The organism is Metabacillus idriensis, from assembly GCF_050483325.1.
GTDB classification, from domain to species: Bacteria; Bacillota; Bacilli; order Bacillales; family Bacillaceae; genus Bacillus_P; species Bacillus_P idriensis_A.
Genome location: NZ_JBCMYF010000019.1, coordinates 1 through 57,671, shown reverse-complemented (window position 1 = coordinate 57,671; position 57,671 = coordinate 1). Strand labels below are relative to the sequence as shown.

The 57,671-nt window shown below is 41.9% G+C and carries 53 protein-coding genes, 10 tRNA genes, 1 rRNA gene and 1 riboswitch (1 of these 65 running past the window's edge); of the genes, 10 read left to right on the top strand and 54 right to left on the bottom strand.

All coding sequences use genetic code 11. The features are described from left to right. On the bottom strand, positions 1-139 hold the 5' portion of the coding sequence (gene acpS / locus ABEQ24_RS12305) for a holo-ACP synthase (protein WP_430007074.1). Its footprint begins 227 nt before the window's first position; 139 of the gene's 366 nt are visible here — the first part of the coding sequence; it begins with the start codon at positions 137-139; its stop codon lies off the left edge, out of view. A gap of 103 nt (positions 140-242) precedes the next feature. Between acpS and ABEQ24_RS12300 the strand changes: the two genes are divergently transcribed. Beyond that, complete coding sequence (locus ABEQ24_RS12300; protein ID WP_430007073.1) at positions 243-836, top strand: rhomboid family intramembrane serine protease; 594 nt, start codon at positions 243-245, stop codon at positions 834-836. A 295-nt stretch (positions 837-1,131) separates the two neighbouring features. Here the strand turns inward: ABEQ24_RS12300 and ABEQ24_RS12295 are convergent, their stop codons facing one another. The 8 genes from ABEQ24_RS12295 to ABEQ24_RS12260 all read right to left on the bottom strand — a co-directional run bounded on the left by ABEQ24_RS12295 (position 1,132) and on the right by ABEQ24_RS12260 (position 10,657). Next, positions 1,132-2,577, bottom strand: a complete 1,446-nt coding sequence (locus ABEQ24_RS12295; protein WP_430007072.1) for a PH domain-containing protein — start codon at positions 2,575-2,577, stop codon at positions 1,132-1,134. Continuing rightward, a complete protein-coding gene (locus ABEQ24_RS12290) occupies positions 2,567-3,046 on the bottom strand; it encodes a PH domain-containing protein (protein ID WP_430007071.1) in 480 nt (159 codons plus the stop codon). Before ABEQ24_RS12290 ends, ABEQ24_RS12295 begins: the two co-directional genes overlap by 11 nt. A gap of 116 nt (positions 3,047-3,162) precedes the next feature. Further along, positions 3,163-4,131, bottom strand: coding sequence for a UV DNA damage repair endonuclease UvsE (gene uvsE, locus ABEQ24_RS12285; RefSeq protein WP_430007070.1), 969 nt, complete (start codon positions 4,129-4,131; stop codon positions 3,163-3,165). A 728-nt stretch (positions 4,132-4,859) separates the two neighbouring features. Continuing rightward, positions 4,860-6,347, bottom strand: coding sequence for a degradosome RNA helicase CshA (gene cshA, locus ABEQ24_RS12280; protein ID WP_430007069.1), 1,488 nt, complete (start codon positions 6,345-6,347; stop codon positions 4,860-4,862). Between the two features lie 165 nt (positions 6,348-6,512). Further along, positions 6,513-7,220 (bottom strand): alpha/beta hydrolase, encoded by a 708-nt coding sequence (locus ABEQ24_RS12275; RefSeq protein WP_430007068.1) that lies wholly within the window; start codon positions 7,218-7,220, stop codon positions 6,513-6,515. Between the two features lie 222 nt (positions 7,221-7,442). Then, the gene (locus ABEQ24_RS12270) at positions 7,443-8,105 is read right to left on the bottom strand and encodes a YdeI/OmpD-associated family protein (RefSeq protein WP_430007067.1); all 663 of its coding nucleotides are present in this window, start codon (positions 8,103-8,105) and stop codon (positions 7,443-7,445) included. Between the two features lie 12 nt (positions 8,106-8,117). After that, positions 8,118-9,485, bottom strand: coding sequence for a UDP-N-acetylmuramoyl-tripeptide--D-alanyl-D-alanine ligase (locus tag ABEQ24_RS12265; RefSeq protein ID WP_430007066.1), 1,368 nt, complete (start codon positions 9,483-9,485; stop codon positions 8,118-8,120). An 86-nt stretch (positions 9,486-9,571) separates the two neighbouring features. Beyond that, entirely contained in the window at positions 9,572-10,657 is a 1,086-nt protein-coding gene (locus ABEQ24_RS12260; RefSeq protein WP_430007065.1) for a D-alanine--D-alanine ligase, read from the bottom strand. Positions 10,658-10,859: 202 nt separating this feature from the next. On the opposite strand from ABEQ24_RS12260, the gene ABEQ24_RS12255 reads away from it, so the two are divergent. Beyond that, positions 10,860-11,186, top strand: coding sequence for a thioredoxin family protein (locus ABEQ24_RS12255; RefSeq protein WP_430007064.1), 327 nt, complete (start codon positions 10,860-10,862; stop codon positions 11,184-11,186). A gap of 113 nt (positions 11,187-11,299) precedes the next feature. Here the strand turns inward: ABEQ24_RS12255 and ABEQ24_RS12250 are convergent, their stop codons facing one another. From ABEQ24_RS12250 to ABEQ24_RS12210, 9 genes are all read right to left on the bottom strand, one after another. Continuing rightward, on the bottom strand, positions 11,300-12,067 hold the full coding sequence (locus tag ABEQ24_RS12250; RefSeq protein ID WP_430007063.1) for a class I SAM-dependent methyltransferase: 768 nt from the start codon (positions 12,065-12,067) through the stop codon (positions 11,300-11,302). Between the two features lie 181 nt (positions 12,068-12,248). After that, positions 12,249-12,848: a DedA family protein gene (locus ABEQ24_RS12245; RefSeq protein WP_430007062.1), complete on the bottom strand. Its 600-nt coding sequence runs from the start codon at positions 12,846-12,848 to the stop codon at positions 12,249-12,251. Between the two features lie 63 nt (positions 12,849-12,911). After that, positions 12,912-13,946 (bottom strand): sporulation integral membrane protein YtvI, encoded by a 1,035-nt coding sequence (ytvI, locus tag ABEQ24_RS12240; RefSeq protein WP_430007061.1) that lies wholly within the window; start codon positions 13,944-13,946, stop codon positions 12,912-12,914. A 119-nt stretch (positions 13,947-14,065) separates the two neighbouring features. After that, a complete protein-coding gene (locus ABEQ24_RS12235; protein ID WP_430007060.1) occupies positions 14,066-14,767 on the bottom strand; it encodes a hypothetical protein in 702 nt (233 codons plus the stop codon). Beyond that, complete coding sequence (locus ABEQ24_RS12230; RefSeq protein ID WP_430007059.1) at positions 14,764-15,633, bottom strand: ABC transporter ATP-binding protein; 870 nt, start codon at positions 15,631-15,633, stop codon at positions 14,764-14,766. The genes ABEQ24_RS12235 and ABEQ24_RS12230 overlap by 4 nt, the downstream gene beginning before the upstream one ends. Then, positions 15,623-16,000 carry a GntR family transcriptional regulator gene (locus tag ABEQ24_RS12225; protein WP_430007058.1) on the bottom strand — a complete coding sequence of 126 codons (378 nt, stop codon included), beginning with the start codon at positions 15,998-16,000 and terminating at the stop codon, positions 15,623-15,625. The genes ABEQ24_RS12230 and ABEQ24_RS12225 overlap by 11 nt, the downstream gene beginning before the upstream one ends. A 146-nt stretch (positions 16,001-16,146) precedes the next feature. Then, on the bottom strand, positions 16,147-16,473 hold the full coding sequence (locus ABEQ24_RS12220) for a DUF3889 domain-containing protein (RefSeq protein ID WP_430007057.1): 327 nt from the start codon (positions 16,471-16,473) through the stop codon (positions 16,147-16,149). Positions 16,474-16,522: 49 nt separating this feature from the next. Next, positions 16,523-17,401, bottom strand: a complete 879-nt coding sequence (locus ABEQ24_RS12215) for a GNAT family N-acetyltransferase (protein ID WP_430007056.1) — start codon at positions 17,399-17,401, stop codon at positions 16,523-16,525. Positions 17,402-17,472: 71 nt separating this feature from the next. Beyond that, positions 17,473-18,096, bottom strand: a complete 624-nt coding sequence (locus ABEQ24_RS12210; RefSeq protein ID WP_430007055.1) for a TetR/AcrR family transcriptional regulator — start codon at positions 18,094-18,096, stop codon at positions 17,473-17,475. A 165-nt stretch (positions 18,097-18,261) separates the two neighbouring features. Next, positions 18,262-18,369, top strand: a riboswitch (SAM riboswitch). 78 nt (positions 18,370-18,447) lie between these two features. Between ABEQ24_RS12210 and ABEQ24_RS12205 the strand changes: the two genes are divergently transcribed. Beyond that, positions 18,448-19,734, top strand: coding sequence for a Na+/H+ antiporter NhaC family protein (locus ABEQ24_RS12205; protein ID WP_430007054.1), 1,287 nt, complete (start codon positions 18,448-18,450; stop codon positions 19,732-19,734). 77 nt (positions 19,735-19,811) lie between these two features. Here the strand turns inward: ABEQ24_RS12205 and ABEQ24_RS12200 are convergent, their stop codons facing one another. The 7 genes from ABEQ24_RS12200 to ABEQ24_RS12170 form a co-directional block, all read right to left on the bottom strand. After that, entirely contained in the window at positions 19,812-20,465 is a 654-nt protein-coding gene (locus ABEQ24_RS12200; RefSeq protein WP_430007053.1) for a TetR/AcrR family transcriptional regulator, read from the bottom strand. Between the two features lie 60 nt (positions 20,466-20,525). After that, positions 20,526-21,539, bottom strand: a complete 1,014-nt coding sequence (locus ABEQ24_RS12195) for an ABC transporter permease (protein WP_430007052.1) — start codon at positions 21,537-21,539, stop codon at positions 20,526-20,528. Next, positions 21,536-22,261: an ABC transporter ATP-binding protein gene (locus tag ABEQ24_RS12190; protein WP_430007051.1), complete on the bottom strand. Its 726-nt coding sequence runs from the start codon at positions 22,259-22,261 to the stop codon at positions 21,536-21,538. The genes ABEQ24_RS12195 and ABEQ24_RS12190 overlap by 4 nt, the downstream gene beginning before the upstream one ends. A 136-nt stretch (positions 22,262-22,397) precedes the next feature. Beyond that, positions 22,398-23,777 carry an aldehyde dehydrogenase gene (locus ABEQ24_RS12185; protein ID WP_430007050.1) on the bottom strand — a complete coding sequence of 460 codons (1,380 nt, stop codon included), beginning with the start codon at positions 23,775-23,777 and terminating at the stop codon, positions 22,398-22,400. A 117-nt stretch (positions 23,778-23,894) separates the two neighbouring features. Beyond that, complete coding sequence (locus ABEQ24_RS12180) at positions 23,895-24,383, bottom strand: cupin domain-containing protein (RefSeq protein WP_430007049.1); 489 nt, start codon at positions 24,381-24,383, stop codon at positions 23,895-23,897. Further along, positions 24,380-24,565, bottom strand: coding sequence for a hypothetical protein (locus ABEQ24_RS12175; RefSeq protein WP_430007048.1), 186 nt, complete (start codon positions 24,563-24,565; stop codon positions 24,380-24,382). The genes ABEQ24_RS12180 and ABEQ24_RS12175 overlap by 4 nt, the downstream gene beginning before the upstream one ends. A 71-nt stretch (positions 24,566-24,636) precedes the next feature. After that, positions 24,637-25,251, bottom strand: coding sequence for a class I SAM-dependent methyltransferase (locus ABEQ24_RS12170; RefSeq protein ID WP_430007047.1), 615 nt, complete (start codon positions 25,249-25,251; stop codon positions 24,637-24,639). 209 nt (positions 25,252-25,460) lie between these two features. On the opposite strand from ABEQ24_RS12170, the gene ABEQ24_RS12165 reads away from it, so the two are divergent. Further along, positions 25,461-26,711: an MFS transporter gene (locus ABEQ24_RS12165; RefSeq protein WP_430007046.1), complete on the top strand. Its 1,251-nt coding sequence runs from the start codon at positions 25,461-25,463 to the stop codon at positions 26,709-26,711. 198 nt (positions 26,712-26,909) lie between these two features. Here the strand turns inward: ABEQ24_RS12165 and ABEQ24_RS12160 are convergent, their stop codons facing one another. Then, positions 26,910-27,650, bottom strand: coding sequence for a YqcI/YcgG family protein (locus tag ABEQ24_RS12160; protein WP_430007045.1), 741 nt, complete (start codon positions 27,648-27,650; stop codon positions 26,910-26,912). A 197-nt stretch (positions 27,651-27,847) separates the two neighbouring features. Between ABEQ24_RS12160 and ABEQ24_RS12155 the strand changes: the two genes are divergently transcribed. Continuing rightward, the gene (locus ABEQ24_RS12155; RefSeq protein WP_430007044.1) at positions 27,848-29,563 is read left to right on the top strand and encodes an ABC transporter ATP-binding protein; all 1,716 of its coding nucleotides are present in this window, start codon (positions 27,848-27,850) and stop codon (positions 29,561-29,563) included. Positions 29,564-29,740: 177 nt separating this feature from the next. Here the strand turns inward: ABEQ24_RS12155 and ABEQ24_RS12150 are convergent, their stop codons facing one another. Beyond that, a complete protein-coding gene (locus tag ABEQ24_RS12150) occupies positions 29,741-30,718 on the bottom strand; it encodes a ring-cleaving dioxygenase (RefSeq protein WP_430007043.1) in 978 nt (325 codons plus the stop codon). 187 nt (positions 30,719-30,905) lie between these two features. Here ABEQ24_RS12150 and ABEQ24_RS12145 point away from each other — a divergent pair, with 187 nt between their 5' ends. The 3 genes from ABEQ24_RS12145 to ABEQ24_RS12135 all read left to right on the top strand — a co-directional run bounded on the left by ABEQ24_RS12145 (position 30,906) and on the right by ABEQ24_RS12135 (position 33,342). Continuing rightward, positions 30,906-31,853, top strand: a complete 948-nt coding sequence (locus ABEQ24_RS12145; protein ID WP_430007042.1) for an ATP-binding protein — start codon at positions 30,906-30,908, stop codon at positions 31,851-31,853. 3 nt (positions 31,854-31,856) lie between these two features. Then, positions 31,857-32,822 (top strand): tetratricopeptide repeat protein, encoded by a 966-nt coding sequence (locus tag ABEQ24_RS12140; protein ID WP_430007041.1) that lies wholly within the window; start codon positions 31,857-31,859, stop codon positions 32,820-32,822. A gap of 73 nt (positions 32,823-32,895) precedes the next feature. Then, positions 32,896-33,342 (top strand): DUF4385 domain-containing protein, encoded by a 447-nt coding sequence (locus tag ABEQ24_RS12135; protein WP_430007040.1) that lies wholly within the window; start codon positions 32,896-32,898, stop codon positions 33,340-33,342. A gap of 38 nt (positions 33,343-33,380) precedes the next feature. Here the strand turns inward: ABEQ24_RS12135 and ABEQ24_RS12130 are convergent, their stop codons facing one another. Genes ABEQ24_RS12130 through ABEQ24_RS12115 form a run of 4 tightly spaced genes read right to left on the bottom strand, consistent with a single transcriptional unit; the run spans position 33,381 to position 38,819 of the window. Further along, positions 33,381-34,511: a mannitol-1-phosphate 5-dehydrogenase gene (locus ABEQ24_RS12130; RefSeq protein WP_430007039.1), complete on the bottom strand. Its 1,131-nt coding sequence runs from the start codon at positions 34,509-34,511 to the stop codon at positions 33,381-33,383. A 1-nt stretch (position 34,512) separates the two neighbouring features. Continuing rightward, entirely contained in the window at positions 34,513-34,947 is a 435-nt protein-coding gene (locus ABEQ24_RS12125; protein WP_430007038.1) for a PTS sugar transporter subunit IIA, read from the bottom strand. A 12-nt stretch (positions 34,948-34,959) separates the two neighbouring features. After that, positions 34,960-37,041, bottom strand: a complete 2,082-nt coding sequence (locus tag ABEQ24_RS12120; RefSeq protein WP_430007037.1) for a BglG family transcription antiterminator — start codon at positions 37,039-37,041, stop codon at positions 34,960-34,962. A 29-nt stretch (positions 37,042-37,070) separates the two neighbouring features. Beyond that, entirely contained in the window at positions 37,071-38,819 is a 1,749-nt protein-coding gene (locus ABEQ24_RS12115; RefSeq protein ID WP_430007036.1) for a PTS mannitol-specific transporter subunit IIBC, read from the bottom strand. Positions 38,820-39,003: 184 nt separating this feature from the next. Here ABEQ24_RS12115 and ABEQ24_RS12110 point away from each other — a divergent pair, with 184 nt between their 5' ends. Continuing rightward, positions 39,004-39,501: an N-acetyltransferase family protein gene (locus ABEQ24_RS12110; protein ID WP_430007035.1), complete on the top strand. Its 498-nt coding sequence runs from the start codon at positions 39,004-39,006 to the stop codon at positions 39,499-39,501. 469 nt (positions 39,502-39,970) lie between these two features. Here ABEQ24_RS12110 and ABEQ24_RS12105 read toward each other — a convergent pair whose 3' ends face one another. The 4 genes from ABEQ24_RS12105 to safA form a co-directional block, all read right to left on the bottom strand. Beyond that, complete coding sequence (locus ABEQ24_RS12105; RefSeq protein WP_430007034.1) at positions 39,971-40,900, bottom strand: ring-cleaving dioxygenase; 930 nt, start codon at positions 40,898-40,900, stop codon at positions 39,971-39,973. A gap of 217 nt (positions 40,901-41,117) precedes the next feature. Continuing rightward, positions 41,118-41,543, bottom strand: a complete 426-nt coding sequence (locus ABEQ24_RS12100) for an organic hydroperoxide resistance protein (protein ID WP_430007033.1) — start codon at positions 41,541-41,543, stop codon at positions 41,118-41,120. Between the two features lie 120 nt (positions 41,544-41,663). Continuing rightward, positions 41,664-42,812, bottom strand: a complete 1,149-nt coding sequence (locus tag ABEQ24_RS12095; RefSeq protein ID WP_430007032.1) for an AI-2E family transporter — start codon at positions 42,810-42,812, stop codon at positions 41,664-41,666. 543 nt (positions 42,813-43,355) lie between these two features. Then, the gene (safA, locus tag ABEQ24_RS12090) at positions 43,356-43,976 is read right to left on the bottom strand and encodes a SafA/ExsA family spore coat assembly protein (RefSeq protein WP_430007031.1); all 621 of its coding nucleotides are present in this window, start codon (positions 43,974-43,976) and stop codon (positions 43,356-43,358) included. Positions 43,977-44,232: 256 nt separating this feature from the next. Here safA and guaC point away from each other — a divergent pair, with 256 nt between their 5' ends. Then, positions 44,233-45,216 carry a GMP reductase gene (gene guaC, locus ABEQ24_RS12085; protein ID WP_430007030.1) on the top strand — a complete coding sequence of 328 codons (984 nt, stop codon included), beginning with the start codon at positions 44,233-44,235 and terminating at the stop codon, positions 45,214-45,216. 148 nt (positions 45,217-45,364) lie between these two features. On the opposite strand, the gene ABEQ24_RS12080 is transcribed toward guaC, so the two are convergent. From ABEQ24_RS12080 to rrf, 19 genes are all read right to left on the bottom strand, one after another. Continuing rightward, positions 45,365-46,207, bottom strand: a complete 843-nt coding sequence (locus ABEQ24_RS12080; RefSeq protein WP_430007029.1) for an alpha/beta fold hydrolase — start codon at positions 46,205-46,207, stop codon at positions 45,365-45,367. Between the two features lie 326 nt (positions 46,208-46,533). After that, positions 46,534-48,336: a glutamine--fructose-6-phosphate transaminase (isomerizing) gene (glmS, locus tag ABEQ24_RS12075; RefSeq protein ID WP_430007028.1), complete on the bottom strand. Its 1,803-nt coding sequence runs from the start codon at positions 48,334-48,336 to the stop codon at positions 46,534-46,536. 592 nt (positions 48,337-48,928) lie between these two features. Beyond that, positions 48,929-50,275, bottom strand: a complete 1,347-nt coding sequence (gene glmM, locus ABEQ24_RS12070; RefSeq protein WP_430007027.1) for a phosphoglucosamine mutase — start codon at positions 50,273-50,275, stop codon at positions 48,929-48,931. Between the two features lie 32 nt (positions 50,276-50,307). Beyond that, positions 50,308-51,573 (bottom strand): CdaR family protein, encoded by a 1,266-nt coding sequence (locus tag ABEQ24_RS12065; RefSeq protein WP_430007026.1) that lies wholly within the window; start codon positions 51,571-51,573, stop codon positions 50,308-50,310. Next, positions 51,566-52,387, bottom strand: a complete 822-nt coding sequence (gene cdaA, locus ABEQ24_RS12060) for a diadenylate cyclase CdaA (RefSeq protein WP_133313718.1) — start codon at positions 52,385-52,387, stop codon at positions 51,566-51,568. Before cdaA ends, ABEQ24_RS12065 begins: the two co-directional genes overlap by 8 nt. Before the next feature lie 203 nt (positions 52,388-52,590). Continuing rightward, positions 52,591-53,184 (bottom strand): anti-sigma-W factor RsiW, encoded by a 594-nt coding sequence (gene rsiW, locus ABEQ24_RS12055; protein WP_430007085.1) that lies wholly within the window; start codon positions 53,182-53,184, stop codon positions 52,591-52,593. Positions 53,185-53,217: 33 nt separating this feature from the next. Then, the gene (sigW, locus tag ABEQ24_RS12050) at positions 53,218-53,781 is read right to left on the bottom strand and encodes an RNA polymerase sigma factor SigW (RefSeq protein WP_430007025.1); all 564 of its coding nucleotides are present in this window, start codon (positions 53,779-53,781) and stop codon (positions 53,218-53,220) included. Between the two features lie 391 nt (positions 53,782-54,172). Then, positions 54,173-55,078, bottom strand: coding sequence for an arginase (gene rocF, locus ABEQ24_RS12045; protein ID WP_430007024.1), 906 nt, complete (start codon positions 55,076-55,078; stop codon positions 54,173-54,175). Positions 55,079-56,094: 1,016 nt separating this feature from the next. Then, positions 56,095-56,167 (bottom strand) — tRNA-Ala (locus ABEQ24_RS12040). 21 nt (positions 56,168-56,188) lie between these two features. Then, positions 56,189-56,263 (bottom strand) — tRNA-Gly (locus ABEQ24_RS12035). 5 nt (positions 56,264-56,268) lie between these two features. Further along, a tRNA-Lys gene (locus tag ABEQ24_RS12030) sits at positions 56,269-56,344 on the bottom strand. Positions 56,345-56,509: 165 nt separating this feature from the next. After that, a tRNA-Gln gene (locus ABEQ24_RS12025) sits at positions 56,510-56,584 on the bottom strand. A 116-nt stretch (positions 56,585-56,700) separates the two neighbouring features. Next, positions 56,701-56,785 (bottom strand) — tRNA-Tyr (locus ABEQ24_RS12020). 9 nt (positions 56,786-56,794) lie between these two features. Continuing rightward, positions 56,795-56,870 (bottom strand) — tRNA-Thr (locus ABEQ24_RS12015). A gap of 210 nt (positions 56,871-57,080) precedes the next feature. Next, positions 57,081-57,156, bottom strand: a tRNA-Val gene (locus ABEQ24_RS12010). Positions 57,157-57,203: 47 nt separating this feature from the next. Further along, a tRNA-Glu gene (locus ABEQ24_RS12005) sits at positions 57,204-57,278 on the bottom strand. 19 nt (positions 57,279-57,297) lie between these two features. Then, a tRNA-Thr gene (locus ABEQ24_RS12000) sits at positions 57,298-57,370 on the bottom strand. Positions 57,371-57,374: 4 nt separating this feature from the next. Next, positions 57,375-57,446, bottom strand: a tRNA-Asn gene (locus ABEQ24_RS11995). Positions 57,447-57,455: 9 nt separating this feature from the next. Beyond that, positions 57,456-57,571 (bottom strand): 5S ribosomal RNA (gene rrf, locus ABEQ24_RS11990). Positions 57,572-57,671: the final 100 nt, after the last annotated feature.

The window sequence follows — 57,671 nt, the reverse complement described above, 5'->3', positions numbered from 1 at the left end:
TTTTCCTTCGCGGTGCATAGGATTGATATTTATCTCTTTCTCTCTCTGTAAGAATCCGGTCAATAAATTTCGGCTGCCTCTTTATTAATCGTTCAATCCTGTCAAGCTCTGCTAAATCAAGACCAAGTCCTTTAATCATGCGGACACCTACTTTTTGTTCAGTATGTACTAATATGCTCTCATGTCTCATAACCGTGTTAATATAGAAACAACTAAGTCGTTAGAATAAGGAGGCTCTCTCTATGTTTACAAGATCAGAAAATTTCAGAACATTTATCCGTCTATACCCTGCCGTAACGGTCATTGTCTTTATTCAAGTCCTGCTCTGGCTCTTGTTTTTACTTCCAGTTCCTACAATAACATATTTCTTTGCCTCTTTAGTAGGATACAATGCCGGTGTCGCAAACGGAGAATGGTGGCGCTTGATCACCCCTATTTTCCTTCATGCAAACTTCGCTCATATTCTATTTAACAGTGTATCCATCATTCTGTTCGCCCCGGCATTAGAACGGATGCTTGGAAAAACCCGTTTTATTGCTGCCTATTTGGCTACAGGGATCGCCGCAAATCTGGCAACCTACTTCATCATAGAAGACTTAACGTATACTCACGTCGGAGCTTCGGGCGCCATCTTCGGCTTATTCGGCATCTATCTTTACATTGTCGTCTTTAGAAAGGATCTGATCGATTCTTCAAACTCTCAGCTTATTATTACCATTTTAGCCATTGGAATTGTCATGACATTCATCAATACAAACATTAACATCATTGCCCATATCTTCGGTGCCGTTGCAGGTGCGCTGCTTGCGCCTTTGTTTCTTAATAGAAAAGCGTAGCCGACTGGTCAGCGCAGGCAGACAGATAAGGATCTGACAGAAAAGGCGCTTTTTGCCTTTACTGGCGGATCCGTTCTGGCCGAGGAGTTAGGAGGCGGAGCTGGACAATGCGAAAAGCGTAGCCGACTGGTCAGGCCCGACAGACAGATAAGAATTCAACCGAAAAGTCCGGTTTTGACTTTTTGGGGGAATTTGTTCTGGCCGAGGGACTAGGAGGTGGAGCTGGACAATGCCAAAAGCGGAATCGCACGCTTAGTTCCGACAAAATAATGACATCAAAAAAAGACGCCAATCCTCAAAGGATCGCGTCTTTTTTCGCATGATTTTCATAAGAATACCACTCAAACACTTCTCCGGCATCCTCAATATCGACGCCTTTCACCATAAAATGTGTACCGCCCATTCCAGACGTTGTCGACGATTGAATCGATGCAAGGCCTAAACGGCGCTGAAAAAAAGATTGTCTGGTTTCGATGACCTGAATTCTTTTTCGCTTTACAACAAATGTGGATTTCACAAGATTTCTTGATGAAAGAGTTAATTGTTCAGCATGTATGGCCCATCCTGCATCCTTAAATGATAAGAGACCGATTAGGAAACCAGCAGGTACTGTCAGCAGTGCAAAGTAACCCCACGGCTGGAAAAAGTAGCTCAGAATGCTTGCTATCACTAAAAAAGGAATAGTATAAACAAGTACATACCCTCTTTTCGCCTTCTTCGGCAGCGGGTTTAATCGATCTGCCAATGAAAAATCAGGTGTGAATTCCGTTAGGATCTGCTTAATTTTTGTTTTTTTAATCAGCGGAAAAAGGACAGCAGAAACATTTTCATCTTTAGCGCTTCCCCCTGCACTGACAATGTGCACAGTTGCATAGCCGAGCGGCTGGCGAATCAGATTTTCGCTGATTTTCATAGCCTGGATTCTCTCAAGCGGAATTGTCAGCTGGTGCTTTTCAAACAACCCCCGCGAGATGACCAGATCCTTTTCTTTCTTTACCACTGTAAAGTTGGCAAATTTCAGACAAACGCCAATTATGCTCAGGATCCACGCGATGAAAAATGCAATGAAAACAAGAATAGCATATACAGTGATGCTTGCGTTTGAAAGAAAAGAAAAACGGTCGATGATGTCATCAAACGGGATAAGCTCATCAAATTGCGAGAAGAAAGCAAATGCAGCGGACAGAACAACTCCGATTCCGCTCGATGTTGATGCAGCAACCATCAATTCTTTTGCACCAATTTTATAGGTTGAATATCTTTCTTCTTCTTTTACTGTCTCAATGATCTCATTATGATCCATTTCCTTTTTTCTTTCTGCTAAAACTGAATGAATCCTGCGGGCTTCTTCTTTTGCAACAGCTGTAAGAACAGCTTCAGCCTCTGCGCCTCCTCCAGCTGTTTCAAGCTGAAGCTTCACAAGTCCGAATATCTGCTGAATGATGCCGGCACTTTCATTAATTGATTGAATTCTTTCAATCGGAATATATCTTTTCTTTTTCACAAATAAACCGAATTCAATCCGCAGTTCATTGTCTTCAATCCGGTATGTATATTTCATCCAGCTGATGATGCTGTAGATGATCATTGCAGTCAGTATCACCGCAAGTCCAATAAAAAAATAGATCTTATAGTCATTAACGAAGAAAAGAACAATGACCGGAAAGATTCCATCTTTCAATTGTTTGAAAAAGGTTAATATCGCTGAAGCGGGATGCAGTCTTTTCGGTTCAGACATCATCTTCGGTCACCCTCGCAAGTTTCGATATAAAGTCACGCAGCTGATCGGCTTCAATTACATCAAGTGCAGGAATTTCATGTATGGTTGCAGCTGTATGTATCGTTACAGTTGCAAGGTTATTTTTCCTCAGCAAAGGTCCCTGTTTTGTATTGACATGCTGCACTCTGACCATTGGAACAAGCACTCTTTTCACTACAAACAAGCCGGACTGGATATCAATTTCATTTTCATGTACTTCATACCGCCAAGTGCGGTGCTGTATTTTCGGAGTAATAAAAATAAATAGGATGGAAAAGACCAGCCATGTTCCAAGGATGGCAATGGCAATCCATATTGGCCACTCAAAGTAATAAACAGCGAACGCAATTCCTCCGGATACAGCCAAAAAAATCAATGATTGGATAAGTGCTGAAAGCTTCCATACCTTTAGTGCTTTTTGACTGATTTGATACTTAGGTGCTTCTCTCATCTCTGTTCCCCCTGAACTAGTAGCTCTCTCTTTATATACGGATGAACGACTCATTTGTTTCACCTTTTAGAAAATCATTCCATTTACATTATAAAGAATTGAACCTTGCTTGAACACTACTTCAGCAAAAACGATGCGCCGTCTATTTTTTCAATATCCGGAAACCGGCACATCTGCTCCATCAATTGAAATAGAGCATCATCTTTTTGCTTTGCTTCAATCATACAGTCAATTTGCGGAACGCTGCCTTTTATTTCAGACAGAAAGGCCATGAAAAGCTCAGGATCCACAAAATCGGCGTGAGCATTAAAGTCCTTTTCATTTCGAGGGCTTGAAATATGCATTTTCACGGGAAGGGAAGAATGCTGCCAGCTTGCAGCCACACGATCCCAATGTTCGGCCCAATTCGAATCTTTTTCATGATTGGACAAGTGATGGTGATAATCAAAAACAAGCGGAATTGCCAATTTTTCGCACAAATAAAGAGTATCCCGAAGAGTGAATGTTGTATCGTCATTCTCTAACATCAGCATATTCTGTATCTTTACAGGGACAAACCCCCAATTGTGAATAAATTGTTCGAGGGCTTTATCTTTATCGTTGTAGGCACCGCCTACATGAATGACACATCTGTGTTCGCTGGGTACATTCATCCCCCTCAGCAGCGCTTCATGCATGCTTAACGTCCTGAGTGATGTATTCAAAATTTCAGGCTTTGGCGAATTCAGCAGGACAAAATGATCAGGATGAAAATCCACTCTCATTTTTGATTTTGAAATCCTATTGCCAAGCTCCTGCAGAGGTTCTCTAAGCGCACGCAAATAGTTAAAATCCTTTATCTCAGGATGATTCGCCAAGGGAATTAATTTTGAACTGAAACGGAAGAAATGAACATCGTGACCGACATTATGCTTGATTATGCGAAGGCAATTTTCCAGATTTGACGCTGAAATTCGTTCCAGCTTCTCTATGGCGGCTTCGCGGTCTTTTAAACGCTGAAATTGAGCGTATGTCATCGTTTGGGAAGGAGAACAATTCTTTAGATTCACACTCATTGCAACATACCCTAAACGGACGATTGTCATAGATCTCACCTTCTTTTTTAAGATACCTATAGGTTGCCCGGTATGCAGGAAAATAAGTGCGTCAGCTTTAGCGGTATGCGCTAAACCTGAGTTAACAGCACATTGTGAGATACCGCTACACTGGAAGTGCGCTAAACAAGAGTTTACAGTACATTGTGAGGATACCGATCAACCGGAAGGGCGCTAAACAACAGTTAACAGCACAAATCGGGGAGATACATCCACCCGAAATGCGATAAATAAGAGTTAACAGCACATTGTGAGCATATCGCTCCACTGGAAGTGCGCTAAACAAGAGTTAACAGCACATTGTGAGGATACCGATCCACCGGAAGGGCGCTAAACAAGAGTTTACAGCACATTGTGAGGATATCGATCCACCGGAAGGGCGCTAAACAAGAGTTTACAGCACATTGTGAGGATATCGATTCACCGGAAATGCGCTAAACAAGAGTTAACAGCACAAATCGAGGAGATACATCCACCCGAAATGCGCTCAACAAAAGTTAGCAGCACAAACCGAGGAGAACCTTCCACCTGAAATGCGCTAAACAACAGTTAACAGCACTAATCGAGGAGAACCTTCCAACTGAAGTGCGCTAAACAACAGTTAACAGCACAAACCGAGGAGAACCTTCCACCCGAAATGCGTTAAACAAAGGTTAATCTGCCAAAAAACACAAAAAAACACACCGAACATACATGCACGGTGTGTTTTTCATCATCTATTAGTTAGATGAAGATGAGTTTGAGTAGCGTCTTTTGTTGTCTCTGTTCGGCTTGCCGCCTTGTTGTCCGTAAGAGCGTTTGTTGTTGCTCTTAGAATGCGGGCGCTGACCGTCTCTTCTGTTGCGGTTGCTTGAAGAAGAAGAACGTTTTCCGCCTCTTTTCGCATACATAGGAGCCTCATCCGTTAGGTTAACCGGAGTTTGGTTCGGTTCTTTTGTCATTAATTTAATTGCAGCAGCAAGTACTGATACTTGGTCAAATTCTTCTAGCAATGCTTCAGCAGTGCGTTTGTAGAATGACAAGTTTTCATCAGTGATTGTCTGACGGATTTTTTCGATTGAAACAGATTGCTGACCTTCTAGCGCCTCATCAAGAGTCGGAGCTTTCATGCGGTCCATTTTGCGCTTAGTTGTACGCTCAATGATTTTGAGCATATCTTGTTCTCTTGGTGTTACGAAAGTCATCGCAGCACCCGTTTTGCCTGCACGGCCAGTACGGCCGATACGGTGAACGTAGCTTTCAGGGTCTTGAGGAACATCAAAGTTGTAAACGTGAGTTACACCAGAAATGTCAAGTCCGCGAGCAGCAACGTCTGTTGCAACAAGCACTTCAATTGCGCCTTCTTTAAACTTGCGAAGAGCAGACATACGTTTAGCTTGAGTTAAGTCGCCATGAATTCCCTCAGCTGCATATCCTCTAAGCATTAATGCTTCAGAAAGCTCATCTACTCTGCGCTTTGTGCGTCCGAAAACGATCGCAAGCTCAGGTGATTGAATGTCAAGAAGACGAGTTAATACATCAAACTTCTTCTTTTCCTGTACTTCAATGAAGAACTGCTGAATGTTTGAAACCGTCATTTCCTTCGCTTTTACTTTAACAAGCTCAGGGTTTGTCATGAATTTTTCAGCGATGCGTCTGATTGGATCAGGCATTGTAGCTGAGAAAAGCAATGTTTGATGCTCTGAAGGAACATTTGATAGAATATTTTCAATGTCTTCAATGAATCCCATATTAAGCATTTCATCTGCTTCATCCATTACAACTGTTTGAACGTCAGATAATTTTAATGTTTTACGGTTGATATGGTCAATTAGACGGCCTGGCGTACCAACGATAATATGAGGAAACTTCTTCAATGAGCGAATTTGGCGGTTAATATCCTGTCCTCCGTAAATCGGAAGAACGCGAGCGCGTTTAGAAGATCCGATTTTGTAAAGCTCTTCAGATACTTGAATCGCAAGTTCGCGAGTCGGTGCAATGATGATCCCTTGAATCTTATCTTGTTTAACATCGATTTTTTCAATAAGCGGAATACCGAATGCAGCTGTTTTTCCAGTTCCAGTTTGTGCTTGGCCGATCACATCTTTATTTTGAAGCCCCAGTGGAATGGTTTGTGCTTGGATAGGTGTTGCTTCTTCAAACCCCATTTTATTAATTGCATCCATTAATAATGGGCTGATACCTAGTTCTTGAAACGTAATTGTCAATTTGTTCTACTCCTTTTAATCTCTATAGCTTTCACAGACTTTCATGTATGGTGAAACAAAAAACGCCCCATCGGGCAAAACGTTAGCTTTATAAAAGCCCGTAAACACTTAACTTTAATCATATCACTTTTTTTATACTTTTACAACAAGCCTTAGAGATGTCATTCATTTTACACTCATTTTATTTTGTGTCATCAGGAAAGATTCTATAACTTCAACAAGCATTGGGAAATCCTCCCCATGGCAAATGAGATGCTTTGAGCACGGGAGAAAACAAAGCTCCTTCTGCTCTGAAGTGATTCTCTCATAAATATATCTTGCACTTTTTACAGGTACTATTCCATCACATTCACCTTGAACAATGAGGACCGGCATAGTTATTTTATCCAATATTGGGCGAATGTACCTGACCAATTTCCTGAATTCAAGAGTGGCTGCAATCGGTGTTTCCAGCACTTTTTTTCTGTACCTTATATAAATTTCATTGTTTGCTCCATGACCCCGAATGGCATCTTTAATGAGGTCTTTTACGTCAACAAGCATCTGCCTGGGATTAAGGTAATAAGCAGCCGCACTTAACAAGACCAGTTTTGCCACAGGATATCTTGATGCAAGATACGCAGCAATTAATCCCCCCATTGAAAATCCTATGATATAGACTTCCGTACATTCTTCTAATAGATCCCTTAATTCATTTTCAGCATGGGCAATCCACTGATTAAATTGAATGCCCCTCAAACTCGGGGTTTCTCCGTGCCCTGGAAGAGTGGGCACTTTAAGCACCCAGTCTGTCTCTTCCTTCAAATGGCGGACAAGAGGTTCCACTTCATACGGGGCACCAGTAAATCCGTGAATACATAGGCATCCTTTCATGTCGCTCTCTCCCAAATGTCATTTTTTAACCTGCGCCAGTTGTAGTTTTAAATAAAAAAACCCTGGGTATATAAAAAGTACCCTGGGTTACTATATTTCAAAACAAAAAGGAGCGTTCATAATGACAGTCTTAAAAGATAGCGCCGTAGAAGTATTGAGTGAACTAACACCATATTCAGTCGGAATCGGATTAGTTGTATTAGTGATAGCACCATTTATTTTTTAATGTACATAAGGGCCCTTTTTACTCTGCAGCAGTTTTTCTATCGTTTGATCCAGCCTCTTATCATATGTTTCTGGACGTTTAGCACTGGTGATCCATTCAACATAAGACCGTTTGTGTGAAGGGGCAAGCCCCTTAAAAAAGGCAGCCGCTGCAGCATTTTGTTCTAATTTTCTTTGCAGTTTTTCAGGAATGATTAACTCCTTGTTTGAGGAGACGGCTTTATTGGGTGCTTCCTGTTTGACTCCTATTTCCTTCTTCCGGGTTATCTTTTTGATTGCATCTTTTGGCCTGAACCTTAAGGCTGACCATGTTTCGTCAATCGCAATCTGTGTAACCCCGACAAGACCTTCATTTATAAGTACATCCCATCCTTGATCCCGGTTAATATCTGTTTTTATATTTGAAGATTTTTTAGGATATGAAACCCATAGTATACCATCATATCCAGCGGCATGAACTGCAGCAGGCCCCATTTCAGCAAGCTCTCTTATGCTGCTGACAAATAAATGGACAAGTTCGTATTTTCCCTCTGGAGCAGTATGGAGAGATACGCCCTCAGGCAATGCTGATAGGTCTTTAAGGTAATCTTCTGGTGCATTTAACACCAGAATTTTTTTATGCGGCAAAATTTTAAGCTTTTTTACAACTGCTTCGTTCATGCCATTTCCTTCTTAAACAAGCGCATTGACGACTTCTTCCAGCTTCATGCCCCGTGAAGCTTTTACTAAGACGAGATCTCCGGATTTTGCCGTCTGTTTTAAATGGCTGACAAGCTCCTGTTTATCCTGATAAACGTGAATGAGGGATGAATCCATTTTCTTTTGTGCTCCTGCAGCAATTTCCGCTCCCAGTTTTCCGAACGTGAAGAGAAAATCAATCTCTTTTGAGTCGATTGATTCTCCTACCTCTTGATGAAACTTTACCTGCATCTCATCGCCAAGTTCAAGGATATCTCCAAGAACTAAAATCTTCTGATTATACCCCTCCATATCACAGGCAAGTCTGATGGCAGCTTTCATTGAAGTCGGACTTGCATTGTATGCATCATTAATTACAGCAAGATTCTCTTTTGTTTTTGTTAATTCAAGACGCATGCCCGTCATTTGAATTGCTTTTAATCCTTCACTGATCTTCGCTTGTGTTACACCCAAGAATTCTGCTGCAGCGATGGCAGCAAGCGCATTATTCACATTATGTTTTCCAAGCACAGGCAAAAATAGCTTCTCTTCCCGCCCGTTGATTTTAAAGAATGTGCCGTTTTCTGTTTGCTGAATCTCTGAAGGAGAATAGGCATTCTGTTTTGACCCCCCAAAAGAAATCTTTTTAAACGAGTAAGATTGAACGCGTTCAGTGAGCAGAGGTTCCTCTCCGTCATAAATCAGCACGCCGTCAGGTTTTAGCCCGCTGACGATTTCAAGCTTCGCTTCTGCAATGCCTTCTCTTGAACCTAAGTTCATTAAATGGGACTCTCCGATATTTGTAATGATTGCTGCATCCGGCTTAGCAAGGTTTGATAAGAGCTCAATTTCTCCCCGGTTGCTCATCCCCATCTCGAGAACCGCGACTTCTATGTCCTCAGTCATACTCAGAATCGTAAGCGGCAATCCAATATGATTGTTAAAATTCCCTTTGGTTTTATGTACTTTGTACGTCGTTGAAAGCAGAGACGCTACCATATCTTTAGTCGTTGTTTTCCCGTTGCTTCCTGTGACACCGATTACCTTAAGCTGAAGCTGTTCTAAATAGCTGCTTGCTAATTTCTGCAAGGCCTTTAACGTATCGTCAACTAAAATCACGGCGCCTGCAGGGGGATTAGGTTTTGAGCGGTCCCATAAAGCTGCAGCTGCACCATCCTCAAGTGCTTTGCCGGCAAACTCATGCCCGTCGAAATTTTCGCCGACAATCGGAATGAACAGCGTTCCCGCTTCAATCTTCCTGGAATCCGTTGTAATACCATGTATGAATTCATTTTCTTTTTCAGCAGATAGTCCAAAGCCGCCTGTCATCGTTTGAATATCCAATAATGAACGTCGTATCATTTGTTTTGCTCCTTTCAAATCCATGTTTATTCATCAATATGTAGACCAAGAAACACTATTCATAAGAATAGTGTTTCCATGCTTTCTTAAAACGTATGTTTAATTTGCTGTTTTCCTTCGTGGCGCTCTAGCGCAAGCTCAACTAATTTTCCGATAAGCTCTGGGTACTCGACACCTGCATGCTTCCAAAGCAGCGGGAACATGCTGTAAGGCGTAAATCCCGGCATTGTGTTTACTTCATTAATCAATGCTCTTCCGTCTTCTGTTAAAAAGAAATCCGCACGAACAAGACCTGATCCGTCAATGGCCTTAAATGATTTAATCGCCAGATCTTTGATCAGAGCATATTCTTCTTCTGTCACTTGGGCCGGGATCATCATATCTGTATCGCCATCAACGTATTTCGAATTGTAGTCGTAAAATTCTTTTTTAGGTGCAACCTCTCCGACTACTGAGCAGCTTGGTTCATCGTTTCCAATAACGCCGATTTCGATTTCACGGCCGATGATGCCTTCTTCAATAATAATTTTGCGGTCATAATTGAATGCTTCATCAAAAGCCTTTACAAGGGATTCACGGTCTTTGCATTTGCTGATGCCGACACTTGATCCAAGGTTTGCAGGTTTGACAAAGCAAGGGTAGCCGAGCTCCTGCTCAACTGTCTCGTATGCTTGTTCCGGAGCTTTCTTCCAGTCGTTCTTAATGAACGAAACGTATTTAGCCTGCTCAAGTCCTGCCTGTGCAAACAAGTTTTTCATGATTACTTTATCCATTCCGGCTGCAGAAGCAAGAACGCCGTTCCCTACATAAGGAAGATTCAGAAGTTCTAGCATTCCCTGAACTGTTCCGTCTTCACCGTTCGGTCCATGCAGAAGCGGGAACACGACATCGATTTGGTCATGCTCATTGTCCGTCTTTGAAGGAAAGAGATCCTGATTCAAAGCAACCGGCGAAACAGCTGTGCCACCGTCATTAAACTGAAGAGCAGCAACGTTTTCAACGGGCTCCTGCAATTTTGCGCCCCGGATCCATTCGCCTTTATCTGAAATATAGATTGGATGTATATCAAATTTGTTTGTATCTAACGCTTTTATTACAGCAAGTGCTGTCTGCAAAGAAACCTTGTGCTCTGCTGACTTGCCGCCGTATAATAATCCGACTTTAATTTTCATGTGGATATCCCCCTAAAGAAAGTTCATCTCTTCTATATTATCATTTTCAAATCAAAATGTTATAGCCCATCATGCAATTCTTTATAACATTCGAGCGTCAAGCCTTTTTCCGTCCGCTTTAAAGTTTATTTGGACCTGCATAAGCAATTGGTGAATGCAAAATCGCAATTATGTATTAAAATAAGAGCAAGGAGGCATGATCATGAAGCAAATTACAACTACAGAACAGTTTCAAGAGTTAATTACCCAAGATCAAGAGGTGCTAATCAAATTTTTCGCAGACTGGTGCCCTGACTGTACGAGAATGAATATGTTCATTGATGAAATCATTGAGGCTTATTCTAAATATGAGTGGTACGAAATCAATAAAGATGAGTTCCCTGAACTTGCAGAAACGCATCAAGTAATGGGCATCCCAAGCATCCTGATCTTCAAAAACGGAGAAAAGCTTGGACATCTTCACAGTGCTAATGCAAAGTCTCCAGAGCAAGTGACGGAATTCCTTCAAGAAAAGCTCGGAGAAGTTTAAGGGCAAGCCTAACCTGAATTGGCAGCAATACTGAAACTGACACCGCTATTTTTACAGAAAAGCAGGCAGGGAAAACAGAAGTTTTTCCTGCCTGCTTTATTTTTGGGACTTTTTCAAAGCGCCCCTTCTGGCTTTCTCGCTTCAAATGTAATGGTTTGCCCAGCATGAACCGGTGCTTTTCCATATGTATAATCAGCTGAAATCACAATATCTGTAAATCCAAGCCGCTCTAGGACCAGTTTAAATTCACGAACGCCATACCATCTCATCGCAAATCTCTGCAGTTCGGTGTCAATCAGCTTTCCGTCCTGCCACTTTTCATATTTCAAATAGCTTACTGAATACTGCTCAAGGAAATTCACTTCCACCCGCTTTGATTCCATTGTAATCACGTTCTGTTCAGGTGTAACCCACGTTTTTGTTTTGACTTCATTTAAGGCTGTATCAGGCTGCAAATAAAGATCAAGTATCAGACGGCCGCCTGCAGCCAGATGATCATAAAAACTCTTGAGGGCAAGTATCGATTTCTTTCTGTCTTCAATCAGCAAAAACGTTCCTGCCGGAATGATAATCGCCTCGTAAGTCCGCTGCAGGTTCATTTCACTCATATCCATTTCACGGAGTACAGGTGACAGCCCCCTTTCCTCACAGCGCTTTTTGCATGACTCAAGCATTTCCGGCGATAGATCGGTACCTTCTATATTCAGTCCATCCTGCAGCAGAGGAATATAAATTCTTCCCGAACCTGCTCCCGGCTCTAAAATACGTCCTTTCACTTCCCTTAGACGCTCCCGGTAATATTCAATGTCTCCAAAAGAATGGCCGACCGGCTTATCGATATCATAAACTTCCGCTGCAAGCCTGCTGTAGCTGCTGAACATAAAACCCGCCTCCCCAGTAGAATGATGTTATTATTTATAGCCTTAATTCAGTGCCTCATACATTGGAACTGAGGAATTGCCCGTTTAAGTCAAAGATGATAGATAAGTCCGGTTTTGACTTTATAGCCGAAAGGGTGAAGATTATACTTGCCATCGATCTAATCAAACGTTTGTTTAAGCTTTAAATCCTCTTTGTGCGCGGATCATTGCGCTTTACAATATAATAGCCGATCCCCGCAAGCGCCATAATAATGACAATCGGAATAATATACGGTTCCGCAGCATATTTAATCTCTGACCAATTCGTTCCAAGCTGAATCCCCAAATACAAGAAGAAAATCGTCCATGGAATCATGGCTGCCACTGTATAAATGGTAAACCTCCATAACGGCATCTTCCCGATTCCTGCTGGAATGGAGATGGCATGTCTCACAACCGGAATGAATCTCGCGGTAAAAATAACCCCGGCCCCATACTTTTCAAACCAGGCTTCTGAAAGATCCAAATGGTGTTTATTAATAAATAAAAACTTCCCGAACTTTTCAAGAAAGGGCCTTCCGCCATAATACCCCATCCAATAAAGGAAAACTTGAGCAAGCGTTCCTCCTATCACTCCCGCAACAACCGCTCCTGCAAATTGAATTTGTCCAAGAGAAACTAAATAGCCTCCATACCCCAGAACAATTTCACTCGGAATCACCTCAATCATCAATCCCAGAGCGATTCCGTAATAGCCTAAATCAGCCAGAACCTCTAAAAGTGAATAAATGAATTCCTTCATAATTGCTCCTCTGCTTTGTATTTTCTAAAAAGAAAACAGTACTGATCACTCATCAAAACAAGATCAGAACTTAAAGTCCGTTCGAATCATGCGTGCTTTTCTAAGCGTGTCAAAAACAATGACCAGGGCAGGTCCTGCAAATAATCCGATAAATCCAAGGAGTTTAAATCCTATGAACAGGCTGATCAGAGCGGCCAAAGGTGTAATGCCCATGCTGCTTGAAAAGATTTTAGGTTCAATGACCCTTCTGATCACTGTGATGACTAAAAAGAGAATCACCAATCCAATTGATAAAGCTTGATCATTTTGAAAAAATGCGTAGATTGCCCAAGGAACGAGGAAGGATCCTGTTCCGAGGATCGGCAGAATATCCACTATGACGATCAGGAGAGATAAGATAACCGTGTAAGGCACTGACAAAATAGACAGCCCCGCAAACGCCATCACAAACGTCAGGGCGCTTAAAAAAATCTGTGCTTTGACAAAACCAATTCCTGCTTTATTCAATTCATCCAGAACAAGAACGAATTTCTCCTTTGTTTTCACCGTTAAACTGTCTGCAATCATTCTTTTTAATCGAGGAAGTTCAAGGCTGAATAAATATAAAGCAATAAGATAGATCAGGATTTCAAACATGAAACCAGGCAGAAAGGCAATAAAATCGATCAAACTGTTTAAAAATCCGTTCACTCCTTCTTCAAACGACTTAAGTCCCGCCGTAAACGATTCTTCCAGCGATTGAACAACCCCTTTTGGAATCGTTTCCTGCACTTGTTCCCATTTCGTTAAAGTAGGCTGGATAATGCTCGCATAAACCTCTTCAATAATTTCAGGAAGATTTGATGCAAATGCAACAAATTGATCAAAGACCACCTTAACTGTAAAATATCCAATTATAGCCATCAGTGCAACATAAGCTGTAAATGCTGTAAAAACAGCAAGACCCCGTCCAAACTTCAAATGGTTTTGCAGCCTCTGCACAGCCCCTTCCAATAAAAGAGCAGTAACTAATGCGATTAGAAGAGATAGGCTTAGCGGCAATAGGATTATGGCCATGACAATTAAAACACTGAGCAACATCCATTTTTTCTTGTTCACCTTTTCGTTTCTCCTTTTAATATATATGCTTGTTCCTCTCATTATAATCTATTAAAAGCAAATCAAGTTATATCCCAAAATAAAAAAACAGGCTATATTAAGCCTGTTTTTAAAGTCCATTATCTTGAAAAAACTGTTTTTGCGGCCGCTTTTATCAGGACAAACCAGCCAATTGCCAGAAAAACCGCACCGATTCCAATCAAGTAGCCAAAATGCTGGAGGGCATGTTCGCCTAAAAACTCAAAACCTATTTTGATAAATTCATTGCGGACAGGAGGAATGAAGAAAAGGACAGCACCCAATCCGATTGCGGCGTACCCGCCTATTAAACCAAACCGGTAAAATAAACTGCCGAGAAGAAAGAAGCCTGTTAATAAAAAGAAGCTGAGAGCACCGTCAATAAAGAAATTGACCAGATACAGATTTTCATGCCCCAGAAATTTTGCCATGTAATATATTTTAAAATTTTCATTCACCGCCATGGAACCTATTCCTTCAAGCACCATGATTAATAAAGTATGCGCAGCCGCCATGAACACAGCAAGCATGAGGAGAAAGAGACTCGTTGCCACATAGTAATTTTTTCTTGTAGCTCCTCTTTTGATACTGAACGGATATGTTTCTTTTACAGTCAAAAATCCGGCAATTGCACTGAAAATATAGACCGCTGCGGAGCTTGAGACTGTCAGGTTTCCTCCAGTTGTAAGCTGAATGCCAAAAGATAAAGCCATACAGCTGATCAGAATCGCCCAGAAGATCGTAAGAGAATTTCGTATATCCAATACTTCAAACAATAATATGCCGCGACATTGTCTTATCATGCAGAAATCCCGCCCTTCGGTTTTGCTGTTAAATAAACCATTAAATCCTGAACAGGCACATGATCGACCTGCAATCCAGCCTTTTTAGCGTCCAGGCGGTTTTCACCAAACAGGACGGCCTGTTCCATACTTCCAAATGATTTGCGGTAAATAACGTTTTTGTTTTTTACAAATTCAGCAATCTCTGCTGAGGATCCGTTGACCAAAAATGATTCCTCTCTAAGTTCATCTGCATTTTTCTGCATCAGCAGCCTGCCTTCAGATACAATAAGGATTTCTTCCAGCAGCCGGCTGACTTCATCGATTAGATGAGTAGATAATATAAACGTACGCGGATTTTCTTCGTACTCTTCCAAGAGCAAATCATAAAATCTGCTTCTTGCTGCAGCATCGAGACCGATATATGGCTCATCAAATATCGTTACTCTCGCCCGGCTTGCAAGTCCAACCGTTATTCCCAGCGCAGATTCCATTCCCTTTGATAAGGCTTTGACTTTCATATTTCCATGAAGATAAAAATCCTCCAGCAGTTTTTCAGCTGTTTCCGCGCTCCAATTCGGGTAAAAGCAGCGTGCGATTTTCAGGACATCTTTTATCTTTAATCCTTTTTTAAAATTTTCACTTTCATTGATCAAACAGATCGACTCCGTTATCTCTTGATTTTCAAAAGGTTTTTGGTTATTTATTAACACTGAACCATCTGTTGGCAGGATCTGACCGGCAAGAATTTGCATCAATGTCGTTTTACCTGCTCCATTCCGCCCGAGCAGACCGTATATCTTATTTTCTTCAAGTTCCAGAGTAATGCCGTCAAGCGCGCTTTTCTTGCCATAAACCTTCGTTAATTCATTCATATTAACCTTCATTATGACCGCTCCCTTTTTCAAGCATTTCTTTCAGATCCTTCACACTGATGTTCAATTTTGCCGCTTCCGTCTTCAGCGGCAAAATAAAGGCTTCGTAAAATTGCTCTTTTCGCTTGAGAGTTAATATCCCCTTTGCCCCTTCAGCTACGAACATTCCAATCCCTCTCTTCTTAAAAAGAATGCCTTTCTCCACTAACTGATTGATCCCCTTTGCTGCTGTTGCCGGATTAATTTGATAATGTGCCGCAAACTCATTTGTCGATGGAACTCTCTCTCCTTCCTGAACCATGCCGTTGATGATGTCATCTTCTATCTGCTCCGCTACTTGCTGAAAAATCGGTCTGTCGGTATCTAAAAATGGATTCATACGACCCCTCTTTCGGTTCATTTGTTAATTGGTTAGTTACTTATGTAATTAACTATATATCACATTGTAAAACATTGTCAATACAAATTATGTAAATAGACTGATTTCAAATAAAAAAGGCCATCCCATAGAGGGACCGCCTAATTTTAACTTGCCTTTTTAAATGTAACCTTGACCACTTTTTTGGTTTTCTCATTATATTCAACCAAAACAAACACTTGAAACGTTTTATTCTTTTCCTTCAGCGTTAGCTTGAACGTTTCGATTGAAGTTGTTGTTTTTCTCTTTTTTCCTACATGAAGATAGTCTGTGATTTGAGCACCAGGGTATTTTTCCATGGTCTTCTGCATGGCAACTCTTCCGTACTCTTCATAGGAAAGCACTTTGGTTTCTGCATGAGCTTGAACAGAAAACGCAGACATACTGCTTCCTGCCAAACAGAAAATCAGTAAGATGTTCAGCCATCTCTTCATTTTTACAACCCCTTCCTTCTTTTTCATAGGGTTTGTAAATGAATGGATTCTATGCAGACATCTCTTTGATCATAAATACCTGCTCAGCTTTTTCAATGAACCCTTCTTTTTCTAAGATTTCAAGGACCAGCTGATTCGATTTAGATAGATTGACTGCCGTTCTTTGAATCTCTTCCGTGTTAGAGAATGCCAATGCTTCATGCAGCAGCGAACGTACAAGCGCTTCTTTCTCCTGAAGTTCAGGATGTGCCTCACATTGAAACAAAAGGATGCCTGACAGCGTTCCGTCATCCTCATATTTCCGTTTTGACAGGGCAAATCCGATGGTTTCCCCTTTTTCATTTACAGCAAGAATGGATTCACCATCCCTGATGTTTTGCCACTGCACCTGCCATGGCATCAGTTTGTTATAAAAAGGGATATTCTGTACGTCCCGCGGTTTTTTAACCTCAACATGAAATCCGCCTTTTGGTTCTTCCAGCTTAAGCGGAGCTGTATGTCCGAGATGTGCAATCCTGTCTACTACCTTATAGCCCATTTTTTCATAAAGCTTAATCGCACGATCATTATGAGAAACGGCTTCAAGAGTAGCTGTGTCTACATTTTCTTTTTCATAAAGGGATAATACTTCTTCCATCAGCTTAACCCCGACCCCTTTGCTTCTGTACTCAGGAGCAACACCGGTTCCGCCGTTCCATGCAATTTTTTTGCCATTTATGGTTCTGATTCCATTCAGGACAAGCCCAACCGGTTTCGAGCCGTGAAAAGCAACAACAGATAATGACGGCGAAAGGTTTTCAAGCACCATTCGATTAAAAAAATTCTCAAGAGACAGCGTCATATCAAAATAATATCCCTCAAAGCCTTTATTCCATGCGGTCAATGCTTCTTCAAGCGTACATTGAGACAATCTTTTAATGGTGATCATACCGTACCCCTTTTCTCAGTAGACTGTAAGCTTTCTAACCTCTTAGTTTCTGCGATTCTCATTTTTAAAACTTAAGCTCTCCCTTTTCCCAAGTACAAAAAGATCATTTCTTCTAAAGCACGAATTTGTTTTTGATAAGGATAACTCCCGCCTATTACTGAATAGTGAAGACATATGCCATCTATGGTTCCCCACACCATAGAAGATACGAGCGAAGGATCAGTGTCTATTTTAAATTCATTCTGCTTGATGCCTTCTTCAATGATTTCAATGAGAAGTGCTTGATAGACATTGTCATAACGGTCTGTCATGACTTGCTTCAGCTCTTCGTCCCTGCCTGAGTGAATCCAGAATTCAAGGTGTACTCCGATCATTTTCTGCCACTTTTCTGATAGCTCAATTTCCGCGTAGTTTTTGAAAAACCGGTGAAGTTTTTCTTTTGCAGTTACACTTTCTTGAAAGGTTTTTTTCAGCTTTGCGATATTCTCCTCTGTCCGCACCTGCATCAGCTGAAGATAAATCTCCTCCTTACTTTTAAAGTAGTTGTAAATCGCCCCTTTGCTTAAACCGGATTCAGCAACAATATCGTCTATTGTTGCAAGCTGAAATCCTTTTTCCCCAAAAGCCTTCAGGGCACTCTCAAGAATATGACGCTTTTTTTTCTCCTTATATTCATTTGAAACGATTGGAGCCACTTTTACACCGCCTTTCTTTAAAACCGACTATATAGTTTATTTTATTCCACAGATAACGGTAAATTCAAACAATTTCGAAAAAAATATTTGTTATATCTACCAATTGACTTTTACACAATAACCCCTTAATGTAGGAAAGGACTTTTTTAAAAACACACATATATCTTCTTATTAAGAGAGGCAGAGGGACTGGCCCTGTGATGCCTCGGCAGCGGACTCGCAATTACGAGTGCTGTGCCAATTCCAGCAGGCCCTGAGCTTGAAAAATGAGAAGAGCTTATTTCCATTCCGGATATAGGGTCTCTTCTTATTTTAGAAGAGATCTTTTTTTTAGAAAGAAAGGTGGTACACATGGAGACAAAAGGAAATGGACTGGCATTATTGCCATTAATCATATTTCTTGCCCTATTTGTAGGGTCTGGTATTATAACAGGCGATTTTTATAAGATGCCGATTCTTGTTGCGATTATCATTGCATCCGGGGCAGCTCTTATGATGAACAGGAAAGAGACGTTCACAGCAAAGATTGAGAATTTCGCTAAAGGGGCAGGCCATCCCGATTTGATGATCATGGTCTTTATCTTCATCCTGGCAGGAGCCTTCTCAGAAGTGGCAAAAGGGATGGGAGCAGTTGAATCTACAGTTAATCTTGCTCTTTCATTTTTGCCGCAGAGCTTTTTGATTGTTGGGTTATTTATCATTGGAGCTTTTATCTCGCTTGCAATGGGTACTTCAATGGGTACCATTGCTGCACTTGCTCCAATTGGAGTCGGCATCAGTGCAGAAGCTGATATTTCAGTAGCTCTTGCTATGGCTGCCGTTATCGGCGGTGCGATGTTCGGGGACAACCTGTCTTTTATATCAGATACAACGATAGCTGCAGTCCGGACACAGCAAACGGAAATGAGAGACAAGTTCAAGGTGAACTTCTTTATTGTCTTGCCGGCAGCCATCATTACTAGTGTTGCTTTAATTGTCATTTCTCTAGGCAATCAATCTCCCGTTTCGCCCGGAGAATTCAATTTCATTAAAATGCTTCCTTATATAGCTGTTCTTGTAACAGCTCTTCTTGGAATGAATGTCATCATTGTTTTATCTGGAGGCATCCTGCTTAGCGGAATCATCGGCTTTTCTGATGGCAGTTACACGTTAACAGCATTTCTTCAGAAAATAACAGATGGTATTATGGGGATGGCCGAATTAGTCATTCTTTCCCTCTTAATCGGCGGAATGGTTGAATTAATTAAACGAAACGGCGGCATTCACTTTATTTTAGAAGCAATGACAAGAAGAATTTCTTCTAAAAAAGGAGCAGAATTTGCCATTGCCGGTCTTGTGAGCACGACAAACCTTGCAACTGCGAATAATACGATCTCAATTATTGCAGCAGGTTCTCTCGCAAAAGATATGGCGGATAAGTATGAGATTGATAAACGTAAATCTGCGAGTCTATTGGATATTTTCTCTTGCAGTATACAGGGGTTAATTCCTTACGGTGCTCAAATGCTTACTGCCGCTCAATTTGCTGAGATTTCACCAACTGATATCCTGCCATTTTCTTTTTACCCATTCTTAATTGCCATTATGGGTATTGCTGCAATCATTATAGGCTATCCGAAATTTAAAGAATCCCGGTAAATCTTATAGACAGAGTCCGAAAACCGGACTCTGTTTTTTTATGAGAAAAAAGCCGCTCATTCTATGAGCAGCCTTCCCTATTTCATCAATCCATGCAAAAGAAACTGGATCGTATATTCTTTTTCAGCTTCATCATCCCAGTCCAGATCCGGCAGGATAATGAACCTTCCAATCAGGAACCCCATAATTGTGGTGATAATCATTCGAAGAACCGTTTCCGGAGGCATTTCAACCATCTCACCTTTTCCCTGAAAGTGAGTGATCAGCTGCTTCAGCTTCTCAACTGCATGTTCTTCTACGACTTTGCGGAGCTCCCCCCTGAACTCTTCATGAAAAAAAACTTCCTGCAGCAAAATCTTGATGACAGGGTGATTTTTCTTGATAAACTCATAGCGGTTTTCAAGAATGAATCTCAGCATTTGTTCGAGGTCCTGATGATTCTGTTTTGTCACGTCCTGAAGAAAATTCCTCACTAAAAACGGGGCAATGAATTTTGTTATAGTCGGCATGACAATTGAAAACAGCAGGTCTTTTTTCGTTTGATAATGACGGAAGATCGTGCCTTCTGCGACTCCTGCTTTTTTAGCAATTTCGCTGGTTGATGCGGCTGCAAACCCTTTATCTGCAAATATTTCAATGGCAGCTTCTACTACTTTTTTTTGTTTTTCGCTCATCTTGACATCTTCATCTGTCAGCTTAAGCAGCTCTTCAATGGAAAATTGTTTGCTCATTTTTTAAAACTCCTCGTTCATCTATATTTCATATTATAAATGAAAAAGAGAACACCGGCATTACAGCCTCCTCACCTTTTTCAACGCGAAGATATTAAGAATCAGGAAAGCGAGTGAAAATCCAAGCAGAATATAGACATCCTGTGCAATATCCCCCCATCCATATCCTTTAATCATAATTCCCTGCAGAGCATCCGCACCGTATTTAAGCGGCATGGCATAACTGATGGACTGCAGCCAATCCGCCATCGTTTCGAGTTTAAAAAGACCTGAAAAGAAAATTTGCGGCACAATGACAAGCGGTATGAATTGAAACATCTGCAGCTCGTTATTTGCAAATGCAGACAGCAATGTGCCAAGTGTCAAAGAGGTCATAGCAAGGAGAAACGTAATAAGAAGAACATAGAAGTAAGGTCCTTCCATCATCATGTCCAGCACACTTATGGAAAATGCCGATATCAAAATGGCCTGAAATGTAGTAAAAATACCAAAGCCGATCACATACCCAAGAACCAGTTCAAAGCGTTTAAGCGGTGTCGCCATAATCCGGTCCAATGTTCCGCTTGTTCTTTCACGCAGAAAAGAAACACCTGCAATCAGGAAAACAAAGAAAAAGATGAATACCCCTATAAGAATTGGACCGATGTTATCAAAGGATGTCATATCACTTGATCCGTGCAGGTAGTTCACAGCCGGCTCTGCTTGCTGATCCTGTTTTGCGCTTTTTTGCATAAGACCGAGCACTGTCCGGCTTACACTTGGATCAGAGCCTTCTAATGTTATCTCTGTTTCTCCTTTATCAAAAGAAACAAATGCATCCAGGCTGTCTGCTTCCATCCATTTTCCCGGTGCATTTTCATCGTATTCTATGACTTTACTATCATTCTCTTTGAGAACTGTCACCACTTGCTCCGGGGCTCCATGCACGCCTATTTTGGGTGAATAAACCTCACTGTCAAAAATAAAGCTCATTAAAGTAAGGATGAACAGCGGGGCAATAAGCATCAGCGCAAGCGTCCGCTTATCCCGGACAAATTGCTGAATAATCCGTATCACAATCGCAAGCACCCTCATTCTTTTGCACCTCCGTAAGCTAAAAAGGCTTCTTCAATGGTGTTTGACTCAGAGTCTGATTTTAGTTGTGCAGGAGTTCCTGAAGCGATAAGGGCTCCTTCCCGAATGAAGCCAATCCTGTCACATTTTTCAGCTTCATCCATTACATGCGTTGTCACAACAACCGTCGTTCCTGTCCGCCTGATGTTCTCAAGCTCCTCCCAAATTGACTGGCGCAGGATTGGATCTATCCCCACCGTCGGCTCATCAAGGACAAGGATCTGCGGTTCATGAAGCATTGCAATTGCAAGAGACAGCCGGCGCTTCATTCCTCCTGAATAATCTCCTGTCCGTTTCGAGGCATGTTCAGAAAGGTTAACAAGATCCATCACATACTGAATTCTCTCTTTTTTCTTTTTTCCTTTTAAACCGCTGAGAGCTGCGAAAAAAGCGATATTTTCTTTTCCGGTAAGCTCTCCGTATAGAGCATCTGACTGTGCCATGAATCCGATGTTTTTCAGAGATTCCAAGTCTGGCATTTTCACTCCTAACACGTTTGCTTCCCCTGTGCTTGCTTCTTCAATGCCGACTATCATTTTTATTAACGTTGTTTTCCCAGAGCCTGAAGGTCCAAGCAGGCCAAAAATTTCTCCTATTCCTACTGAAAAAGAAACATTTTTTATTACTTCTTTTTTACCGAACGATTTTGAAACGGATTGAAGCACAATGCTCTTTTCACTCATATGAAAAACCTCCCGATTTAAAAGTGAGTAATCACTCATTTTTACCTTAAGCTATGTTTATTCTTTTGTAAAGTGAGTAATCACTTTTTTTCTTTGCTAAAAAAGCAGCGAACCTTATTCAGTCCGCTGCTTTCTTTTATTTAAGCAATCTTTTTATCAACTTCAGTCCGTTTTTTGCGTTAGGATATCTGAAGCTGAAATCAAATTTTGTTGTTTGATGGAGGACACTTTTGTAATGAGAGAAGGCTTCAAAACTGTACTTGCCGTGATAATTGCCCATCCCGCTTTCCCCTACTCCCCCAAATGGAAGATGCGGCGTTGCGATATGCATGAGCGTATCGTTTATGCATCCGCCGCCAAAGGAAACCTGTCCAATAATCTGCTGCTCCGTCTGTTGACTTGAAGTAAACAAGTACAGAGCAAGCGGTTTAGGACGAGCTTGAATAAAGGTAACCGCATCATCTAGATCGGAATATTCCATCACCGGTAGAATTGGACCGAAGATCTCTTCCTGCATAACAGCTGCATCTGCCTTTACATCCTCTAAAATTGTTGGAGCAATTTTCAAAGAATCACGATCAGCTGATCCGCCCAAAATTGCCTTTCCGTCTGAGAAAAATCCTATTAATCGGTCGAAGTGCTTCTCACTGATCATTCTGCTGTAATTCTCGTTTAAAAGCGGATTCCCGCTGAACATTTCCGTTACTGCGGCTTGAAGGAAAGATAAGAATTCTTTCTTTACTTCACTGTGAACAAGCAGATAGTCCGGGGCGATGCAGGTTTGACCCGCATTTGTAAACTTTCCGAATGCAATTCTTTTTGCAGACAGCAATAAATCAGCATCTTTGTGGACAATGCACGGGCTTTTTCCGCCAAGCTCCAATGTGACGGGTGTAAGGTGCTTAGATGCAGCCTCCATTACAATTTTTCCGACGGGCACACTTCCTGTAAAGAAAATCGTATCGAATTTCTGGCCGAGAAGCAGTTGATTCGTTTCAATACCGCCTTCAACAACTGCGACAAGTTCTGAAGGAAAGACTTCTTCTACAAGTTCTTTCAAAAGCCTGGATACGCTCGGTGCAAATTCAGATGGTTTCAGAACCGCTGTGTTTCCTGCGGCAATCGCGCCGACAAGCGGAGATAGTGCAAGCTGAAACGGATAATTCCAAGGTGCAATAATAAGCGCTGTTCCAAAAGGCTCCGGAACAATTTTCCCTGTTGTGCCGATATGGGTCATGGCCGTTTTCACCTTTTTAGGAGCAGCCCATTTTTTAAGATTCTTTTGTGAGAATGAAATCTCCTCGAGAAGGATGCCGATCTCGGTTGAATAGGCTTCAAACTCGGATTTGTTTAAATCTTTGTTCAATGCATCCATGATCGCACGTTCCTTTTTCTTTATAGCTAGACGAAGCTTGCCGAGGTGATCATATCTTCCCTGTACACTTCTAGTATTTCCTTTTAAAAAGAATGCTCTTTGATTTGAGAGAAGAGCTTGTATCTGTTCTTTTCCAGTCATTTATTTTATCCACCCCTCAAAGTGTTTATATGTTTAATCTCATAAACGTATAATAGACGGTGAGAGAATGAATTGTCAATTTATATAGAATGGAAAGCAGGACAAAATAGCCTGCTTTTACTTCCAATAATCAAACAGTGGTCCGCCTTTTCCTAATAAAGGATCGTGTTCAGGCAACGGTACGTTTTGAATACGATTTAATGCCTGTGGCCGCTCTTCTTTCTTTCCAGTGCACATATCCATTTCCTGATCGTCCGGATAGGCTCCCATCACTTGAAAATCTGAGCTTTTTCCGATGCATTTATGTCCAACGCCAGCCGGAATAACGGCGACATCTCCTATTTTAACCGCAACGGCCGTCCCATTTTCGCCGCCAAACAGGATTTCTGCTGTGCCGCTGACTACACCTAATACTTCATGGGAGGTGCTGTGATAATGATGGTAGTCATATACACCGTCTACCCATGTTCCCGTCCAGCCGTGCTCAAGAATCGTTGACTCGAACTGTTCTGTTGATGGAAAGGCTCCTTCGTAGATGAGAAGAGGCAGATTCGGGTTATTGGGAATGCTGCCGTCGTCCTTAAAAAGAAATGTTTTAACGTTCACTTTTTTTCCACTCCTTTGTTTATCGTTCCCGGAATGAGCAGACAGCCTGCCAACCCGAGGATACTGGCTAATCTTCTGATGTAAATGCCGTAAGTAGTATCTTTAAAAATAAATACATAGCAAATCGCCATAACACACGCCGTCAAAAACAGAATCATTCCGATATTATTGCGGTTTATCACTCAGGTCACCATCCTTTTTTTTCCTTTTTTATTATAACAAGGATGGATGAAACACTTTTCTTAAATTCACCTTAAACTTTAGTTGCCTTTTTTCTGGCAGTTACACAAACCGTAAGCTCAGGACGGACTTTTTTATACGAGACTTTTATATTTTCATACCCGCATGCAAGCATGTCATCGTGGATTTTCCGTCCAAACATTCTTGTCTTTTCTGCACTTGCATCCTCTTCCCTTGGCTGCATTGTGATCGCGATTACTCCGCCCGGCTTTAAAGATCTTGTGATGTTTTCTAGTCCTGCGCGGGGATCATTCCAAATCGTGTAGTTATTGACAGAGAGGATTCGGTCATAGGTACGCTCGGGTAATTGAACCTTTTCTGCGTCAGCTTTCATGAGCTTTACTCTCCCTTCTTCAATGTCAGATGCAAAATGCTTCTCAGCCTGTTCTTTCATTGTTTCTGATACATCCACGCCGTCAATCTTTATTCTTCGGTAATTCTTAAGCATGTAGCCAATACTGTAACCCGGGCCGAATCCAATTTCTAAGATATGATCACCCCGCTTAATGCGTAATTTCGAAATCGTCCATTTATTGATCGTTTGATTTTCAAGTGCCATGATCTTGCCGGCAATGATTCCAAAAAAACCTTTTGGTTTGCTGAAATTTTTTGTAAATGATGAAAACACGTCTGACACCTCTTACGAATTCGTCTTGTTCTTATCTTTATCACCAAACTCAGCTAGTTAAACTCTATAAGAAAGATAATTTACTGTATTGACATGATTGAATGTTGAACGTAAAATCAACTTAAACGTTTAAGTTAATTTTATAGACTTACCTCTAAATCTCAAATCCTTATTAAAACTTAAACGATTAAGTAAAGGGGTTGACTGCCTTGGAAAGTCCCCAGTCCGTTCAGTTAGATTCAGTATTTGAAAAGCCGTTAAGCCTGTGGCGCAACCGCACATTTTTATCGCTTTTTGCAGCATGCACTCTCTCCATTTTTGGAGGCACCTTTCACACGATTGCCTTAAATATTTGGGTGCTGAAGACATATGACAGTGCGACAATGATGTCAGCGATTTTAATTACTCATCTACTTGTCAGTACATGTTTTGCCTCCATTGCAGGGACTGCAGCGGACCGGATGAACCGGAAAAAAATGATGTGGATCGCTGATTTGATCCGGTGCGTGCTGGTAGTCGGGCTTGCCGCTGCGATTTCTGTGCAGACTCCTTTTTGGGTCATTATTCTTTTTACCGCTTTAACTGGGTTATCTGGGTTATTTAAAGCTCCGGCATTTAACGCCTCTCTTATCGATGTAGTCGGAAAGGAAAACATCCAAACCGCTGCAGGAGCCTTGAGTCTTGCAGACAATATTGCAAGAACGCTCGGATTTGCTGCAGGCGGAGTCATCGTGGCTGCTTTTGGCGGGGTTACCGCTATTTTAATTGATGCTTTTCTGTTTCTTTTATCAGTCATTCTAGTCGTCATCGTAAAGGATTTTCCTGAACATCGGGCATCGATTGCGGCAAAAACTACGTTCAAGCAAGATCTTATATCTGGTTTTATTTATATATGGAAAGAGCCGTTTTCAAGAGCCATTACAATCCTCTCCCCTACTCTTATCTTGTTTTTCACCACGTCCCTTATGATCATTCAGGTCATGGCCATCAAAGAGTGGAAAGCAAGCCCGATTGAGTTCGGATTGATTGAAGCGAGCATCCCTCTTGGCTACATGGCAGGTGCAGGACTCATTATGTTTTTAGGGAAAAAACTGGTGCACCGCGGTGTTCTCATTCTCGCAAGCATGATCGGCCTTGGACCGCTTTATATGCTGCTTGGAGGGATAAATTCCGCTGCATGGAGCATCCCGCTTATTCTATTGGTTGGCTTCCTGTTTTCTTTTTGTACACTGCTCGTTAATGTTATTCTTCGATTAGAAGTCTCAAGTGAGCTTCAGGGCAGAGTGTTCGGAATGATCGGGGCACTCACCAGTGTTCTGCCGCCGGCAGGATTGGCAGCTGCTTCCTTTTTCACAGATGAGTTTGGCGGGGGACGGGTCCTCTTTATTTGCGGACTTTCGCTATTTGTGATCGGACTTGTCTGCTGGGTGCTTTTAAAAGATATAAAGAATTATAAATAGGTGCATATAAGAAAGGCGCAAGCGCCCGTTTAGCGCAGGCATCACAGATAAGGAACCGACAGAAAAGGAGCATTTTTCCAATACTTTCAGATCCGTTCACACCGAGGACCCTGAGCGATTCCGCTTGCCATCGAAGCGCAAAATTTTATCCTTTCTTAATCTCTAAAAAAAGCTGCTTGATCAACAAGCAGCTGTCTTTTATTTATTCGTGTTTCCGTGATTGAATGGACATTTCCCCTGAATCGGCTCGATGTCATCCCCGATAAAATATTGCTTCCACTCCCTGTGATCAGGGTCACCGTAATGGCTGATGTTAGGATGTTTCGGGAGCTGATCCCACTTCTCCACGCGCTCTCTCACTTTTTCACGGGACATGCTTCCGCCTTCTGATGTTCCTTCCAGCCCTTCAAAAATGCGGCGGGGCTGAAAACCAAGCACTAAGCTGTTTCCTAAGTCTCTCGTTTTCCGCTGTTTATAAGCTGGTGCGTTTCCGAAAACAAAATACGGCTCATTTGCAAAAGAAAAAGCCCAAAGATGATGATCCGGATCGTGAGGATAATCTTCCGGCCATGGCTCTTTGTCATGATCATGGAGATATTGAAGCACATTCCAGAAGTACTCCCGGTAATAAGGAATTGATTTCTCCTCTTCCTCCGGTTCAATGAAAACAAATAATCCATGGCGGATCAGTCTTTTTGCATCATCAAATAATTGCTTGAAAGCAATCAGAGCTTCAGGCAGATTTGACCAGTCTTCTTTTGAAACGTATGCATATCTGAGCTCTCCCTTTTTTTCGGCTGCCATCCCGAAATAACATGGAAAGGTTTTATCTGTTACAACATTATGAAAATTTTTATATTCCCGAATCACCCATTCAGGGACAATCTCAGGATTTGTCATATCTTCTTTTTCTAAAAGGAACTTAGGTTTCGTTATCATCTTTTCACTCCTTGAGAGATTGTGAGAAATCATTCATACCTCATTAGATACCCTGCAAACAGCCGCTTAAACCCTTTTTATATTTATTAAACAAACGTTTAATTAAGACCAGGTGACATTTGATAAAAATTCATTGTTTTTACAGGGTGCCAGTCGCTATACTTATCATAGAAAATGGAAACAGAAAGAGTGGTCGCATGCTGAAGCGTTTTTTTACCTATTACCGTCCTTATAAAGGATTATTTTTAATTGATTTTTCTTGTGCAGTAATCGCCGGTCTTCTCGAGCTCGGCTTCCCGCTTGTTGTTAACGCCTTTATTGACCGTCTCCTTCCAAGCGGGGACTGGAATCTGATTATCTGGGCGTGCACAGGATTGCTTTTGCTGTACATATTAAACACAGTCCTTCAATACGTCGTCACCTATTGGGGGCACATGCTTGGAATTAACATTGAGACCGATATGCGCAAAAAGCTGTTTGAGCATATTCAAAAGCTGTCATTCCGCTTTTTTGATAATACGAAAACCGGTCATTTAATTTCACGTCTTACAAATGATTTAATGGAAATAGGAGAACTTGCCCATCATGGCCCAGAGGATTTATTTATTGCGGTGATGACGTTAATAGGCGCTTTTTCTGTGATGATGGTCATTAACGTAAAACTTGCTTTGCTTACGTTTTTAGTGATTCCATTCCTGCTTTTCCTTGCCATTTATTTCAATAATAAAATGACAGGAGCGATTCATCAGCTCTATACAGACGTTGCTGATTTCAGCGCGCGTGTTGAAAACAACGTAAGCGGAATCCGCGTTGTTCAGGCTTTCGGAAATGAAAGATTTGAGAAAGCTCAATTTCAGGAAAACAACCTGCGCTTCCGCTTGTCAAAATTGCTGGCTTATAAAATTATGGCTATGAATTTATCAATCAGCTATTTCCTTATGAGGCTTGTCACCCTTTTCGTCTTAGTGTGCGGCACATGGTTCGTGATTCAAAATGAGCTTTCCTACGGTGAATTCATCGGTTTTGTCCTGTTAACCAATGTTCTTTTCCGTCCGATTGAAAAAATCAACGCCATCATTGAAAGCTACCCGAAAGGAATTGCAGGCTTCAGGCGTTTTATTGAACTGATTGATACTGAACCTGACATTGAAGATAAACCGGAAGCAGCTGAAGCATACTCGTTAACAGGGGATATCCGCTATGAAGGTGTATCCTTTGGGTATCAAAATGAGGACAATGTTTTAAATGAAATTAATTTAACCATCCATGCAGGCGAGACGATTGCATTCGTTGGTCCTTCCGGAGCCGGAAAAACGACGTTATGCAGTCTTCTGCCACGCTTTTATGATGTAAGTGAGGGCCGAATTACGATTGATGGCACGGATATCCGTGACTTGACGCTGCACTCTCTTCGAAGACAAATCGGCATTGTCCAGCAGGATGTGTTCCTTTTTTCCGGAACGATGAGAGAAAACATTGCTTATGGCAAGCTTGATGCAACAGAGAGGGACATTTGGCAGGCAGCGAAGCACGCACAATTAGAAGAACTGATTTATTCTCTTCCAAACGGACTTGATACGGTAATTGGAGAGCGTGGCGTCAAATTATCCGGCGGGCAAAAACAGCGCTTGTCCATCGCAAGAATGTTCCTTAAGAACCCGCCCATCCTTATCCTTGATGAAGCCACTTCCGCCCTTGATACCGAAACGGAAAAAGCCATTCAGGAATCTCTGGCAAAGCTGTCTGCAGGCAGGACAACGCTTGTCATTGCCCACAGACTGGCAACAATCAAAAACGCAGACAGAATCATTGTGGTCAATAAAGAAGGTATTTCTGAACAGGGTTCACATGATGAACTGATGGCACAAGGGAAAGGATACCGCAGGCTTTATGAAGCGCAGTTTCAGTCTTGAATAGGCGGAGTGATTTCTGTTAGACTGCCTGGTTCCACTGATAAAATAAGTGTCCACTGATAGACAGAGAAGTCATACCGATGTGACCAAAATTTATGCCTATTCTGAAAATGGTCACCTTTCTTTCAGACTCAGAATATAGACAAAAAGCTGATCCGTCACCCGGATCAGCTTTTTTTAGTTCAGCTTTGTATTCAAAGGCTTCAATTTCGCCTCAATTTCTGCACGGCGATTTTCAAGGAATGGCGGAAGGGCAAGTGATTCGCCTAAATGATCCAGTTCTTCATCTGTATCAAAACCGGGTCCGTCTGTTGCGAGCTCGAACAAAATGCCATTCGGTTCTCTGAAGTATAGGGAACGGAAGTAAAAACGGTCCACAAAGCCTGAGCTTGGAATTCTCTCAGATTTGAGTTTTTCAATCCATTTATGCATTTCTTCTTCATTTTCCACACGGAATGCAACGTGATGGACGCCGCCGCGGCCTAGACGTTCCTGAGGAAGATCAAGGCGTTCTTCAATGTGCACCTCTGCTCCTGATCCGCCTTCTCCTGTTTCAAACACTAAAATATCAGGCTGTCTCGGCACGTCAGATGGATAACTTCCCTTCGCTCTAAACCCGAGAATATCCGTTAGAATTTCAATGGTCCTCTCTGGCACGGCAACGGTTAACTTAACAGGACCAAGACCAATGATGGCAAATTCAGCTGGAACCGGACTTTTATCCCAAGGCTGTCCGCCGGCAACTCCAGCATTCTTTTCATCAGAAACCAAGATCAGGCGCTGTCCTTCAAAGTCCCTGAATGACAAAGTCTGGCGGTTTCCCGCTTGAACAATATCACTATGTTCCACATTGTGTTCTTCAAATCTTTTTTTCCAATATGCAAGGGCATCGTCATTCCGTACACGCAGGGATATTGCAGAGATACTGTTGACGCCTTCATGTACGCGTCCTGCATTTGGGATTTCAAAGAAGGTGAGTTCCGTCCCCGGATTTCCCTTCTCATCTCCATAAAACAGATGATAAACAGATACATCATCCTGGTTAACGGTTTTCTTTATTAATCTTAAGCCTAACGTTTTTGTATAAAATTCGTAGTTTTCAGGTGCTCTAGCTGTAATGGCCGATACATGATGAATCCCTTTTAGCGGCTGCATGTTTATCCCTCCAAATATTATCTTGAATTCGAGATATTTTCTATACTTCCAATATACACGCTCTGATTTGGGATGTCAAATAAAGGCGGCATGTTTGTTAAACATTCCCTCTTCTCACCTTTTAACCATTGGAAAAACTTTCATATTTTGCTAGTATCAAAGAGGAATGTTATATAGGAGGGATCTTATGAGCTCTGGAGATGACAAGAGACGGAAAAACTTAAAAGTCATTCAGTTTGATAAGGACAAAAACAGTTTAATTGAAACGCTCCAGCCCAAGGAAACGTTTGAAGATGTCGGCGGGCTTGACGACGTCAAAAAGCGGATCCGCATGGACTTTATCATGCCCATTCAATCTCCCGAATTTTTTCAGGCATATGGAAAAACAGGCGGAGGCAGCTTGCTGCTGTATGGTCCTCCGGGATGCGGAAAGACTTTCCTTGTTAAAGCGATTGCCGGTGAAATTGATGCAAGCTTCATCCACCTGGAGCTGCAGGCCATTCTCTCTATGTATGTTGGACAAAGCGAGCACAATCTGCATGATATTTTTGAAAAGGCTCGTGAGCAAAAGCCGTGCGTCCTGTTTATTGATGAATTGGATGCGCTCGGAGGCAATCGTCACCGCATGAGCCAGCACCATGACCGTGTGCTTGTCAATCAGCTTTTAGTTGAGCTTGACGGCCTGCAGTCTTTTAACGATCAGGTGTATATTATCGGCGCCACGAACACCCCTTGGTACCTTGACCCTGCCCTTCGCCGTCCTGGAAGATTCAATTCACTGCTGTTTATTCCTCCGCCGTCTGAAGAGGAACGTGAGCTGATTCTTTCCATCAAAACAAAAGATAAGCCGCAGGATAAGCTTGATCTGTCTAAAATCGCAAAGATCACCAGCCATTTCTCAGGGGCTGATTTAACGCAGGTAATCGATGATGCCATATCCAAAGCGATTGAGCGTTCTCTTGAACAGGGCTCCCTTCAGCCGATGTCCAATACCGATTTGATGAAGTCAGCCAAAGACCGGAGTCCCACAACTCTTGAATGGTTTGCCACCGCAAAAAATTACGCCACCTTCAGCGATACAAATAAAGATTACAAGAATGTGCTTCACTATATGAAGGCACACGGAATCAGGTAGCATATGATAAACTTCCAACTTCATATCGAGCGCATTCAAAAGCTCAGAGACTGGAGAAGATACGATGAAGCGATTGAAGAAGCACATAACCTCATCTCATTGGATCCTGAAATGGCTCAATTTTATTCAATCCTTGCACACGTTTATTCACATAAAGAAGATTTTGAATCGGCGATTTACTTTTCAAAAGAAGCATTAAAAAAAGACCCTGAGGACTACACCGGCAACTTCCTGCTTGTCAGTTCTTATTACCAGACCGGTGATATGAAGGCTTTCGATCCTGCGGTTGAAGACGCATTGCGATTGTATCCGGACACAGCCCATTATTATTATTTAAAAGCCATGAGAGCTATTCAAAAAAACAAGGTCAGGAAGTCCCTTAAGCTGATGGAGAGCGCTCTTGCATATGAGAGCGAAGATCCTGTTTACCTTGCAGCTTATAGTGACTTTCTTCTCCTTGCCAGCCAGAAAAAGGAATCCAGGGAATTCGAACTCATGGCCTTAGAAAAAAATGAGAATGATCCGCACGTCTTCTATTCCTTGGCCAATACTGCTTTTAATCGCGGGGACTACAAACAGGCGAGAGAGCTTAGCCGGCTTGCTGCCGAAATTGAGCCTGAGGAAGAATCATACAGAGAGCAATACGCGGAATTATTGAAAACAGCCTATCCCATTCATACATTCTTCTTGCGTATTGTACAGATGAATTCCTTTTTGAGAAGAAAATCAGCGATCTTATTGTGGATCGTTATGATATTTATCTTTTTTGTCTTAAACCCGCTCTTCTGGCTATACTTGTTGTGCGTTTTGTGCCCTTATTATGTCAGTAATTTCATAACAGGACTGCTTGTCAGACGGAAGCTCGGCATTACCGGAAGGAAGCAGAAAGCCAGCATTTTAACTTCCGTTCTTACTGGACTATTCATTGTATTAGTTGGAATGGGAGCCGCATCAATCTTCATGAAATAAGTACCATTTCCAGCACATTCAGCCGTTTCACTTATTTGCGGATCAGGGTAAGGTAAGAAGAGAGGTGATTCGTGTGGCATTTAATTATGAGGAAGACTTTGAAAACACGGATTTCCGAAAGCATCCAGAGAAATACCGCGTGGGCAGAGGTGAACAGGGTGTCCTGCTGGTTGAGCCCTACAAAAGCGAAATCTTGCCTTATTGGCGCTTTAAAACGCCTGAAATCGCAAAGGAATCCTCAGAGAAGATTTATCATCTTTTTCTGGAATACAAAGACAACGATGACTTTGTCGGCATGGACATGGCTCGTAAGTTTCTTCAGATGGGATATACGCGCGCAAGAAGATATGCCAATTATAAAGGCGGGCGCAAGTATAAAGAAGATGGAACCATTCACAAACGTGATATAGACGATGAAAAAGCAAAGTCTGCTGCCATCTTTAAAGAAATGTGGATAGCCGTGAGAGAAGACGAGGAATATTTGCAATTAAAGAAAGAGCACCAGAAAAAGTATGGTTAAAAAGCCTATCATTGTCAGACAATGATAGGCTTTTCACTTTAGAGATTATGATATTTTTCTTCAACAAGGCCGATCAGCGGATGATTTTCAGGAAGCTGTGAAATCTCCTGCAGTGCACCCGAAATGCCCTTCTCCTGAATCAGCTGCTGAATTTCAACCGCTTCTTCATCTTTGTCAAAGTCATATTTCAGACCTGCTGCAATTCCAGCAGCAAGATTATCAGGTGTGATTCCTTTTTCAAGCAGTCTTCTTGCAGGTGCTACAAGACGGTCATCAAAGCCTAACTTGCGTTTAGGCGATCGTCCGACTCGAGTGACTTCATCCGAAATATGTTTATTTTCAAATCTTCCGATGATTTTTTTTACATAGTTCAAATGTTCTCCCTCATCAAAGCCATACTCTTTTACGAGCAGCGCACTTGTCTCATTCAGAGCACCTTCAACGAGACTGCGAACCTCTGCATCTTCAATGGCTTCTTTAACAGTAGCAAGTCCCTTATGATACCCTGCGTATGCTGTCACAGCATGACCTGTATTTACGGTGAAAAGCTTGCGCTCAATGTAAGGAATCAACTCATCAACGTAAGTGACTCCTTGAATAGAAGGCATATTCCCCTTTACCTTTGATTGCTCAATCACCCATTCAAAGAAAGGTTCTACTGATACACTCAGAAGATCCGCGTTTTCCTGAATAGGCACGATACGGTCAACGGCAGAATTAGGGAAGCCAATCCATTCTGAAACGGAGTGCTGCTCTTCTTCGTTTAGGTATTTAAAGATTTCACTCTTCAAATGATCCGTACCGCCAATCATATTTTCACAGGCGATCACATTGGCTTCTGTCTTTTTCTCTTTGAGGCCAAGAGCGATTGTTTTTGCAACAAACTTCAGGATGTTTGGTCCCACTGCCGTAGTAATCAGATCTGCTTGTGCAATTTTCGCAATGACTTCTTCTGCATTCTCATTGCTGTTGATGCCTTTTACACCTGAAACAATAAAGGATTCATTTTCATCAGAAGCTAATCTGACCTCATATTTTCCTTTTTCATTTAAAGCATCAATCACTTCTTTATTGATATCCGCAAAATAAACTTCATACCCTGCTCCGCTAAGCAAAGCTCCAATAAATCCTCGTCCGATGTTTCCTGCTCCAAAATGTACGGCAATCATCTTAATTCCCCTCTTCAAATAAAGCAATCAGCTCTTGTTTTGAAGTTACTTCAAGCAGTTTTTGAACATTTTCTTCTTCTGAGCACAAAATCGCAATTTGAGACAGAAGCTCCAAGTGTTCTCCGTCCTTGCCGGCAATGCCAAACAGAATCCTGGCATCTTCTCCAGTACCGAAATCGACGCCTTCAGGAACTTGAACAATCGAAATTCCAGAGAAATTGACTTCTTTTTTAGCATCTTCCGTGCCGTGCGGAATCGCAACGCCGTTTCCCATATAAGTTGTTGATAATTCTTCACGCTGAAGCATTTTCTCTACATAATCTTCATTTACATATCCGTTCTCAACCAGCAGTTTTCCAGTTAAACGAATCGCTTCTTCTTTTGATCCAATTGTTTGATTTAGGAGGATATTTGCCTCATCCAGTATTTTTTTCATTGTCGCACTCTCCTATTTTATAAATTTTTGGGCAAGCCATTTGTGAAAGGTTTCATTTAATACGGCTGTCATTTTTGTTCCATTGCCTGATTGAAAAAGCTGAAGGTTTTCTTCTGTTTCGATCAATGTCGCACTGATCAGGCTTAAAACTTCAAGCCCTGTATGCGAAAAATCATCTGGCGCAAGCAGCAGTGCAAGGGTCGACATGTCAATTTCCCCATTATCCATGCCAGATACTTTATAAGGGTGTTCAAGGTTAAAAATTACGAAAACCGGCTTAACATTGCAGGCATCCCGGCAATGATAAAGTGCTGCTGAAGAGCCCGGGATCCCAAGTCCCCCAAGCTCCTCTCTCTTTAAAAGCTCGGCTGTCAGTGTTTCCGAATCAGTAATGAGCCCCTGTTCCTTCAATACCTCTGCTGCTGAAAATAAAACGTCCCGGTGGCTGCCGTGATTCGAGAAATGGTAGACTCTGAAATGCCTGAGAATTTCTTTAACCGTTTTAGCTCCTTCTTCAAAGACTTCGATTTTTTCAAGCAGATTGACGTTGCCTAACGCCTCTGCATAACTTGGATGTCTGGTCATCTTTTTAGATTTGGGCGTGCTTTTTAATCGTTCGCGGATTTTTTCTGCTTCAATGTCCGGGAGCAAAGGCCCGACTTGTATATACTCAGAAGCATCAAGCGGCAAACTGACAGTTGAAATGATTAAATCAAAGTCTTTCAAATTCAGTTTTTTTAAGCCGAGCAGCGATGATAAAGCTGTTTCCGTAATTTCAGGTATTTCTTTGTGTATCCTTGTTGCAAGCATCTTGGAGGAGCCAATTCCGCTTGAACAGACGATTAATGCTTTATATGAATTGATCTGTCTTCTTTCCTCAAGGCTTGAACCAAAGTGCAGAACGACAAAAGCCGTTTCATCATCTGGAAAGACAAGCGAAGGAAAAACGAGCTCCAGTCCTTTTTTTACAGCCTCATAGAGCTTCGGGTAGTTTTCCTTTGTCTCTTTGGCAAATGGGTTATGTGTGTAGATTCCGTCTTTCATCCGGTAATAAGCCGGTTCCAGATGTGAAATCAGTCCATTGTAAAGAGATTGATTGTTTCTAAGCGGAGCGCCGAGTTCATCTGCAACGAATTCGATCAGCTGCTTCACATGCAGGGAGATTAAAGAATTCCTTTGTTCGAAGTTGAAATCTTCATTTTGCCTTCTCGCTCTTCGAAGATGAACGGCAATCTGCGTGATTTCCTCATCTGGAATAAAGACGCTGAACTCTTTCGTTACTTGTTCTCCGATCCGTGCTGCCATTTGAAATTCATCCGTTTGAAGCACATCCTGCACATCACTTTTTATAAAGGACACCGGTTCTTGCTGCGTCAGCCTTTTCACTGCAACACTCAGATGAATCAATAGGGAAAAATAAGCGTGATCCGCCATTTCATATGGCATCATTTCAATGATCGGCTTCAGTGCATCATCTGCCTTATTAAGATCACAGCTGTTTAAAAAACCTAAATACGTTTGGCTTTCAGTCTCACTTAAAGAATTTTTCTCAATAATTTGAATGAACTCCTGCTCATCAATCGTCTCAAGCAACAGCGCTTCAAGCAATCTTCTTTTTGCCGTTTCTTCCCCTGTAAGCTGAACCCCGAATCCTCTTTTTCTTACTAATTCAAGCTGGTAAGGTATGATTTTATCCTCTACCCTGTCTAAATCATGACTGATGGTTGCTGCAGAAACAAGCAGCTTTGACGCAAGCGCATAGAGCTTCATTTGCTCCCTGGATTGAATCAATTCGCTTATCAGCAAATACACCCGTTCATCCTGAAGATAGTCATAGGAAGACTGCGAGGACAAGTCACTCCGCAGACGGTCTATATCTTCCTTTAGACCAGTCAGCTTCACCCCTTGTCCTGCCTTCTTCTCAATCACAATCCGGTAATTCATAAGCGTATCTTCAAGCTTTTTCATTTCTCGGTGAATGGTTCTTGAACTCACCCCGGCGTCCTCAGCAATCTTGTGAACTGTAATGAAGTCCGGATGTTCAAAAAGCTGCTTTAATATATCCCGTTCCCGGGCCGTTATATACACATTCATCACCATCCCTGCTTATCTAAGCAAACGGATTACTTCTTTAATCGCTGAACCAGCTCATCATATTTAGGGCTGTTTAAAAAGTTATCAACTGAAAGATGTTCAGCTTGAGGAACTTTAGCCTTTGCACGGTCCGTTAGGTCTTTATGCGTAATAATAATATTCGCATCACTTGGCAAATTATTTATCGCCGAGTTTGTTACATGTATATCAAGCTCTGCTTTTTTGAACTTATTTTTCAATACGGAAGCGCCCATTGCACTCGATCCCATTCCTGCATCACATGCGAAGATGACTTTCTCAACATTTTTGACAGGTGTTTGTACTGTATTGGATACAGCTGTCTCAGGCTGCTTAGCTTCCAACAGATCTCCAACCAGTTTTTCATAAACCGGACTGTTCAAGAAATTTTCTACAGAAAGATGAATCGCATTAGGCAATTTTTCTTTTGCACGGCTTGTTAAATCCTTATGGGTAATGACCACATCTGCATCATTTGGAAGCTGGGCAATTGCTGTATTAGTCACATCGACATCAAGCTCTGCTTTTTTCATTTTATTTTTCAGAACAGAGGCGCCCATTGCACTTGAACCCATGCCTGCATCACATGCGAAGACAACTTTTTGCACATTTTGATAATGGTTTGCTGCAGATGGTTTTTTCTCCACGATTAATGAGTCTGCAACACTGCTTTTCTTGCCTTTCATTTGCTGCATTTTTTCTGTTGCCGCTTCAATGCTCTCGTCATCAGATGCTTTTGATGATTTCAAAATGACACTTGCTACTAAGAATGAAATCGCTGTAGCAACGATTACTCCTAAAATCACCCCTGCAAAGTTCCCTCTTGGTGTCATTGCCAATAGAGCAAAGATGCTCCCTGGAGATGGAGTGGCTACAAGTCCTGCATCAAACAGCATGAACGTCATGACACCGCTCGCTCCTCCGGCAATAGCCGCTAAGATTAACAACGGCTTCATCAAAATGTAAGGGAAGTAGATTTCGTGAATTCCCCCAAAGAAATGGATGATCGCTGCACCAGGTGAAGACTGTTTCGCATTGCCTTTTCCAAAAACCATATAGGCAAGCAGGATGCCAAGTCCAGGTCCAGGGTTGGATTCAATCAGGAATAAGATTGATTTGCCTGCCTTTGACGCCTGCTCAATGCCGATCGGGCTGAAAATACCGTGGTTGATGGCGTTGTTTAAGAACAATACCTTTGCCGGCTCTACAAAGACACTCGCAAGCGGCAGAAGTCCTGCAGAAACGATGGCTTCTACTCCGCCAATAAGAATATTCGTTAATCCTGAAACAAGCGGTCCAATGGCTTTAAAAGCGACAATTGTTAACAGACCCGCTAAAATCCCTGCTGAAAAGTTATTGTAAAGCATTTCAAAACCAGATCTGACCTTATCTTTGAACATCTGGTCCACTTTCTTAATTAAATACCCGCCAAGAGGACCCATAATCATGGCTCCCAAGAACATCGGGATTTCTGAACCAACGATTACCCCCATAGTTGCCGTGGCACCGACGACACCCCCGCGCAGATCATAAACCATGCGGCCGCCCGTAAATCCGATCAGCAATGGCAGGAGATAAGTGATCATCGGTCCTACAAGCTCGGCCAATTCCTTATTCGGCCACCAGCCTGTTGGAATAAATAGAGCTGTGATCAGCCCCCAAGCGATGAATGCTGCAATGTTCGGCATAATCATTCCGCTTAAGTGACTTCCAAAGCGCTGAATGCGAACCTTTATATCTGAATTGTTTTGGTTTGACATTTCATTAACCTCCCCGCTTAATTGAAAGCGTTTAAACTTTATATTACTATCTTACGACTCATCCCTTCTCCCTACAATTTAAAGAAAACCCAACTTTGTCATATGCACTGTTGCCAACAATAAAATGATTGATACAAACGCTTGCTGACCAGTAAACTATAAGAAAACCATTCTGGAGGTGCCCATGAACATCCGACTTCTGAACAAACATGATGCAACCCTTTACCGGAACATTCGGCTGGAAGGTTTAAAAAACAATCCTGAAGCATTTGGATCAAGCTACGAAGAAGAACATTCTTATCCGATTGACCTTTTCAAATCGAGACTTGAATCAGATACAGCATTTACATTCGGCGCTTTTGACAATGACGAACTTGCCGGTGTCGTCACATTAGTAAAAGAAACAAAGGTCAAGCTTAAGCATAAAGCATCAATTTTCGCGATGTATGTCTCTCCACCTTATCGCGGAAGCGGCATCGGAAAAAAGCTGATGTCTGAAGCTGTTATAAAAGCACAGTCAATTTGTGATACAGAGCAGCTTCAGTTATCTGTAGTGAGCACAAACCAGTCAGCAAAGGAGCTGTACACTTCATTTGGCTTCACTGTTTATGGGCATGAAAAAAGAGCGCTGAAAGCTGATAGCATTTATTATGATGAGGATCATATGGTTTTATTTTTATGAGCGGGCTTGTTTTCTGTTTCAATTCGGCTGTTTTCGCATAGATTGTTGTTTTTCCACCTTTTTGGTTTTTGCAACGAAAAGTGGAATCAACCACACCCTATGATTCCACCCTTTTGATTTTTGCATGGATATGTGGAATCAACCGCACGCTATGATTCCACCCTTTTAGTTTTTGCATGGAAAAGTGGAATCAACCAATCCCCTCTATTCTCCAAGAAGAAGTCAAGTTCCTTTCGCTGCACCACTTATGGTTATAACTTCCAGCCTAAAAAAAGAGCCTTAAATTAAGATAACCGCCAACACAAAAACGGACCAGTATTTGGTCCGTTTTTCATATTGTCCGTTCAATTAAAAAGCTTCTCCAGCTTTTGCGCAATTCCCGCAAGCCTGCTGCCAGTGCCAAGTCCATCAGAATCAATTCTTTCTTTTACATAGATACTGTTTAATGCTCAGCACTGTCACCCCTCTTTTACAGCTCTCTAATTGTAAATGGAGCAAGGATTTTTTCGATTTTACCTCTTTGCGGCTCATACCATTCGGGCAGCATCAGCTTTTCTCCAAGTGTCTCTTCATCATGAGCAAAACCCGGAGGATCTGTCGCAATTTCAAACAGGATTTCCCCATGTTCTCTGAAGTAGATCGCATTAAAATATTGACGGTCCTGTACAGGAGTGACTTGGTATCCACCGCTTGCTACATGCTTTTGCCACTGAAGCTGATCCTCGTCATTTTCTGCGCGGAACGCAATATGATGAACCGTTCCGACTCCCATTTTCCCGCGGCCGATTGGGCTCATTTTTAAATCAATCACATTTCCAATCTCACCTGTTGAGCGAAAACGGGTAAAATCTCCTTCCTGGCCGATTTTTTCAAATCCCATGATGCTCTCCAGCAGTTCCGCCGTTTTCTCAGGCTGGGCAGATAAGAGAGTTGCTCCTGCAAATCCTTTTATCGCAACATCAGATGTAACACCGCCAAACTCCCATGTGTTTGGTTCTCCCTCTTCCCGCTCAACAATTTCAAGGTGCAGACCATGCGGATCATCAAACAGCAGGTACTGCTCCCCAAATCGTTCCATTTTAGAAAATGATACATTCATCTTTTCAAGTCTTGCTTCCCAAAAGCTCATAGCACCTTTTGGAACAGCATATGAAGTGACTCCAGCCTGACCGTCACCGATTTTCCCCTGATACGCATCAGGCCAAGGGAAAAACGTAATAATCGTTCCAGGTTTACCCGCTTCGTCTCCAAAATAAAGATGATGCGTGCCAGGATCATCAAAATTGATTGTTTGTTTTACAAGTCTCAAGCCAAGAACTCCAGCATAAAAGTCCGCATTTTCCTGGGGATGACCAACGATTGCCGTAATATGGTGAATGCCTGCTGTTTTCTTAGTCATTAAAAATCTCTCCTTTTTATGTTGTATCTTCTCACAAAATATCTATATAAAACCTTCGTTTAATATTATCTCGAATTCAAGATAATTTTAATTCATTTGGTTTTGCATGTCAACGATAAGACGATTTCCAGATGGGTGAAAAATTCAGAACCAGCAGCTCCTTAAACAAAGAAAAAGATGTTTACCTTTTTTCGGAAAACACCTTTTCTAATCTTATTTAAACAATCGCTTCAAGCGTCACATCAATATTCCCTCTTGTCGCTTTCGAATAAGGGCAGAAATCATGAGCCTTGTGAACAAGGTCTTCTAATTGATCTTTATCAATGCCTGTCCCTTTTACATCCAGCTTTACGGCTAATTTGAAGCCGCCGTCCGCCTCATCCTTTAGAAAACTAACATTAGCCGTTACCTCTGATTCGAATTTCACTTTTTCTTTTCTGGCCATATGCTGCAGTGCTCCATCAAAACATGCGGCGTATCCAGCTGCGAACAGCTGCTCCGGATTTGTAGCTTGAGGCATTTTTTCCGCTCGCGGCGAACCCGGCATAGCAATATCCATGTTGATGACGTCATTTGATGAGTGTACTTTTCCTTCTCTTCCGCCTACTGCTGTAACAGATGCAGTAAATAATGCTTCTGACATGGTTCATACTCCCTTTCATGTGTAAACTTTTCTTGCTCCCTTTTATTTACCCTGTTTTCATCTTAAATATGTTTATTAACTAAAAAAAGCATTCCTTCATCATGAAGAAATGCCTGTCCATCAGCTATTTTGATCTCTTTGTTCATACATATTGCTGCGGATCTTCATCCATTCGAACAGATGAGTCACAATCACTTTTAATACCGCATAACCTGGCACGGCAAGAATAATGCCGACGACTCCGAATAAATTTCCTGCAGTCAGAATCACGAAAATGATGGTAATCGGGTGAATATGCAGATTACGTCCCATGATTTGAGGAGAAATAAACTTACCTTCTACTAATTGGACAATTGTCCACACAATAATCAATTTGAGCACCATAAACGGTGATGTAACAAGTGCAATGATGAAGGCAGGTGTAATCGCAATCGCAGGCCCTAAGTATGGCACAACGCTAGTAAATGCTGCGATTAGCGCAAGAAGCGAGGCATACTCCATGCCAATAATTAGAAACCCTATGTACATCAGTGCACCAATGCAAAAACTCACAATAATCTGTCCTCTAATATACGAACTGATTTGATTATTCATTTCATGCATGACCTTATATGTTGAGCTCCGGAATGTAACCGGCATGAACTTAAGAACATAAGGTCCGAGCTTTTTGCCGTCTTTTAACAGATAAAACAAAATGAATGGCAACGTAACAATCGCAAGAATAAAATCTTTTACAATTCCAACAATATTCCCGATGCCGGCAAACATATTATCTATAATGGTTGAGGCCTGATCAGAAATTTGCTTGGATAAATCTGCAACATTGATGTTCAGTGTTCTCTGCGCCTGATTGACAAAATCACTTCCAACAACATCTCTGACCAGCTGTTCAACATCACTTGTATATTGAGGAAAGCTTTTAATCAGACTCATTACCTGTTCCTTAAGAAACGGGATAACTGACACTATCATAATAGTCAGCAGCCCAATAATCACAAGAAATAGGACCAGGATTGTATAGATTCTCCTAATGCCTCTTCTTTCAAAAAAATCGACAACCGGATTTAATAGATAATAAACAATGGCCGCAAGAATAATCGGCAGCAGAATGGTTTTAATTAATACTTCAATCGGCGTGAAAATAAAAGATACTTTCATAAAGACTAGAATGTTCAATCCAATCAAAAGCAAGATCAGAAGAAACAGAACAAATCTATTATTAAGGATAAACCTTTTAAACGTCCCGACCCTGGGATTTACCGGTTTCATGAGTGTCCTCCTTTTCTCTCTATGCACTCAGATAGAAACACTATCTAAACTTATTATAGAGGCTTTTTTTGAAAAATGAAAATAGGACTGGCGGTTGATTCCATAAAATCGATCTTTTACTGATTTTGAGGACTAATTGGACTTCTTTGATTCATGAAATCTAATCGTTCACTCAACTTCTTTGCAGCGGAAGGGTCTTTTGGTGCTGCAAACACTATTTTGTCGCACTTCCCTGCAGCCGGTGAGCCTTCTTGATGCTGCAAACTCTATTTTGTCGCACTTCCCTGCAGTGGGTGAGCCTTCTTGATGCTGCAAACTCTATTTTGTCGCACTTCTCTGCAGCCGGTGAGCCTTCTTGATGCTGCAAACTCTATTTTGTCGCACTTCCCTGCAGCCGGTGAGCCTTCTTGATGCTGCAAACTCCAAATTCGATATCGACGCTCACTTTTGATCACCAAAACAGCCCAAAATTATACTCAGATCCCTATTCAAAGACAGCAAAAAGGACAATCCAGTCCGGATTGTCCCTGATTCTCCTTCATCTTATTTGCTGATAAACATTTGCGTCCAGTAATGGCCGTAAGAACCGCCTTTAGCGTAGCCTACTCCAATTTCTTTGAAATTAGATGATAGAATGTTCTTGCGGTGACCTTCACTGTTCATCCAGGCTGTCACAACACTTTGTGCAGTTGTTTGGCCCGCTGCGATATTTTCTCCGGCAGAGCTGTACTGAATGCCGAAGCTCTTCATCATATCAAATGGTGAACCGTATGTAGGCGATGTGTGACTGAAGTAGTTTTTGTCACGCATATCTTCTGACTTATATCTTGCAACACGGGCAACTTCCCAGTTAGCGGCAAGCGGCTTTAAGCCATATTTTGCACGCTCTTTATTGACAAGCGTAACAACTTCGCTTTCCATGCTTTGATAAGCGCTTCCAGAAGGGATGTTAAGAGATTGGCCAGGATAGATCATATTAGCATTCTTAACATTTGGATTGGCTTTAATCAATTCAGGAACGCCAACTTGATATTTCGATGCAATTTTCCACATCGTGTCACCGCTTTTAACGGTGTATGTACTTGCAGCACTTGCTTGACTGCTGAATCCAAAGGCTATTGCGACAACCAACAACATAACGGAAAAAGATTTTAATGTTTTCATAGTTTTATTTTATACGAATACTAGATTAGAAGAATAGCGGTAGTATTTACCGAAAAAAAGCGTTTGACTTTTTCATCACTATAGACCTGTCCGATTATTGAAAAGGCTTTCTTAAACTGGGAAAGATAATCACTATTCTTCGTTTTTTTTCTGCAAAAATCTTTGACATTCATATACAAATGATGTAAAGTACCAAATGGACGAACAATTAAATTAGTATTTAACAATAACATTCGTATTTAGGGGTGTATTTTACATGGAAAATGTATTTGATTATGAAGATATTCAGTTAATACCTGCAAAATGTGTAGTAAACAGCCGTTCAGAGTGTGACACAACGATCGCTTTAGGCAATCATACTTTCAAGCTGCCAGTTGTACCTGCCAATATGCAGACGATTATAGATGAAAGAATTGCCGTGAACTTAGCGGAAAATGGTTATTTCTATATCATGCACCGCTTCCAGCCGGAGAAAAGAAGCTCATTTATTCAAGAAATGAAATCACGCGGATTAATCGCTTCGATCAGTGTTGGGGTAAAAGAAGAAGAATATGGCTTTATTGAGGAATTAGCTGCTGAAAACCTAGTGCCAGACTATATTACGATCGACATTGCCCACGGCCACTCAAATGCGGTTATTGAAATGATCAAGCACATCAAGAAGCATCTTCCTGAGAGCTTCGTCATCGCTGGAAACGTAGGCACTCCAGAAGCGGTAAGAGAACTTGAGCATGCCGGCGCAGATGCAACAAAAGTAGGCATTGGACCTGGTAAAGTATGCATCACGAAAATTAAAACCGGCTTTGGTACAGGCGGATGGCAATTAGCTGCACTTCGCTGGTGTGCAAAAGCTGCGACGAAACCAATCATTGCTGACGGCGGCATCCGCACTCATGGGGATATTGCAAAGTCTGTTCGATTCGGAGCATCAATGGTAATGATCGGTTCTCTGTTCGCGGGCCACGAGGAATCTCCTGGCGAAACAATTGAAATGGACGGAAAACTTTACAAAGAATACTTTGGTTCAGCTTCCGAGTTTCAAAAAGGCGAAAAGAAAAACGTAGAAGGCAAAAAAATGTACGTGGAGCATAAAGGCGCTTTAAAAGATACGCTGACTGAAATGGAGCAGGATCTGCAATCATCCATCTCTTATGCAGGCGGCAATAAGCTTGATGCGATTCGCACGGTTGATTATGTGGTAGTTAAGAACTCGATTTTCAATGGGGATAAGGTTTATTAATAAGAAGAGGAGCAAGGCTTTGTGGCCTTGCTCCTTTTATCGTTAGCCTAGTATCTCAGTTACAGGTTTTTCTTGAGATTCCTCATTAAAAAACAGGTTGAAAAAGCTGTCATCTTTCAACTGCGGCTGCTTCTTTCCCATTCTTTTATTAGTTGGAACTGACCTTTATGACTGATTCAATGATCTTGCTCCAGTCTTCCGTATGAATTTCATGCCCTGTTCCTTCAAGCTTCACAAATTCTGCCTGTGGAATGGCTTTTGCAAGAGCCAGGCCATGTTCAAACGGCAGGGCAGGGTCATCTGTTCCATGAATGATAACAGCAGGTACGTCAATCTCTCCCATACGATCCAAGTAATCCTCACCGCCGCCAAGCAGAACATAATTGAACCGGCTTTGTATTTGTTTCGCGCGGCTGTACTCTCTTTCTGCCAGCAGATACATTCTTTCTTTTTCAAAAGCCTTAGCACCAGAGAGCACCTTCCATCCTTCTGCGAGATAAGAGATGGATGATTCCCTGTTTGACCAATCGATTGAAGCACTTTTTGAATGATACTCCAAAATGCGCTGATCCATCTGCGGAAGTTCCGCTTGTACTGTTCCAAATACACTTGATGCAATGATCGTAAGCGTCCGTACACGATCCGGATTCTTTACAGCCATAATTTGGCCGATCATTCCTCCCAGAGACATCCCAATGATATGAGCCTTATCAATTGAGTACGCATCCAGGATGCCAATGGCGTCATCTGTAAGGTCTGTTATCGTATAATGAGATGTTCCCGGTTCGTAAACCGTTGATCTTCCAAGATCGCGATGATCGTACCGAATGACGAACCTTCCCTCTTCAGCAAGACGCTGACAGAACTCCTCATCCCACCAGTCCATTGAGGACATAGCCCCCATAATCAAAAGGACGGCAGGGTCACCGGGATTGCCAAAGCTTTCCGTATTAATTTCCACTTGGTTTATTTGCAGCAATTGTTCGTTCATGTTTCGTCCTCCGTTAATTTTATTTTCCCATTGCGCTTTGTGAGGCGCAGATCAATAAACTCTGGAACGGAGTTTTGGCCTGCACCTTGAATTATCTTTGTTTGATCCATTTGATAATCATGGCGTGACGGCCTCCTTTTCATCATTGATTTATGGCATTACCCACACATTGATTCTATTACATTTTCCTTAATTTTACATGAATCCTAAGTCGGGTGTTTTTACTTTGCAAAATTGGCATCTATCCTCCTGCATAATCAATTCTTCCGCTCTTAGGAAGCTTACAAAAAACCCCTGTTCATCTCTGAACAGGGGTTTTAACCTATTTATTCAACCGTAACACTCTTAGCAAGGTTACGCGGCTTATCAACGTCACAGCCTCTGTGAAGAGCTGCAAAGTAAGCAATCAGCTGCAAAGGAATGACAGAAGCAAGTGGTGTCAGTTCCTCATGGATAGCAGGAAGAACGAAACGATCATCTTCTTCTTCTAGACCTTTAAGCGAGATAATGCATGGGTTCGCTCCGCGTGCTGCTACTTCTTTCACATTTCCGCGGATGCTTAAGTTTACGTGTTCTTGTGTTGCAAGCGCGATAACAGGCGTGCCGTTTTCAATCAGCGCGATTGTACCGTGCTTCAGCTCTCCTCCGGCAAATCCTTCTGCCTGGATGTAAGAGATTTCTTTCAGTTTAAGCGCACCTTCAAGTCCTACATAGTAGTCAACCGAACGGCCGATGAAGAAGCAGTTGCGTGTTGTTGAAAGGTATTCGCGTGCAATGAACTCCATTTCGTCTTTTTGATCACAAAGGACTTCCATTGCATTTGCCACGATGCCAAGCTCTTTTACAAGGTCAAAGCTTAACTCAACACCTCTTGCTTCAGCTGTTACAGCTGCAAGAATAGCAAGAACACCTAATTGTGCTGTATAAGCTTTTGTTGAAGCAACAGCAATTTCAGGGCCTGCATGCAGCAATAATGTGTGGTTCGCTTCACGTGAAAGTGTTGAACCAGGTACGTTCGTGATGGTTAATGACTGGTAGCCAAGCTCTTTAATTTGAACAAGAACGGCACGGCTGTCCGCAGTCTCACCGCTTTGTGAGATAAAGATGAATAACGGCTTTTCTGATAAAATCGGCATGTTGTATGAGAACTCACTTGCAACGTGAACTTCTACTGGTTTTTTAGCCCATCTTTCAATGAACTGCTTGCCGACAAGGCCTGCATGGTAGCTTGTTCCGCACGCTACAATATAAAGGCGGTCTGAAGCATTGATAGCATCTACAATCGCCGGGTCCATTGTCAGGCTGCCTTGATCGTTTTGATATTTTTGGATGATTTTGCGCATAACAAGAGGCTGCTCATCCACTTCTTTTAACATGTAGTGAGGGTATGTTCCTTTTTCGATATCACTGGCATCTAATTCAGCTGTATAAGGAGCACGGTCAATTGTTTCACCTTGAAGGTTTTTGATTGTAACATCTTCACGTTTCACAATGACGATTTCTTTATCCATTAACTCTACATATTGATCTGTTACCTGCAGCATTGCCATTGCATCAGATGCAACAACATTGAAGCCTTCTCCAAGACCAACAAGCAATGGGCTTTTATTTTTAGCAACAAAAATCGTATTTGGATTTTGATTGTCTAAAAGCGCGATTGCATAAGAACCTTTTAAAATGGAAAGAGTCTGGCTGAACGCTTCTTCCACGCCCGCTCCTTTATTAACGAATTGTTCAATAACCTGAACAACTACTTCTGTATCTGTATCACTGACAAGCGCAACATCCTGAAGATATTCGCGTTTCAGGCTTGAATAGTTTTCAATAACACCATTGTGCACAAGTGTGAATCGGCTTGATGCACTTTGATGTGGATGTGAATTGCGTTTGCTTGGTGCACCATGAGTCGCCCAGCGAGTATGTCCAATCCCTGCCGTAGCCAATACATTAGCATCCACTTCTTCACGAAGAATGGCAATGCGTCCTTTTTCTTTGAAAACGTGCACTCCGTCCTCATTGATAACGGCAATGCCCGCTGAGTCATATCCGCGGTATTCAAGCTTTTCAAGTCCACGCAATAAGATTTCTTTTGTATCCTGTTGTCCAATATATCCTACGATTCCGCACATAATTAAAGTATCCTCCCAAATAGGCGGGGGACAGGTCAAGCCACGGGGACTTTCTTCTGTCCCCTCACACATGTCTATATTTTTTAGTTTGATTACGTTCTTCCCTTTGTGCAAAAAGTTGCCTCTTTGTTTTAAGGAGAGAGCTTACGGCTGTAATCATCAACCGGGAGGCATCCGCCGAACTTTCGATAATCCTCCATCCTCGTCAACTAAGCTTTTTTCGTTCCGCTTAGTTCAGGCGCTTTTCATAAATAAATACAACCTCACAATGCCCCTTTCCATTCTAAAATAAAAACACAAAAGTAATCATACTATACCAACCTTCAAATCGTCAATTCAGTACTTTGCAAATGTGTACAGAAAGATGCACTCTTCAGTATATGTTTTTTTTGAAAAGATTGTTCTTGACTGAGTTACCCTATTTTATCAGCTTCCAAACATCGTGCAGTCAGGCAGCTTCCCCGCTGCGATGCAGAAAAAAAAGACAAGAAACAATGAGGTATGTTTATAGTATTCGTTTAGTCCCCTTGCGTTTATGACTGTGAATTTTAGTCAAAAAAAGGCCCGCCTTATTGGCAGACCTTAATTTCCTTTATTCTATTCCCATTTCTTCTTTTACAACAGCGACGATGCGGGTAACATACTTTTCGCATAATTCTGCTGTTGGAGCTTCTGCCATTACGCGTACAAGCGGCTCTGTGCCTGAAGGGCGGACAAGAATGCGACCGTCGCCATTCATTTCACTTTCTACTTCTGAAATGACTTGTTTTACTTTAATGTTGTCTGTCACTTTATACTTATCCGTAACCTTCACATTGATAAGCAATTGAGGGAACTTTTTCATCTCAGCTGCAAGCTCAGATAATGGTTTTCCAGTCACTTTCATGATATTCACTAATTGAATAGCTGTCAGCAGACCATCACCCGTTGTATTGTGATCAAGGAAGATAATATGGCCAGACTGTTCGCCGCCAAGGTTATACTCCCCTTTTTTCATTTCTTCCACAACATAACGGTCCCCTACAGCCGTTTGAGAACTCTTCATGTTGTTTGCTTCAATTGCCTTATAAAAACCAAGGTTGCTCATGATTGTAGAGACAACTGTTTCTTTCTTCAATCTTCCATGCTCATTTAGGAATTTAGCACAAATAAACATGATTTGATCGCCATCAACAATTTGACCTTTTTCATCTACAGCAATCAGGCGGTCTCCGTCACCGTCAAAAGCAAGCCCGACATCTGCGCCTTTTTCAATTAGAAATCCGGCTAACGCTTCAGGATGTGTAGAACCTACGCCATCATTAATATTCAAACCGTTTGGAGTTGTACCCATAGTTGAAACATCGGCATCAAGATCCGCGAACAAATGTGTTGCAAGAGAAGATGTTGCACCATGTGCACAATCAAGTGCAACGTGGATGCCGGTAAAATCTTCGTCTACTGTTTGTTTCAGGAATTGAAGATATTTCTGTCCGCCTTCGAAATAATCATTTACTTGACCTAAATCAGATCCCACTGGTCTTGGCAGTGAATCTACTTCCTGATCCATTAAACCTTCTATTTCAAATTCCTGCTCATCTGACAATTTAAAACCGTCAGGACCAAAGAATTTAATTCCGTTATCTTGAACAGGATTATGTGAGGCTGAAATCATAACACCCGCTTGTGCTCCAAGCGCTTTTGTTAAATATGAAACGCCGGGTGTTGAAATAACGCCTAAACGCATGACCTCAGCACCGATTGAGAGAAGCCCTGCAACTAGCGCACCTTCCAGCATATGACCTGAAATACGTGTATCACGCCCGATTAACACTTTTGGACGGTTCGCATCTTTTGTTAAAACGTAACCTCCAAAACGACCGATTTTAAACGCTAATTCAGGTGTTAATTCACTATTTGCAACGCCTCTTACTCCATCTGTTCCAAAATACTTACCCATTCTTTTATCGCTCCTTTAGACAGTTTCAATCATCATGATTGCTTAGAAGAAATTTTCACTTTCACTTTATCTTCAGGAAGGGTCCATTTAATATCCTGCGGCCCATTCACTTCTACCTTAACCTCATGCTCACCATCCGACAGATCTGTCACATTTACAAATAATTCAAGATCAGACGGTTTAATATTCGTCAGTACACTTTGTGCTCCAACGACGCTTAAATCGAGCTCTTCGGATTCAGGCTCCAGGAACTGAATAATCTTCCCTTCACCTAAACCGCGGATATTGACAGGCAGATTCTCAAGCACTTTTTCTTCTTCTTTTTCAACGTCAACTTTAATTTGGATTTTTTCGGGACTTACTTTTGTCACGCCGTCAGGTACAGGAATATCTACATCCAGTACGGTATCATCTTTGATTTTGCTCAAATCCACCGTTACGCCATCTATAAATTCAAGCGGATCAATGACGTCTGTTGGCCCGTATATCGTCACTTCGTTCGGCACGGCTTCAATGTTTGAGATGCTTAATCCTTCTCCAAGCTCGCCTTCATTCTTAAGTTTAAAAGGAAGTTTCTTGCTTGGACTTGTAATCGGCACGGTCACATCAACAACCGAAGGATAGACTTCTACTGGCAGAATATTTCCTTCATCGTCATATACCGTCACCTTTGATTCTTGCTCAATTGTTTCATTTGCATTTTGCAGATTTACCCTCGACTTGATGAGGGCAATGCTGTCGATAAGTGTTTTAGAGCCAGTTATTCTTACTACACTCGGTTTTACAATCGGATCCTGTGCGGTATATCCTGTTTCAATCTGGTTTTTATTAATAAAATCAACTTGAACCGGGAAATCCCGGGTAACTTTTTCCTCCACATTTACAGTGATAATGGAAGGGTTCAAATTCACTTCAAGATTGTCCGCTATATTCTTATGCTTCAGTTGAACCCTGTGTGAACCGATAGATAAATCTGAGAGTTCAGCATAAATTTCAAAGTCTTTGAGCTGCTTTGCCTTCAATAATGAATTAGTCGGTCCGCTCAGTGTAACATCTGCCGTTTCAGGCACTCCTGTCACCACAACATTTTCTTGATCCAAATATGTTTTCACTTCAACATCAGGAATCGTTTCTGTGTCTTTTGCAGATTCAGACGGCGCAGAAGGAAATACGGAAGTGACCGGCCCCGGCTGTTTTTTCGGTGCCGGAGTTTCGATATTAACAGATACATAAAGCATGAGCGCCATTAAAAGAGCAATAATTCTCATTACCCAATGATTATTAATCATCTTATCCATTTTTCTTCCCCCTCCACTGCCATAAGTTTGAGGAAGTGGCCTTTGCCTGCTTTCCAAATTCAGAAACCAAAATTTCACTTAAAGCCTCGACGGTGAGATTCCTGTGAAGCTCTCCGTTTCTAGTCACAGAAATACTGCCTGTTTCTTCAGATACAACGATTGTAATACTATCGGTTACTTCACTGATCCCGACTGCTGCCCGGTGCCTTGTCCCTAATTCTTTCGAAATAAAAGGACTTTCGGATAAAGGCAGATAACATGCGGCCGCAGCAATCTGGTTTTTCTGGAGGATAACTGCTCCATCGTGAAGAGGTGTATTTGGGATAAAGATATTAATTAAAAGCTCAGAAGAGAGAGCTGAATGAAGCGGTATGCCCGTTTCTATGTAATCACTCATCCCTGTTTCTTTTTCAATCGTAACTAATGCGCCAATTCTTCGTTTTGCCATGTAGTCTGTCGCCTTTAAGATGGCATCGATAATCTTTTGTTGTTCTTCCTCCTCTGGAGCACCGCTTCTTGAGAATAATTTCCCTCTTCCCAGTTGCTCTAGCGCCCTTCGCAACTCAGGCTGGAAAATAATAATGATCGCAAGAAAACCCCATGTTAATGCTTGGTCCATGAGCCATTGCAAGGTCTGCAGCCCTAAATACTGGCTGAGTGTACGAACGAGAATAATAACGATAATGCCTTTCAGCAGCTGAACGGCCTTCGTTCCCCGTATCACCATAATCAACTTATATATAACGAACCAAACGAGGAGAATATCAACGGCGATGCCGAGGTAATGCAGTAATGGGAAATCCTCAAATGCCATATTCTCTTCCTCCATCAGTTTTAGTCATTTGCATAGGACTATAACTACGATATTATACCATATATTCTGCAATTAAAACGTATTGTAGTCATATAAGCAAAGTGCAGGCCGTCAGATAAGGGTACATTTCGGTTTATCATTCTAAAAGCCATTTGTGGTGCGTGACAGAACAAAAAGGCCGCCTTGGGATAAAAGGCGGTCTTTTACTTAAATATGTCAATGACCTCTTTGGAAAGAGATTTCATTTGATACCAGATCCATTCAAAAGCTTCATTGATTTCCTCAACGTCGCCTGTCACCTGACCGGCAGAAGCCATATACTTCTCTCCGTTGATCACCGTGACGTTTCCCTCAACTTTTCCTTCAATATTGATTGTTCCGCCTTTTACGGTCACATCACCCTGAACAGTTTCACCTTCTGGAACGGTAACTGTATTATTCTCAACAACCAAATTAGGCTGCTTTGAAACACTGAAATCAGAATCAGTTGACCAGGATGAGAATAAACTGCCTGTCATCAATAAGACGAAAAGAGAAGCAGCAGCAAGCATTGGATGACCCTTCAGCCATCTGTTAACCCCAACCGTTTTCTTTTCTTTAGGCAGACGGCCCATGATGGCTTGTGTAAAATCCACCGGAGCCTCAATATGGGATGTGCTCTGCACCAGGGCAATCGACTTCTCAAGCTCATGCAAATGCTGTGTGCAGTCCGTACATGACTGCAGATGCTCTCTCAAGATCCGCTCATCATCCTGCTTAATATCGTTATCCAAATAGTGATGGATCCGCTCTTTCATTTGTTCTGAACATTTCAACCTTATCACCTCAAATCATAAATGCCTTAATTGCTTCCTCAGTGCTTCCCGTCCTCTGTGAATTCTTGTTTTGACCGTTCCGATCGGCATATCAAGAATCTCACTGATTTCAATCAAAGAAAGCTCATCAATATACTTTAATACGATAACAGACCGATATTTATCGGGGAGCTTTAAAATTTCTTTTTGAATCATTTGCTGGAGCTCCATTGTTTCCACTTGATCCTCTGGCAGAGCTACATCAGCTGCTACTTGAGAATACATGGTTAAACCCTCTGTTCCGGTCACTTCGGCATCAAGGTAATAATCAGGTTTTTTCTTTCTGATTCGATCAATCGTTAAATTTGTCGCAATGCGGTACAGCCACGTAGAAAACTTCTTATCCATGTCATAGCTGTGAATATTCACATAAGCCCTGATAAACGCTTCCTGAGCTATATCTTCCGCCTCATGGGAGTTCCCGAGCATACGATAGCAAAGCTGATAAATTTTATCTTTATATATATCTACGATTTCGGCAAATGCATTCTGGTCGCCTTTTTTAACTTGTTTAATCCTATTTTTTACGATCGTCTCCATGATACCCCTTACCCCCGCGCAAGTGCAGGTTCCCCTTATTACGTATAAGCCGCATAAAAGGTTTCATTTTTTTCGCATAAAAATATTTTAACAAATTTTAGGTTGTATGTAGATGGCTTTTCATCATGTTTTCCTTAAATTTTTCTTAAATAAAGGCTCTTTTCATAAACTTTGTTGCTTTAAAACTATTTAAGACCTTGAGTAGATTGCAGCGGGTAAACTTGAACCCTGCGGGAAAATTGAAAGAAATGGGAACCTCCCAGGCAAAGCCGAGGTGGATCACAGCCGGACCGCGGAAAGAAACGGACAACATTTATCATCAATAACAACAATCCTTGCGAACACAGCTTAAATAAAAGACACAGTTTATAAACTGTGTCTTTTTGTGATCTTACAGAAGCTTTTCGCCAAACAGAGATCCCATCAATGCTACTGCAACAGTAGCTGTTTTATTTTTTTCATCTAATATAGGATTTACTTCAACAAATTCAGCCGAAGTGATGATATTTGATTCAGCAAGCATCTCCATAGCTAAATGACTCTCTCTGTAGCTGATGCCGCCAATAACCGGCGTGCCCACACCAGGAGCATCATGCGGGTCAAGACCATCTAAATCGAGAGACAAGTGAACACCGTCTGTACGGTCCTTCAAATACTGAATCGTCTCTTCCATTACCTTTGTCATGCCAAGACGGTCAATCTCATGCATCGTATATACTTTAATTCCTTTTTCCTTTATTAATTCCTTTTCACCCTCATCAAGAGATCGGGCACCAATAATTACAATATTTTCAGGCTTTACTTTAGGAGTATACCCGCCAATTCTCGTTAACGTCTCATCGCCGAGACCAATGCTCACAGCAAGCGGCATCCCATGAATATTGCCTGAAGGCGAAGTGTCACCAGTATTAAGATCTCCATGTGCATCATACCAGATTACCCCAAGCTCTTTATAGTGCTTTGAAACCCCTGCAAGTGTTCCGATCGCAATACTGTGGTCTCCGCCAAGCACCAGGGGAAACGAACCTGATTGAATCACTTCATCAACTTGTTCAGAAAGCTTCAAATTCCCTTCTGATACCGCTTTCAAATTTCTCAAATTATTTAAAGAAGAGCTTTCTTCTTCACGGTTTGGACGGCCTATTTTTATATCTCCTTTATCTTCAATCTCATAATGAAGCCCTTCAAGACGCTCTACAACACCAGCATATCTTATAGCACTTGGCCCCATGTCCACACCGCGGCGCATTTGTCCTAAATCCATTGGTACCCCGATAATTGAAATTCTCTCTTTCATGTAAATCATCCCCCTTATTAAGTAACTCTGTCTCTATTGTACAGATAAAAAGGATGATGACTCAACTCGACAAAAACGTGTATATATATACAGAGTTTTCAGTGAAATGATTTGTGTTGTATGGTGTAGTTTTAAAAAGGTACCATTGGCTGCAGATGATTCTTCCTTGCTGCGCAGGCAGAAACTATAATTGTGGAATTGTAGCGGAGGGGGTTGGTTCCACTTTTCTGCTCATGAACCAGATTTGTGGAATCATAGCGGGGGTTGACTCCACTTTGATGGCACAATAACCGCTATGGTGGAATCATAGACGGTCTTTGACTCCACTTTGATGGCACAATAACCATTATGGTGGAATCATAGCGGGGGTTGATTCCACTTTGTTGGCACAATAACCGTTTTGGTGGAATCATAGCGGGGGTTGATTCCACTTTGTTGGCACAATAACCGTTATGGTGGAATCATAGCGGGGGTTGATTCCACTTTGTTGGCACAATAACCATTATGGTGGAATCATAGCGGGGGTTGATTCCACTTTGTTGGCACAATAACCGTTGTGGTGGAATCATATAGGGTCTTTGACTCCACTTTGCTGGTACAATAACCGTTGTGGTGGAATCATAGCGGGGGTTGATTCCACTTTGTTGGCACAATAACCGTTATGGTGGAATCATAGCGGGGGTTGATTCCACTTTGTTGGCACAATAACCGTTATGGTGGAATCATAGCGGATGTTTGTTTCTACTTTTCAGCTCATCATCCATAAATGTGTAATCATAGAGGATCTTTGATTACACATTTAAGTTCATGAACCAAATTGTCGAGCGAAAATGATGTAATATCAATAGCAGCATAAAATAGATTATTCTGTTCTGAACTGGATGGAAATTTTAAATGTGATCAGGCTAGGCCAGCCAAAGCGAATCATGATTCAATTCTTGCAATTCGGCCTCAATTCGCAAACACAAAAAAACCGTCAGACATGATGTCTAACGGCTTTTACAGGATACTTATGATGGAGCCTAGCGGGATCGAACCGCTGACCTCCTGCGTGCAAGGCAGGCGCTCTCCCAGCTGAGCTAAGGCCCCGAGATATAAAAAAAGAAGTTCTGGAGCGGAAGACGGGATTCGAACCCGCGACCCCCACCTTGGCAAGGTGGTGTTCTACCACTGAACTACTTCCGCAAAAATGGTGTGCCATGAAGGACTCGAACCTTCGACCCTCTGATTAAAAGTCAGATGCTCTACCGACTGAGCTAATGGCACTTAATTAAGAAAACACTCTTTAGTTTTGCAAGACACCCAAATCTCAGAAAGATTATTCAAGGAGCGGCTTGATTTGTGTGCTGAAGCATAAGCTTCGAAGATTACTCGTTCGTGCTCTGCCGACTGAGCTAATGGCACTTAGTAACTTTCGCATTTCAAAAAAAATGGCTGGGCTAGCTGGATTCGAACCAGCGCATGACGGAGTCAAAGTCCGTTGCCTTACCGCTTGGCTATAGCCCATCAATTATGTATACAATCTATAAAATTCTAATTGACCGTAAAATGGTTTATGTTAACTAAACATATTATTTACAGTCTAGACAAGAACTATTCAGTTAAGTTTGTCTAAATAAAAGTGGTGGAGGGGGACGGATTCGAACCGCCGAACCCGGAGGGAGCGGATTTACAGTCCGCCGCGTTTAGCCACTTCGCTACCCCTCCACACATAAGTGGTGCCGGCAAGAGGACTTGAACCCCCAACCTACTGATTACAAGTCAGTTGCTCTACCAATTGAGCTACACCGGCATATAAAGTAAGAAATACAATATGGTTTTAAACTTGTTAAAGTCGTCCTGATCTCAGGAGCCTAGTCAAGCAGCTGCTCGATCAGTACGCTGAAGTTCATTCAGGAAGTTTATTCGGCCGTGCTCTACCAATTGAGCTACACCGGCATATAAAGTGAGAAATACAATAATGTTTATTCACTTTTTAAAGTCAATTGCTGCAAAGTCTTAATGGTGGAGGATGACGGGCTCGAACCGCCGACCCTCTGCTTGTAAGGCAGATGCTCTCCCAGCTGAGCTAATCCTCCGCATAAAAGATTGTATAATGTTTCACATATTAAGACTTAAGTTTAAATGGTGACCCGTACGGGATTCGAACCCGTGTTACCGCCGTGAAAGGGCGGTGTCTTAACCGCTTGACCAACGGGCCTTTTTATTAGTTTAATGTAAGCTCCCAACCGGGCTTGAACCGATGACCTCTTCCTTACCATGGAAGTGCTCTACCGACTGAGCTATGGAAGCAAGGCTCCGCAGGTAGGACTCGAACCTACGACCGATCGGTTAACAGCCGATAGCTCTACCACTGAGCTACTGCGGAATAATGCTAGCCTGGCGACGTCCTACTCTTGCAGGGGGAAACCCCCAACTACCATCGGCGCTGAAGAGCTTAACTTCCGTGTTCGGCATGGGAACGGGTGTGACCTCTTCGCCATCATCACCAGACATAGTGACAAAAATTATTATACTATGAAATCCGAAGATTTCAAGCTTTTTTTTGAAAGAAGTTATTCTTTCAAAACTAGATAACGGTTGATAACAAGAT

Coding starts and splice junctions, on each gene's coding strand:
- ABEQ24_RS12300 (WP_430007073.1), top strand. CDS start 243: ATGTTTACAAGATCAGAAAATTTCAGAACATTTATCCGTCTATACCCT.
- ABEQ24_RS12295 (WP_430007072.1), bottom strand. CDS start 2,577: ATGATGTCTGAACCGAAAAGACTGCATCCCGCTTCAGCGATATTAACC.
- ABEQ24_RS12290 (WP_430007071.1), bottom strand. CDS start 3,046: ATGAGAGAAGCACCTAAGTATCAAATCAGTCAAAAAGCACTAAAGGTA.
- uvsE (WP_430007070.1), bottom strand. CDS start 4,131: ATGACAATCGTCCGTTTAGGGTATGTTGCAATGAGTGTGAATCTAAAG.
- ABEQ24_RS12275 (WP_430007068.1), bottom strand. CDS start 7,220: ATGAAAGGATGCCTATGTATTCACGGATTTACTGGTGCCCCGTATGAA.
- ABEQ24_RS12270 (WP_430007067.1), bottom strand. CDS start 8,105: ATGAACGAAGCAGTTGTAAAAAAGCTTAAAATTTTGCCGCATAAAAAA.
- ABEQ24_RS12265 (WP_430007066.1), bottom strand. CDS start 9,485: ATGATACGACGTTCATTATTGGATATTCAAACGATGACAGGCGGCTTT.
- ABEQ24_RS12260 (WP_430007065.1), bottom strand. CDS start 10,657: ATGAAAATTAAAGTCGGATTATTATACGGCGGCAAGTCAGCAGAGCAC.
- ABEQ24_RS12255 (WP_430007064.1), top strand. CDS start 10,860: ATGAAGCAAATTACAACTACAGAACAGTTTCAAGAGTTAATTACCCAA.
- ABEQ24_RS12250 (WP_430007063.1), bottom strand. CDS start 12,067: ATGTTCAGCAGCTACAGCAGGCTTGCAGCGGAAGTTTATGATATCGAT.
- ABEQ24_RS12245 (WP_430007062.1), bottom strand. CDS start 12,848: ATGAAGGAATTCATTTATTCACTTTTAGAGGTTCTGGCTGATTTAGGC.
- ABEQ24_RS12235 (WP_430007060.1), bottom strand. CDS start 14,767: ATGATAAGACAATGTCGCGGCATATTATTGTTTGAAGTATTGGATATA.
- ABEQ24_RS12230 (WP_430007059.1), bottom strand. CDS start 15,633: ATGAAGGTTAATATGAATGAATTAACGAAGGTTTATGGCAAGAAAAGC.
- ABEQ24_RS12225 (WP_430007058.1), bottom strand. CDS start 16,000: ATGAATCCATTTTTAGATACCGACAGACCGATTTTTCAGCAAGTAGCG.
- ABEQ24_RS12220 (WP_430007057.1), bottom strand. CDS start 16,473: ATGAAGAGATGGCTGAACATCTTACTGATTTTCTGTTTGGCAGGAAGC.
- ABEQ24_RS12215 (WP_430007056.1), bottom strand. CDS start 17,401: ATGATCACCATTAAAAGATTGTCTCAATGTACGCTTGAAGAAGCATTG.
- ABEQ24_RS12205 (WP_430007054.1), top strand. CDS start 18,448: ATGGAGACAAAAGGAAATGGACTGGCATTATTGCCATTAATCATATTT.
- ABEQ24_RS12200 (WP_430007053.1), bottom strand. CDS start 20,465: ATGAGCAAACAATTTTCCATTGAAGAGCTGCTTAAGCTGACAGATGAA.
- ABEQ24_RS12195 (WP_430007052.1), bottom strand. CDS start 21,539: ATGAGGGTGCTTGCGATTGTGATACGGATTATTCAGCAATTTGTCCGG.
- ABEQ24_RS12190 (WP_430007051.1), bottom strand. CDS start 22,261: ATGAGTGAAAAGAGCATTGTGCTTCAATCCGTTTCAAAATCGTTCGGT.
- ABEQ24_RS12185 (WP_430007050.1), bottom strand. CDS start 23,777: ATGACTGGAAAAGAACAGATACAAGCTCTTCTCTCAAATCAAAGAGCA.
- ABEQ24_RS12160 (WP_430007045.1), bottom strand. CDS start 27,650: ATGATAACGAAACCTAAGTTCCTTTTAGAAAAAGAAGATATGACAAAT.
- ABEQ24_RS12155 (WP_430007044.1), top strand. CDS start 27,848: ATGCTGAAGCGTTTTTTTACCTATTACCGTCCTTATAAAGGATTATTT.
- ABEQ24_RS12150 (WP_430007043.1), bottom strand. CDS start 30,718: ATGCAGCCGCTAAAAGGGATTCATCATGTATCGGCCATTACAGCTAGA.
- ABEQ24_RS12145 (WP_430007042.1), top strand. CDS start 30,906: ATGAGCTCTGGAGATGACAAGAGACGGAAAAACTTAAAAGTCATTCAG.
- ABEQ24_RS12140 (WP_430007041.1), top strand. CDS start 31,857: ATGATAAACTTCCAACTTCATATCGAGCGCATTCAAAAGCTCAGAGAC.
- ABEQ24_RS12130 (WP_430007039.1), bottom strand. CDS start 34,511: ATGATTGCCGTACATTTTGGAGCAGGAAACATCGGACGAGGATTTATT.
- ABEQ24_RS12125 (WP_430007038.1), bottom strand. CDS start 34,947: ATGAAAAAAATACTGGATGAGGCAAATATCCTCCTAAATCAAACAATT.
- ABEQ24_RS12120 (WP_430007037.1), bottom strand. CDS start 37,041: ATGAATGTGTATATAACGGCCCGGGAACGGGATATATTAAAGCAGCTT.
- ABEQ24_RS12115 (WP_430007036.1), bottom strand. CDS start 38,819: ATGTCAAACCAAAACAATTCAGATATAAAGGTTCGCATTCAGCGCTTT.
- ABEQ24_RS12110 (WP_430007035.1), top strand. CDS start 39,004: ATGAACATCCGACTTCTGAACAAACATGATGCAACCCTTTACCGGAAC.
- ABEQ24_RS12105 (WP_430007034.1), bottom strand. CDS start 40,900: ATGACTAAGAAAACAGCAGGCATTCACCATATTACGGCAATCGTTGGT.
- ABEQ24_RS12100 (WP_430007033.1), bottom strand. CDS start 41,543: ATGTCAGAAGCATTATTTACTGCATCTGTTACAGCAGTAGGCGGAAGA.
- ABEQ24_RS12095 (WP_430007032.1), bottom strand. CDS start 42,812: ATGAAACCGGTAAATCCCAGGGTCGGGACGTTTAAAAGGTTTATCCTT.
- safA (WP_430007031.1), bottom strand. CDS start 43,976: ATGAAAACATTAAAATCTTTTTCCGTTATGTTGTTGGTTGTCGCAATA.
- guaC (WP_430007030.1), top strand. CDS start 44,233: ATGGAAAATGTATTTGATTATGAAGATATTCAGTTAATACCTGCAAAA.
- ABEQ24_RS12080 (WP_430007029.1), bottom strand. CDS start 46,207: ATGAACGAACAATTGCTGCAAATAAACCAAGTGGAAATTAATACGGAA.
- glmS (WP_430007028.1), bottom strand. CDS start 48,336: ATGTGCGGAATCGTAGGATATATTGGACAACAGGATACAAAAGAAATC.
- glmM (WP_430007027.1), bottom strand. CDS start 50,275: ATGGGTAAGTATTTTGGAACAGATGGAGTAAGAGGCGTTGCAAATAGT.
- ABEQ24_RS12065 (WP_430007026.1), bottom strand. CDS start 51,573: ATGGATAAGATGATTAATAATCATTGGGTAATGAGAATTATTGCTCTT.
- cdaA (WP_133313718.1), bottom strand. CDS start 52,387: ATGGCATTTGAGGATTTCCCATTACTGCATTACCTCGGCATCGCCGTT.
- rsiW (WP_430007085.1), bottom strand. CDS start 53,184: ATGAAAGAGCGGATCCATCACTATTTGGATAACGATATTAAGCAGGAT.
- sigW (WP_430007025.1), bottom strand. CDS start 53,781: ATGGAGACGATCGTAAAAAATAGGATTAAACAAGTTAAAAAAGGCGAC.
- rocF (WP_430007024.1), bottom strand. CDS start 55,078: ATGAAAGAGAGAATTTCAATTATCGGGGTACCAATGGATTTAGGACAA.